Source organism: Bremerella cremea (genome assembly GCF_003335505.1).
In the GTDB taxonomy this organism is placed as follows: Bacteria; Planctomycetota; Planctomycetia; order Pirellulales; family Pirellulaceae; genus Bremerella; species Bremerella cremea_A.
On sequence record NZ_QPEX01000046.1, the window covers coordinates 230,687 to 288,357 of the forward strand.

The 57,671-nt window shown below is 54.3% G+C and carries 45 protein-coding genes (1 of these 45 cut by a window edge); 20 read left to right on the plus strand and 25 right to left on the minus strand.

The window, feature by feature from the left end:
* Positions 1-39: 39 nt before the first annotated feature.
* The gene (locus DTL42_RS24725) at positions 40-930 is read right to left on the minus strand and encodes an SHOCT domain-containing protein (protein WP_114373365.1); all 891 of its coding nucleotides are present in this window, start codon (positions 928-930) and stop codon (positions 40-42) included.
* Between the two features lie 459 nt (positions 931-1,389).
* Between DTL42_RS24725 and DTL42_RS24730 the strand changes: the two genes are divergently transcribed.
* The 3 genes from DTL42_RS24730 to DTL42_RS24740 all read left to right on the plus strand — a co-directional run bounded on the left by DTL42_RS24730 (position 1,390) and on the right by DTL42_RS24740 (position 5,239).
* Positions 1,390-2,442: an Lpg1974 family pore-forming outer membrane protein gene (locus tag DTL42_RS24730; protein WP_147274433.1), complete on the plus strand. Its 1,053-nt coding sequence runs from the start codon at positions 1,390-1,392 to the stop codon at positions 2,440-2,442.
* Between the two features lie 271 nt (positions 2,443-2,713).
* The gene (locus DTL42_RS24735) at positions 2,714-4,945 is read left to right on the plus strand and encodes an HTTM domain-containing protein (RefSeq protein WP_114373369.1); all 2,232 of its coding nucleotides are present in this window, start codon (positions 2,714-2,716) and stop codon (positions 4,943-4,945) included.
* Positions 4,946-4,966: 21 nt separating this feature from the next.
* On the plus strand, positions 4,967-5,239 hold the full coding sequence (locus DTL42_RS24740; RefSeq protein WP_114373372.1) for a hypothetical protein: 273 nt from the start codon (positions 4,967-4,969) through the stop codon (positions 5,237-5,239).
* Positions 5,240-5,257: 18 nt separating this feature from the next.
* Here DTL42_RS24740 and DTL42_RS24745 read toward each other — a convergent pair whose 3' ends face one another.
* Positions 5,258-5,668, minus strand: coding sequence for a phosphopantetheine-binding protein (locus tag DTL42_RS24745; protein ID WP_114373375.1), 411 nt, complete (start codon positions 5,666-5,668; stop codon positions 5,258-5,260).
* Between the two features lie 232 nt (positions 5,669-5,900).
* On the opposite strand from DTL42_RS24745, the gene DTL42_RS24750 reads away from it, so the two are divergent.
* Both DTL42_RS24750 and DTL42_RS24755 read left to right on the plus strand, forming a co-directional pair.
* Positions 5,901-7,487: a glycosyl hydrolase gene (locus DTL42_RS24750; RefSeq protein ID WP_114373377.1), complete on the plus strand. Its 1,587-nt coding sequence runs from the start codon at positions 5,901-5,903 to the stop codon at positions 7,485-7,487.
* A 173-nt stretch (positions 7,488-7,660) separates the two neighbouring features.
* On the plus strand, positions 7,661-8,539 hold the full coding sequence (locus tag DTL42_RS24755) for a hypothetical protein (protein ID WP_114373379.1): 879 nt from the start codon (positions 7,661-7,663) through the stop codon (positions 8,537-8,539).
* On the opposite strand, the gene DTL42_RS24760 is transcribed toward DTL42_RS24755, so the two are convergent.
* The gene (locus DTL42_RS24760) at positions 8,540-9,247 is read right to left on the minus strand and encodes a hypothetical protein (RefSeq protein WP_158545542.1); all 708 of its coding nucleotides are present in this window, start codon (positions 9,245-9,247) and stop codon (positions 8,540-8,542) included.
* Between the two features lie 358 nt (positions 9,248-9,605).
* Here DTL42_RS24760 and DTL42_RS24765 point away from each other — a divergent pair, with 358 nt between their 5' ends.
* The gene (locus DTL42_RS24765) at positions 9,606-10,289 is read left to right on the plus strand and encodes a hypothetical protein (protein WP_114373383.1); all 684 of its coding nucleotides are present in this window, start codon (positions 9,606-9,608) and stop codon (positions 10,287-10,289) included.
* A 21-nt stretch (positions 10,290-10,310) separates the two neighbouring features.
* On the opposite strand, the gene DTL42_RS24770 is transcribed toward DTL42_RS24765, so the two are convergent.
* Complete coding sequence (locus DTL42_RS24770) at positions 10,311-10,685, minus strand: hypothetical protein (protein WP_114373385.1); 375 nt, start codon at positions 10,683-10,685, stop codon at positions 10,311-10,313.
* Between the two features lie 497 nt (positions 10,686-11,182).
* Here DTL42_RS24770 and DTL42_RS24775 point away from each other — a divergent pair, with 497 nt between their 5' ends.
* A complete protein-coding gene (locus tag DTL42_RS24775) occupies positions 11,183-11,950 on the plus strand; it encodes a hypothetical protein (RefSeq protein WP_114373387.1) in 768 nt (255 codons plus the stop codon).
* 16 nt (positions 11,951-11,966) lie between these two features.
* Here the strand turns inward: DTL42_RS24775 and DTL42_RS24780 are convergent, their stop codons facing one another.
* The 5 genes from DTL42_RS24780 to DTL42_RS24800 form a co-directional block, all read right to left on the minus strand.
* On the minus strand, positions 11,967-13,034 hold the full coding sequence (locus tag DTL42_RS24780) for a DUF1559 domain-containing protein (RefSeq protein ID WP_114373389.1): 1,068 nt from the start codon (positions 13,032-13,034) through the stop codon (positions 11,967-11,969).
* The gene (locus tag DTL42_RS24785) at positions 13,024-14,079 is read right to left on the minus strand and encodes a DUF1559 domain-containing protein (RefSeq protein ID WP_114373391.1); all 1,056 of its coding nucleotides are present in this window, start codon (positions 14,077-14,079) and stop codon (positions 13,024-13,026) included. Before DTL42_RS24785 ends, DTL42_RS24780 begins: the two co-directional genes overlap by 11 nt.
* Positions 14,076-14,771 (minus strand): DUF2306 domain-containing protein, encoded by a 696-nt coding sequence (locus DTL42_RS24790; protein ID WP_114373394.1) that lies wholly within the window; start codon positions 14,769-14,771, stop codon positions 14,076-14,078. Before DTL42_RS24790 ends, DTL42_RS24785 begins: the two co-directional genes overlap by 4 nt.
* Positions 14,772-14,977: 206 nt before the next feature.
* On the minus strand, positions 14,978-16,459 hold the full coding sequence (locus DTL42_RS24795) for a SulP family inorganic anion transporter (protein ID WP_114373396.1): 1,482 nt from the start codon (positions 16,457-16,459) through the stop codon (positions 14,978-14,980).
* A 361-nt stretch (positions 16,460-16,820) separates the two neighbouring features.
* The gene (locus DTL42_RS24800) at positions 16,821-17,159 is read right to left on the minus strand and encodes a hypothetical protein (RefSeq protein ID WP_114373398.1); all 339 of its coding nucleotides are present in this window, start codon (positions 17,157-17,159) and stop codon (positions 16,821-16,823) included.
* A 217-nt stretch (positions 17,160-17,376) separates the two neighbouring features.
* Here DTL42_RS24800 and DTL42_RS24805 point away from each other — a divergent pair, with 217 nt between their 5' ends.
* Entirely contained in the window at positions 17,377-18,261 is an 885-nt protein-coding gene (locus tag DTL42_RS24805) for a M28 family metallopeptidase (RefSeq protein ID WP_114373401.1), read from the plus strand.
* Between the two features lie 9 nt (positions 18,262-18,270).
* On the opposite strand, the gene DTL42_RS24810 is transcribed toward DTL42_RS24805, so the two are convergent.
* Positions 18,271-18,675, minus strand: coding sequence for a DUF4259 domain-containing protein (locus tag DTL42_RS24810; protein ID WP_114373403.1), 405 nt, complete (start codon positions 18,673-18,675; stop codon positions 18,271-18,273).
* A 245-nt stretch (positions 18,676-18,920) separates the two neighbouring features.
* Positions 18,921-20,225, minus strand: coding sequence for a sulfatase-like hydrolase/transferase (locus DTL42_RS24815; protein WP_114373405.1), 1,305 nt, complete (start codon positions 20,223-20,225; stop codon positions 18,921-18,923).
* A 212-nt stretch (positions 20,226-20,437) separates the two neighbouring features.
* Here DTL42_RS24815 and DTL42_RS24820 point away from each other — a divergent pair, with 212 nt between their 5' ends.
* The 4 genes from DTL42_RS24820 to DTL42_RS24835 all read left to right on the plus strand — a co-directional run bounded on the left by DTL42_RS24820 (position 20,438) and on the right by DTL42_RS24835 (position 27,039).
* Complete coding sequence (locus tag DTL42_RS24820; RefSeq protein ID WP_114373407.1) at positions 20,438-23,197, plus strand: PQQ-dependent sugar dehydrogenase; 2,760 nt, start codon at positions 20,438-20,440, stop codon at positions 23,195-23,197.
* Between the two features lie 299 nt (positions 23,198-23,496).
* Positions 23,497-24,540, plus strand: a complete 1,044-nt coding sequence (locus DTL42_RS24825) for a DUF1559 domain-containing protein (protein WP_114373940.1) — start codon at positions 23,497-23,499, stop codon at positions 24,538-24,540.
* 197 nt (positions 24,541-24,737) lie between these two features.
* On the plus strand, positions 24,738-25,115 hold the full coding sequence (locus tag DTL42_RS24830) for a DUF3823 domain-containing protein (protein ID WP_114373410.1): 378 nt from the start codon (positions 24,738-24,740) through the stop codon (positions 25,113-25,115).
* The gene (locus tag DTL42_RS24835; protein ID WP_114373412.1) at positions 25,105-27,039 is read left to right on the plus strand and encodes a hypothetical protein; all 1,935 of its coding nucleotides are present in this window, start codon (positions 25,105-25,107) and stop codon (positions 27,037-27,039) included. Before DTL42_RS24830 ends, DTL42_RS24835 begins: the two co-directional genes overlap by 11 nt.
* A gap of 20 nt (positions 27,040-27,059) precedes the next feature.
* Here DTL42_RS24835 and rph read toward each other — a convergent pair whose 3' ends face one another.
* The 4 genes from rph to argB all read right to left on the minus strand — a co-directional run bounded on the left by rph (position 27,060) and on the right by argB (position 31,160).
* Positions 27,060-27,779, minus strand: coding sequence for a ribonuclease PH (rph, locus tag DTL42_RS24840; protein ID WP_114373414.1), 720 nt, complete (start codon positions 27,777-27,779; stop codon positions 27,060-27,062).
* A 191-nt stretch (positions 27,780-27,970) separates the two neighbouring features.
* On the minus strand, positions 27,971-28,906 hold the full coding sequence (gene argF, locus DTL42_RS24845; RefSeq protein WP_114373417.1) for an ornithine carbamoyltransferase: 936 nt from the start codon (positions 28,904-28,906) through the stop codon (positions 27,971-27,973).
* 58 nt (positions 28,907-28,964) lie between these two features.
* Complete coding sequence (locus tag DTL42_RS24850) at positions 28,965-30,194, minus strand: aspartate aminotransferase family protein (protein ID WP_114373420.1); 1,230 nt, start codon at positions 30,192-30,194, stop codon at positions 28,965-28,967.
* A gap of 87 nt (positions 30,195-30,281) precedes the next feature.
* Entirely contained in the window at positions 30,282-31,160 is an 879-nt protein-coding gene (gene argB, locus DTL42_RS24855) for an acetylglutamate kinase (RefSeq protein ID WP_114373422.1), read from the minus strand.
* An 842-nt stretch (positions 31,161-32,002) separates the two neighbouring features.
* Here argB and DTL42_RS24860 point away from each other — a divergent pair.
* From DTL42_RS24860 to DTL42_RS24875, 4 genes are all read left to right on the plus strand, one after another.
* Positions 32,003-32,560 (plus strand): peroxiredoxin-like family protein, encoded by a 558-nt coding sequence (locus tag DTL42_RS24860; RefSeq protein ID WP_114373424.1) that lies wholly within the window; start codon positions 32,003-32,005, stop codon positions 32,558-32,560.
* 133 nt (positions 32,561-32,693) lie between these two features.
* Positions 32,694-34,142 carry an MATE family efflux transporter gene (locus DTL42_RS24865; protein ID WP_114373426.1) on the plus strand — a complete coding sequence of 483 codons (1,449 nt, stop codon included), beginning with the start codon at positions 32,694-32,696 and terminating at the stop codon, positions 34,140-34,142.
* Positions 34,143-34,236: 94 nt separating this feature from the next.
* Positions 34,237-34,467, plus strand: coding sequence for a ribbon-helix-helix domain-containing protein (locus DTL42_RS24870; RefSeq protein WP_114373428.1), 231 nt, complete (start codon positions 34,237-34,239; stop codon positions 34,465-34,467).
* A 47-nt stretch (positions 34,468-34,514) separates the two neighbouring features.
* Positions 34,515-34,802, plus strand: a complete 288-nt coding sequence (locus DTL42_RS24875) for a type II toxin-antitoxin system RelE/ParE family toxin (protein ID WP_114373430.1) — start codon at positions 34,515-34,517, stop codon at positions 34,800-34,802.
* Between the two features lie 33 nt (positions 34,803-34,835).
* Here DTL42_RS24875 and DTL42_RS24880 read toward each other — a convergent pair whose 3' ends face one another.
* Positions 34,836-36,479 carry an FAD-dependent oxidoreductase gene (locus DTL42_RS24880; protein ID WP_158545543.1) on the minus strand — a complete coding sequence of 548 codons (1,644 nt, stop codon included), beginning with the start codon at positions 36,477-36,479 and terminating at the stop codon, positions 34,836-34,838.
* 318 nt (positions 36,480-36,797) lie between these two features.
* On the opposite strand from DTL42_RS24880, the gene DTL42_RS24885 reads away from it, so the two are divergent.
* A complete protein-coding gene (locus DTL42_RS24885) occupies positions 36,798-37,562 on the plus strand; it encodes an MBL fold metallo-hydrolase (RefSeq protein WP_114373434.1) in 765 nt (254 codons plus the stop codon).
* Between the two features lie 7 nt (positions 37,563-37,569).
* Here DTL42_RS24885 and DTL42_RS24890 read toward each other — a convergent pair whose 3' ends face one another.
* From DTL42_RS24890 to DTL42_RS24910, 5 genes are all read right to left on the minus strand, one after another.
* Complete coding sequence (locus DTL42_RS24890) at positions 37,570-38,625, minus strand: dihydrodipicolinate synthase family protein (RefSeq protein ID WP_114373436.1); 1,056 nt, start codon at positions 38,623-38,625, stop codon at positions 37,570-37,572.
* Between the two features lie 208 nt (positions 38,626-38,833).
* Complete coding sequence (locus DTL42_RS24895) at positions 38,834-40,297, minus strand: glutamate synthase subunit beta (RefSeq protein WP_114373438.1); 1,464 nt, start codon at positions 40,295-40,297, stop codon at positions 38,834-38,836.
* Positions 40,290-44,900, minus strand: a complete 4,611-nt coding sequence (gltB, locus tag DTL42_RS24900) for a glutamate synthase large subunit (protein WP_114373440.1) — start codon at positions 44,898-44,900, stop codon at positions 40,290-40,292. Before gltB ends, DTL42_RS24895 begins: the two co-directional genes overlap by 8 nt.
* A gap of 134 nt (positions 44,901-45,034) precedes the next feature.
* Positions 45,035-46,033: a LysR family transcriptional regulator gene (locus tag DTL42_RS24905; protein ID WP_114373442.1), complete on the minus strand. Its 999-nt coding sequence runs from the start codon at positions 46,031-46,033 to the stop codon at positions 45,035-45,037.
* A gap of 461 nt (positions 46,034-46,494) precedes the next feature.
* Positions 46,495-47,622 carry a peptidylprolyl isomerase gene (locus DTL42_RS24910; RefSeq protein WP_234824353.1) on the minus strand — a complete coding sequence of 376 codons (1,128 nt, stop codon included), beginning with the start codon at positions 47,620-47,622 and terminating at the stop codon, positions 46,495-46,497.
* Positions 47,623-47,956: 334 nt separating this feature from the next.
* On the opposite strand from DTL42_RS24910, the gene DTL42_RS24915 reads away from it, so the two are divergent.
* A complete protein-coding gene (locus tag DTL42_RS24915; protein WP_114373444.1) occupies positions 47,957-48,889 on the plus strand; it encodes a metallophosphoesterase family protein in 933 nt (310 codons plus the stop codon).
* A gap of 8 nt (positions 48,890-48,897) precedes the next feature.
* On the opposite strand, the gene DTL42_RS24920 is transcribed toward DTL42_RS24915, so the two are convergent.
* From DTL42_RS24920 to argH, 4 genes are all read right to left on the minus strand, one after another.
* Positions 48,898-49,914 carry an endonuclease/exonuclease/phosphatase family protein gene (locus tag DTL42_RS24920; protein ID WP_114373446.1) on the minus strand — a complete coding sequence of 339 codons (1,017 nt, stop codon included), beginning with the start codon at positions 49,912-49,914 and terminating at the stop codon, positions 48,898-48,900.
* Positions 49,911-50,897, minus strand: coding sequence for a sigma-54-dependent transcriptional regulator (locus tag DTL42_RS24925; protein WP_234824373.1), 987 nt, complete (start codon positions 50,895-50,897; stop codon positions 49,911-49,913). The genes DTL42_RS24920 and DTL42_RS24925 overlap by 4 nt, the downstream gene beginning before the upstream one ends.
* A gap of 108 nt (positions 50,898-51,005) precedes the next feature.
* Positions 51,006-53,219 carry a hypothetical protein gene (locus tag DTL42_RS24930; protein WP_114373451.1) on the minus strand — a complete coding sequence of 738 codons (2,214 nt, stop codon included), beginning with the start codon at positions 53,217-53,219 and terminating at the stop codon, positions 51,006-51,008.
* A 146-nt stretch (positions 53,220-53,365) separates the two neighbouring features.
* On the minus strand, positions 53,366-54,754 hold the full coding sequence (argH, locus tag DTL42_RS24935; RefSeq protein WP_114373453.1) for an argininosuccinate lyase: 1,389 nt from the start codon (positions 54,752-54,754) through the stop codon (positions 53,366-53,368).
* Between the two features lie 161 nt (positions 54,755-54,915).
* Between argH and DTL42_RS24940 the strand changes: the two genes are divergently transcribed.
* Positions 54,916-55,161 (plus strand): hypothetical protein, encoded by a 246-nt coding sequence (locus DTL42_RS24940; protein WP_114373455.1) that lies wholly within the window; start codon positions 54,916-54,918, stop codon positions 55,159-55,161.
* A 227-nt stretch (positions 55,162-55,388) separates the two neighbouring features.
* Positions 55,389-57,671 carry the 5' portion of a carbamoyl-phosphate synthase large subunit gene (gene carB / locus DTL42_RS24945; protein WP_114373457.1) on the plus strand. 993 nt of this gene lie beyond the right edge of the window, so 2,283 of the gene's 3,276 nt are visible here — the first part of the coding sequence; it begins with the start codon at positions 55,389-55,391; the stop codon falls past the right edge of the window.

Below are 57,671 nucleotides of genomic sequence, written 5' to 3' on the forward strand. Positions count from 1 at the left end.
TTCTATCTGCCGGCCTGTGGCACTATTATTCCTCGTCACTTACAGCCGCCCCAGCAGTTCTGACTTTTTGGTGCTGAACTCGTCGTCCGTTAGGATTCCCTTGTCGCGTAGTTCGCCGAGGCGGGCGATGGCGTCGAAGATGTTGGTCTCGTTCACCGAGTTGCCGTTCGGAGCACTGCTGGTTGGTGGCGGGGAAGCTGGCGCCGTGAACGAAGGGGCAGGGGGTGGTGTTGATTCGACCGTTTGCCCATTTCTAGAGACGACCGGCAGCGTGCTTAAGCTGACCGTGCCGTATTGGCTGGTGAAGATGATCGAGCTGCCCATCCCTTGTTGCTGCGAAAAGCCGCCGATCTGGTGATCGAGTGTGTCGTACACCCAGACATCGCCGCCGGAATCGACCGCCAACCGCCGCGAGCCGGCAAAATAGGCGTAGCGTAAATTGTTCTGCGAACCGGTCGAGTTGGGTTGCCCCAATTCTGCCGGCCACCAGTGAGCACGTGGATCAGGTACGAACAGGCTCGACTGGCCCTGCAGGCCTCCGTTGGCCTGGCTTTGGTATCCACCGCCGCCGCTCTGCTGTTGGTGGTAGTTGCCACCCCCTTGCTGCTGCTGGCCGCCACCGCTTTGGCTTTGCGATTGAAAGCTGCCCGCTTGCAACAAACCTGGCTGACTGGCCAGTAGGTTCGAGATTTCGTTACAAAGGGCGTCGACGCGTCCCTTCAGGTTGTAGTTGAACATATCGCCCAACATCATCATGCCCCCTTGCATCCACTGGCCCGAGCCAGCGAACTCAGGATGACAGAACTGGGCCATTGAACCGTTCCCGTTCAAAACGGCAAACAGCATATGCGTTACGGCGTCGGTGCTAAATCCGTGACGTTGGGCCAGATCAGAAGCGATCCGATGCCCTTCTGGCGAAAGTTGTTGCATCGGGCGTCTCCTAGTGGATATGAAGTGTAAGCATCCCTACAGGTTATCACACCGTAAAGTCTAAGATAACTGGGCAAGCCAGAGCAGCACTTCCTGAGCTGGCTCCTCCTGAGAGCAGCCCAAGCGAGACGGCACAATAGAATTTTTCTTCTGGCAGCTTTGCTGGTGCTAGCAATTTGGGTTGCCTGCCTAAACGCAGTATATGCGCGCTTTTGCGGCTGATTTCATGACAATCACAATCGTACGTATCCGCAAAATTGACGCTTTATAAACCACCCCCCCTCTTCCTAGCCATAAACAACTTAACTGCTGGTATGTGGAATGCCGATGCCTGTGATTATCGAGTGAACTCAAGTGATAGTGCTGAAGGCATACCAACGTGTCGTCGGGGCGGCAATGCACTTGGCGGATCTTGACGGAAAGGGGCTTTCATGGAAGTTGTTTTTGGGAGGGAACGCGATGGATCGCGGAATTTGGGTTGCCTTACTGCCAGCGATGATGATCGCTGCGGCAGGCGTGGCGAAGGCAGAAGAGGTTAAGCTAACGTCTTACGATGACTTGCTCACTCGGATGGAAAATCTCGAGCATCAAGTCAACACTCAATCTGCTCAGATGTATCAAGCGATTCCTTGCGAGCCCTGTGCGACTTCGCAGCAGTGCGGCAAATATTACGGCTCGTACGAAGCCGTTTTTCTTACTCCGTTTCAGTCGAACAATACCGGCATTATTGCCCAGAACGATCCGGTGATCGAACACCTAGGCTTCGACTGGGAAATGAAATATAGCAACCGCTTCGAGCTGGGCTATCTTGCCCCAACCGGCGGCCTGGGCTGGCGGGCACGGTATTGGCAGTTCGACCAAAGCAGTTCTTTTGCTGTGGATAGCAATGCTGGTCTGATCCAAGACGAAGGGGCCATTATTTGGGCAGCGACTGACACGGTGATTGGTTTGGTCGATGTCGACACTGCCGTCATGACCCAGTCGATTGACGCCCAAGTGTTTGACTTGGAACTGCAAACCCTCAGCACCAAGAACTTCCTGTTCAGTGGTGGTTTTCGTTATGCAGAATTCGATCAATCGTATCTTGCCGTGACGGACTCAGGCATCGCAATGGGCAATATGGATTTCCGTGGCTACGGCCCGACCCTAGCGGCTGAATACCAACGCAACGTCTGGTGTGGTTGGGATTTGTTTGCCAATGGACGCGGATCGATTTTGTTCGGACAACAATCGTTCCGAGCTTCCAATAATAATGATCCGACAATCATGGACATTCGCAACACAGGCTCCTTGGCCAGCTCGCTGGAAATGCAAATGGGCCTGAAGTGGACCTCGCGGAACGAGCGATTCTTCTTCAAGTCGGCCCTGGAAGCACAGTACTGGGCCAACGTAGGCAGCCCGAATCCGGCAGCGACCTACACGGATAGCTCTGACAAAGCGAATGCCGATGATGTGCTGAACGAAAACCTCGGGTTCGTCGGCTTTACCGTTGGCGGCGGTTTCCAGTACTAACCTGCTTCGCCAAAAACGTGCGATCTCGACTCACTTCTAAACGCCTTCGCAGTCAAACACTGCGAAGGCGTTTTGCTTATCCATTTTCTCTTGACTTGAAGTGTGGCAATTCCCTACAAGAGTGCGCCCCTTCGTCTAGCCTGGCTTAGCGGATGTTTGGTTAAAAACCTTCTCGGCCAACCGAATAGGGGCGTCCTGAACGATAAGGGCGAACGCCTGCCAGTTTTTAGACAATGTACACAGAGATCCACCAACACGGACTGGTGTCGCCATGAAAGCCGCTGCTCGCTCGGCAAATTCACATTCCAATCTAATCGATGCATTTCGCATTAAGATGGCCACGCCGGTCGACGCATCGTCACTTGCTGTCTTCCGCATTTGCTTTGGCCTGGTCATGGTCTGGCATTTGTTGAAGTACTTTCAAAGCTATCACGGGATGACAGAAATTGCCCGTGTATTTGGCATGCCGGCGTTGCACTTCACTTATCCTGGCTTCGGTTGGGTACAACCTTGGAGCGAGCCCTGGCTAACGTTTCATTTCGCCGTGACAACCATCGCGGCAGGCTTGGTTGCGTGCGGGCTGTTTTACCGCGTGGCCAGCGTCGTCTTGTTTTTAGGGTACACGTATATCTTCCTGCTGGAAGCAACCTTATACAACAATCACTACTATCTGATTTGCCTTTTCTCGTTCCTCTTGATCTTCATGCCGGCCAGCCGTTGCTGGTCTTTCGATAACCTGATTCGAAAGCAGTTTCAGGGAAAACCAGATCTAGCCAACGCTCCGGCTACCATTCCGTTTTGGCCGATCTTTCTGCTCCGTTTTCAACTGTTTGTGGTCTACTTTTTTGGCGGTATCGCCAAGCTGAATGCCGACTGGCTAACCGGCGAACCGCTTTACACGCCCGGCACTATTCTGCACGACTTTCTCTTTGGCACGATCGGTCTGCCGCAGGTATTGCAGCCCATCCATCTTTGCTTGTTCCTGGCTTGGGCTGGCCTGTTTTACGATCTGAGCATTGGTTTCCTATTGCTGTGGAGAAAAACACGCTGGCTAGGTCTGCTGGCGACGGCAATCTTCCACTTCCACAACCATTTTATCTTTCCTATTGGTATCTTTCCCGCGATGGCGTTTACGGCGACGCTCGTTTTCCTCGATCCGAATTGGCCTCGCCAGTTGGTCAATTGGCTTAAGCAGCCACGTTGGCCTTCCGCTCAAACGGCCACTCAATCCCCACCAAGCTCGTCGTCATCGCACGCGAAACTCGCTTTTGGCATGACGATGGCGATTTGCACTTTTGTCGTTTGGCAATCGACTTGGCCACTACGTCATTTGATCATTCCTGGCGATGCGAACTGGACCGAAGAAGGGCAAGACTTTGCCTGGCGTATGATGCTGCGAGCCAAAGCTGCCGGCCATATGACGTGCCGAATTATCGACCCTCAACTTCACACGGTAACCGCTCAAGGGAAGCCTGCCATCGAGTGGGATGCATGTCCGGTGGGAACCCCGCAGGCAATCCATATTGCGATCGATTCCCACCTGTTCGTCTGGTCGCATCACCCTGGCCTTACGATCACGCAAGAGCCGATCTTTGGCCGTCGCTTGATTTATAACCCCAGCAGTTTCCACACCGACCGTTCCGAAGCGATCGAGGTCGGAAAGCAAAATGTCTTGCAGCAGTGGGAGAAGACTTTTGCCCGAGTTCCCACGATCGAAGAAACCATTTCATTACCGGAAGCGATTACGTTGATCCAAACGCGCTTCGACAAAATGGCCGACGGGCTTCGGCTCTCTCCCGATGTTCGAAGCGAATTTGCTACGCAACTAGCGGAACTGAAGCGACAAGACGACGCGGACGCAGACAAGCAGCCGGGCCATGAACCTCGGCGCGTGCAGCTAGTGAATGCGTTGCATCGGTTGTATTACTCCCCCCTGGCAAAGATCGTGCGGCCTGTCATCCGTAGAATAGAACCCTTCGTGCTGCAAGGCGCGGCTCCTTCAGGCAAACCACTTCTCGTCATCAGCGATGCTTCACTCGATCAAACAAACGCTGCCGCAACCGAGGTAGATCTGCTCAAGCTCTCCGCTGGCGAACCATACATCGTCTGGACCGATTTTTCCCGTATGCGACCAGATGATTGGCGGCAGTTACCCCAAAATTTCGTGACGTTTGAAGACCGACAACTTCACATGGTATGGAATCACTTTCAAGAGATCGAACCGCATCAGCTTGAGAAAGCCGCTGTGCGTCCTTGGATGATCCATCAGTACGCTCAGCATGTCGGTAAACGTTGGCAAGAAATCACCGGACGTCCGCCAGAGGTCCGCGTCGAGAGCTACGTGATGATGAACTACACCATGCCACAAATGCTGATCGATCCGCAAGTCGACCTCGCCTCGGCTCCGCTCAGCACGTTTGGGCATAACGCGTGGATTCTTCCCCGCAATCACCAGCGTCTAGGCATCGCCAACCAGGCTCCGCCGACAACCATGCGTCGCTAACCATGCAGGCAACATGCAAAGATGCGAATCGCTAAAACCCCGTACTTCATCTGGCTGACCACTTTCGTCTGCTTGGCCGTGTTTGCCAACTGGCCAGTCCGCACCGGGATTCCCGTTGGCTTTTTCACGTACGTTGGCTTTCCGTGGCAATTCGCGCTGTGGAGTGGAGGCGCGCTGGTAGATTTCGATAGCTTGGCGCTGACACTTGATATAAGCATTTGGCTATCGCTGTTGGCCGTCGCTCCCTGGGCGCTGTCACGACGTCCACGTTCAAAGAAAGCTTCGCCTGCTTAATCGAAGTCCGCAAATCCACTAAGGCATTTCTGCTTCGCTGGCGTTTTCTGGGGCTGGCATCGGCTTGGCTTGCTTTACCGATTCGACGAATTCAGCGTATTGGCGCACGGTTAACTTGGCTGGCATTTCTTTCGGATCGCTGACACCGGTGACTGTTCCCAGGTCTTCGGCCGAGATCTTCACACCTAATTGATCTTCGGTTTTGAAGACGATTGCCACAAAGTCGAGCCCATCGGCGCCGAGCTTTTCGAACGTCTGATCTGCGGCAACGTCTGCCGGCGCGATTCCAATCTGCTCGGCCACGATCTCTTGCACCTTAACCACCTCAGGCGAATTCGCAGCGGCAGGTGGGACCGGCAAAGGGGAAGAAGAAGAAGCTCCGCATCCGACGGCAACGAGCGTAACAAAAACCAAGCCGAGGCGAGTCATCGTGATTGAAATCCATGAAGGTTACATTAGCTTCGATACGAATGTCAGCATACCAAGGTCAACGCAAGCTGGCCATCGTCCGCCCCACCTGGCAGTGGCTCGAATCCCCGCTTTCGGGAATCGTGGTTGGGTCAACTTGGCTGGTGGTTTATGATGCAAGAGGCATATTTGCTGATTCTCGCAGCACGCTCGATCCACTTCCTAACCGCAGCCGAGAGAAAATCACTCAACCGTGTATACCGAAACCGAAGGCAGCCGCAAGGCAATTGGCGACGTTGATGTTTTGTACCACGATGGCCTGTATCACCTGTTTCACTTGGTGCTGCCCAATCACGACTTCATCGCGCACGCGGTCAGTACCGACGGCATCAATTGGCGGCGTGTTAATAATGCCATCTTCATTGGCGATCCTGGCTCGTGGGACGACCTGATGCTGTGGACGATGGCCGTTTCCCCAAATCCGCATCAGCCAGGCCAGTGGCGAATGTTTTACACCGGCTTGTCTCGGCGGGAGCAAGGCAACATCCAACGCATCGGCTTGGCGATCAGCAACGACTTGTTTCATTGGCATAAAGTCCCCGTGAGCTGGCACGACGATCGCGGCCCCAACGACCCTGAGTTGGTTCGGCGTGCCCGCGAGATCGCCCGGCAGCAACCAACCAGTTGCCGCCATGCGATGATCGACGAAGGGAGCCACTTTCCTCTGGAAGCAGATCCTGAGTTTTACGAGTCGAACCTTTCCGAAGGGCGTGAGTGGGTTAGCTTTCGCGATCCCTATTACTACCGCGAAGGAGATCGCGGGTGGCTAATCATGGCCGCGCGAACCAAGCACGGGCCGATTGTCCGGCGCGGGGCGGTCGGCGTGATGGAAGAAGTCGCCCCCGGCAAATTCGAAGCCCGGCCACCGCTGCATCATCCCGGGCTTTACGACGACATCGAAGTTCCCAACCTACTGAAGATCGAAAACGAATACTATTTGATTGGCAGCCTAAGGGAAGACGCCAAGATTCGTTATTGGCACACCAGCCAAATCGGCCAGCCGTGGCGCAGCTACTACGATAACGTGCTGCTGGCCCAAGGAAACTATGCGGCCCGCATCTGCCAGGATGAACATGGCTGGCTGCTGTGGAACTTTTTTACTTTAGGTGGGCCCGATCGTACCTCGCATAACTTAATGCCGCCCCCGAAGCGATTAAAACGTGGTGAAGACGGCATGCTGCGAGCTACCACCTTCGAAGGCTTGCAGCGATTCCTGGCCGAACCGGTCGATACGCGTTGCGTGCGCATCCTGCAGAAAGAACTCGGCCAGCAAACGTGTTCGATCGACGGCAGCACACTCGATCTTTCGTGCGAAGCTGGCTTTCAAGCGTTTGTATTTGACGAAACCATTGAGTCGGCTTGGTTCAATGCCAAGGTCGATCTGCAAGGGCTCGGCAAATGTGGCATCGTCTTTCGGGTCGATCCCGATACGCAAGACGGCTACTATCTGTCGCTCGACCTGTTAAAGGGAGTTGCCCAACTGCGTGCCTGGCACACCGGCGCCCCAGGCAGCGGCGAACACATGATGCAGTTCCAGGCCTTGCAAGGAGGCAACTGGCATAGCGATACGCCCGGTAAAGCCGAGCTGAGCTTAATCGCGTTTGGGCACTACCTTGAACTATCGGTCGATGGTCGCGTCATCCTTTCACTGGCCGATCCGACTTTCACCGAAGGGTTGTTTGGCGTCTACCTCGAATCAGCCGCGATGCACCTTTCCGATGTCGATCTACGCATCATGCGCAGCCCTGAGCAATCGGCCAATCACCTGGCGACAGGTTAGTTCTTTAATAGCTTCGCGGTCGGTAATGCCAAGACAAATAAAGCTGGCAAAAACATGCAATTTCGATTGCTTGCTGGCCTCCTGCCGCCTAGACTATAGACAACTCGTCTTGCCTGTAGTCATTGAAGTGCTGTCATGCGGCTGCCCCATTCTTATTCTAGAGAATAGTGAACATGCGATCTACTTGGCTGAAGCTGTTTTGCGTGCTGTTGTTTTCTGTCACCGGTTACACACAAGCCTGGTGCCAAGATGCACCGAGCAGTCCTTCAGCCAAGGAAACCAAGTCGCCGACATCGACGGTTTTCGGAGACCTAGTCGAGATTGGCTCGGAAATCCAAATCACACCGGAAGGAGGCAAGCCGCTTGAATTCGATAAACAACCGCTGGTCATTTGGAGCAACCCGACACGCCCCGCTGCCCCTCATGGCTGTATCTTTATTTGGAATGCTGCTGGACGCCCCCAAGCGGTTGGCAGCGTGTTCACCTTTGTCATCCGGAACGAGGTACGACTCAAGCATCAATTGCACTCCCTTTCTAGCGAACCACTGGAAGCAACGTTTCGTGAGCAAACGGTCTGGAAACCAACCCAGCCTGGTGTTACGTGGATCAATTTGCCGGCAGAGATTTCGCCCCACGATAACCCACGTTTGCGTTTGACCCAAATGCGAGGCATCGCCCGCCAGTATCAGGCCCGCTTGGAAAAACCGGATGGCTCAAAGACTCAATTAGAACTCAAACCGACCCCCCTTTATCGGTATCAATCCCAGAACGCCAAGGTTGTCGATGGAGCGATCTTCTCGTTCGCCAATGGAACTGATCCCGATGTGTTAATGCTGCTGGAAGCGTACGAGGACGACACCCAAAAGGTGCGCTGGCGTTATGCATTCGCGCGATTTCATTACTGGCGACTTGTCGTTGAAAATAACGAAGGAGCGGTCGTTTGGGAGGTAGAGGCGGAACCAGCTCTCATCTCAATGGCCATCGGGGATACAAGCCTAATAGGTCTGCCGTATGTTAGTTACATCGTCGATCGAAAACCAACCGGTGAATAACTAACGGGCCAACACTTCACAGTCAGGCAATGCCGCTTGGAGCTGGTCGAGACCAGGGGTGGTCGCGTTTGTTTCGCTGGCCCAAATAATTTTTAGCTGCTTGCAGCGTTCTAGCTGCTTCAATCCCTCGTCCGTTATCGCGGTGTAAGAGATGTCGAGCGAAATAAGCTGAGGAAAGTTTGCCACGACAGCCAAGCCTCGATCGGTGATGTCGGTGCCTGCCAAGCGGAGTGATTTTATTTGATTCGACTCTCCGAGCGAGGCGAGCTGCTGATCAGTGAAATCGGTGTTCTCCAGTGCTATCGTTTCCAGATGCTTCAACCGGGTAAGACGCTCTAGCTGCAATTGAGAAGTTGATACTCCCTCTAAGTTCAAATGCTGCAAGCTTGGTAAGCGGCAAATGACCTGCAAGACTTGATCGTCAATCAAATGCCGAGGCGTATCTTCCGAGACGGAAACATATTCGATGCTGTTGTTGCCAGAGAAAGGGACGAAAGAGGAACTCCACCGAAAGTCCGATCTTGCCCAGTGGCTTCGCCTCCATTCGTCTCCTGAGTAACCACCACCCACACAAAGAAATACGCCTTCCAGTGAAGCGACATTTTCTCGCAGATTCGCGGCAGCTCGCCACCGCATCCCCACGCCACCGATCAAGCCACCCAGCAGCAACATTAATCCCAATAACGTTTGTAGGCGAAAGCGGGGCATCGTGGCGGTACCTCTCATTTCCAAGCCGGTAATTCCCTTTAAGCTACGACTTCGCCGCCAGTCTTTAAAGCAATTTGTTTTCCGTTTTGCACAAAAGAGGAGTTACCTAGAATGCTCGCAGTTTAATCTCAAAGGCGACCGGTCGGTTCGCTCGACACGCCAGCGCCGCTCGCATACCTCAATTGCAAATGGAATCGCATCGATACCATATGGGAAGACAGTCCACTTGTCGCAACTCCTTTCGCGTTGTTCGGGATGTTGTTTTCTTAAGATTCAACATAGCCAACATTTTTGTTGACCGTCTTATAAGCAGTCGATATCGTAGCGACTAACCTTTCCCTACCCTGAGGAGATCGCAATGCGTTACGGTTTGGTGATTGCTTTAATATTATCCACGGCTTCCCTTGCTCAGGCACAAGCCCCTTTCGGGCCGCCTGTTTCCGGCCGCCCAGGCGAGCTACCGGCTGCCGCCAACCCGTTTGCTGAAGGTTCTCGCGACCGATCCATTCCCCAAACAAAAGTCGTTTGGGTTGGCCCAACAGCTGAGATCGATCAGAAGCTACGGGAGAAAATGACCCAAGAGACGAAGATTCAGTTCATCGACACACCGCTCGAAGATGTCGTTAACTATTTAGAAGCATTGCATGGCTTCAACATTGTGGTTAGCCCCAAAGTCCCGCAGTCGGAAGACTTGCTGATCTCGCTTAATATCGAGGGGCTCCGTTTCGACTCAACTCTTAGTTACATGCTGGAAGAACACGACCTCGACTGGTACATCGAAGGGGAAATCTTGGTGGTTACCACCACCGCAGACGCTAACGCCCGGATGTCGCTGCGAGCCTATCCACTGCGTAGCATCGACGGCGCAAAGCTAGTGGAAATCCTCGAAGCAACCGTTGCCCCCGACACTTGGAAAGCCAACAGAGAGCATGGACAGCTTAAATTGGAGGAGAAGCACAATACCTTGCTGGTTTGGCAAAACAGGCGTGGGCACGAACTGGTGGAAGCCACCATCAACGTCTTCTTAAAGCATGAGCTCTAGCGTGTTCTCGCATACAATCCGCTATATCAATTCGATCTGATAACCAAGCACCCTAGCGCAGCGTTCCACTAACGGACGCATTGCGGCCTCGTGCTCTGCAGAAACGTAACCAATGAAGATGCCGTCGTTAGGCTTCACGGTGAATTGTAAGTAGTCTTCCGAAACGGCATCCTCCGCGATCTTCACTTGAATTGCCCGGTCCTGGCAAGCGACTTGAAAGTCGATGACTTCCTGCGGCGCTTTCAACTCAACAAGCTTGGCGATAATCGCGGCCACGACGTCCGAGCCTTCGTCTCGATCAATCGCCGTGTAATCAAATTCTTCTCTCAGCCGTCTAAAGACTTCCTCCGGATCGAGATAGGAAGCCCCGTCCGCAGGTGACAGAATATGGGCCATGGTTGTCCAAATTGGTTGCTGGCGAATTTACTAAACAGTAACTATTCCTCATAAATGTATCATATATGCGAATAGGGTTTCCAGTAATTAGCGAGTCGGAACAAGAGCAATTCCCTTCAATTGCAGACCCCCTGAAACGACGAAATTTCCCTTGATACATCAACATTCGCTACCCAGCTTCACCAAACATATATCGCACCAGAATTATTGATATCTGCGCTCGTAATCCAACATACAACAGGCCGATTTACCACGAATCCGGGGCTTCCGTTGGTCACCCCTATTGGATTGATGGCGCAGACCTCAATAAAGCTCTCCTGGGCACGATCGTCGGGCATGCCATGCTCAAATGAAAGCAACTGCCTGCGGCAAAAATTGGTGCTGCACTGATAGCCTGGGCGAGAATACTTCGACCATTTCGTTGGCGGAATCTCTGGAATGCGATAGCCTGACGGAGGAAACGCTACCCTTCTTGCTTCTCTCAAGGATCTCTAGCCATGCGACATGCTTATACTTGGGCCATTTTACTTGTGACATTATCCACAGGGTCTGCTTGGGCCCAATCAAGCGGCGGTTTCGGCACGATGGACTCTGGCATAGGAGAAGTCAGTCCTGGAGGAGGCTTCGGCGCAGAGTATGGCGGAGGCTTTGGTTATGGCACTATGGGCCCAACCGACTATCACGGCATTCATGCCTATCGCGAAAACCCCAACGACGGTGGCAAGTTGCAAGTGATTTGGACCGGCCCTGAAGCTGCCAAGAGCCAAGCAATTTACGAACGCCTGTCCCAGGAAGAATCGAAGCTTCGGTTCATCGATACGCCACTTGAAGAAGTAGCGGAATATCTGAAACGGCTGCATAACGTGTCGATCTTGCTCGACCTGGAAGAGCTTAAAAAGAACAAACTCGATCACGAACTACCAATAACCATCGACATCACCGACCAATCGGCACAAGTCGCACTCGACCTACTATGCGACCGCTATCACCTGGGCTGGTACGTTGAAAAAGGGGTGCTGATGATTACCACGCAAGAAGATGCCGAACGACATTCCTCGGTCAGGATCTACAAGCTTCATCAACTAAATGCCAATGGGGTCGTCACCATTGTCACTAAGATGGTACAGCCAAAATCATGGGCAACAAACGACGGGGATGCCGATATCGTAGCGATCGCCGATCGACAAATGCTGGTCATTCGCCAGAACCGCGCCGCCCATGCCGAGATCGAAACGCTGCTGAAATCACTGGAAGCAGCGAAGTAACCCACTCACCGCTGGCTTAAAATTTAACCTCTTCGCCCCCAGCTCGGCTTCCCATTGCGCCCCACACGCCGTAAGGGCTGGCGAGAGGCGTCTGTTCGTAGTCGCCTTGCCGGGGAGGTGCGTGAGTTAGATCTCCGGTATCGATTGAGTCACTAATGGGACGAACCGAGCCATCCAGGAAGGCGACGTTTACCATATCTGGGTGAAAGCTGCCGGCGGAATAGAGCCCGTCGACGGCATCGTTGTCCCCGACTGCACAGTTGGGACTGTTCGGTGGAAGAATGGTATTGAACAGCCCAGGCCCAGCCGCCCCATCAGCCCAGTTGTAACCGCGACCTTGCGGATGCAGGCGAATACCATCGCGATAATACGCCTGACGCCGTCCGAGCGTCTTCAAGCATTGCGATGGATCACCTAACAAGCTGGTGGGCATCTGCGTGACGACTTGCCCAGGCGCATATCGCTCGTTGGCAGTGGCGATTTCCCCCATGGCAATCGTATGGGCCATCCCATCGGTGCAGTCATCGAATTTGGTATACAACCCGGGAGCAAACATACCGCGAGCCGTCTTCAGGCTATGAATCTCGCTGGCGATGTCGCCAATGCAAAACGCATAGTTCACCGGTCCAAATCCCGTTTGTGGGTCTGGGGCGGAAGGACAGATCGCGAAGGAATAACGGCGATGCCAAGGAGGGAAATCCTTATCCCAAGGAACGGGTCCCATGTCGGGATAACGATTACCATGAACAAAAGTAGGATCGAAGATTTCAAAAACCGAGCTTGAAGCTTCCATCATACTGCTCATCGAAACGATTCCGTTAAGCCGATTCTCATTTCCCCCGACGCCAGTGCCACCCATTGCCGAGGGAAAACTCCGTTTGAAGTTGGAGTCATAATAATTATGAACGGCAAGCAGCAGCTGCTTGAGATTGTTCTGACATTCTATCTGCCGGGCCTTTTCTCTGGCTTGAGAGATCGCCGAAATCAGCGGCAACAGCAACACACCGATCAGAAAGATCGCAGCGAACAACACTCTTAACGAGTAACCGGCCCTGCGTTGCATTCGACTGCGGCTAAAATCCATCCGTCACATCTCCCCCAGCTCGGCTTCCAATCGCGCCCCACACGCCGTAAGGATTGCTTCCCTCGTTCTTCGGTTTCACCACCGGCGATAACAGTTCGCCGGTGTCGATCTCGTTGGTAATAAACGTTACCGAACCGTCGCCAAACACAGCGTTCGCGCCGCCTGGGTGATAGCTGGCCACGGAGTAAATCCCGTCGACCGCTTCTATCCCACGGACAGCGCAGCTGGGACTGTTGGGGGGCAAAAGGGTGTTGAATAACGCTGGCCCGGCAGTGCCGTCGCTCCACTGATATCCGCGGCCATACTTATGGAGTGCGACCTCCGCCGGATAAGCTTCCTCGCCGCCAGCCACCTTCAAGCAAAGTGCTGGGTTCTCCAGCATTTCGCGCGGTTGATTGATTGCGAAGTTACCACCCAGTCGCCGATCGAGCGCCGTCTCGACTTCGCTCATCATAATCGTATTGGCCGCTCCATCTTTAACATCGCTGAATTTCGTAAAATGCCCCGGGGCGAACATGCCGCGCGGACTAGTTTGATCGGCGATCGGCGAGGCGATATCCCCTAAGGAAAAAACATAGTTCACCGGCGACCAATCAAGCTCTGGTTCGATATTCGATGGACATTCCAGCGCAACCAGCTTCACTTGCCACGGCTCGTACTCCTTCACCCAAGGCGCCGGTCCCATGGCAGGGTACGTCTGCTCGCCATAGGTTTGCGGGACCGAAATTGTTTCCCACAAGTTTTGCTGCTCCAAGCACGGCAGAAGCGCGACCAGCCCGCTGAGGCGACCTTGATTGCTCTCGACGTCGCTGCCTCCTTCCGTGCCACCAGCGCAGTTTGGAAATGATCCGTGCGTATCGTGATAGCTGTGCAGGGCAAGGCCCAACTGCTTTAGGTTATTCCAGCACTGCATGCGGCGGGCTGCTTCTCGCGCGCGTCGCTGGGCTGGAAGGAGCAAAAACAGCAAGGCCGCAATGATGAAAATCACCACAAGCAGCTCCACCAGTGTGAAGCCAGTTGTTCGCCTTTGTTCGCAGAGCCTCATGAGGTTGCCTCCATCAAGTTACGTTCAACCAACGCCGACTTTCTCGTTCGCTGCTGACGATATCGCCATACTTCGTACACCAACAACGGGACCAGCCAACTAAGCCAGGCATTCACCTGGTACGCTTCAACCGATTCGCTTTCCGTCACAATCAGCGTGCCAGAGATCAGTCGAAAGATCAGAGGCGAGATCAGCAGCACGAAGCAGCGGGTGGCCCAGATTTGATGGATCGCGATTTTCTTTATCATCGCGTACCTGGCCGCCAAGGCCGCGGTGATTCCGGTGGCGATCGATTGCAAAGCGAACCCGCTGCCTGCGATCGGCCCGGAGAACGCCCAGGCGGCCATGATCAATCCGCTGGGGACAATCACCACCAAGACCAACAGCACTTGCAACTTACCGAGGCGGCGATGCAGCTTGTGATAGGTTTTGCGTTTACCGCTGAACATCAAATAGGCGGCCAGCAAAAGGGTGAATGGCCCGGCGATAATGTGGGCGTAGAACGCAGGGGGATAAATGCCACGGAAGCTTTGCTCGCGACCAATCAAGAAAGCAGAATCGAAATTGGGCGGGAAATAGTCGCCATATTGCAGCACGATCGATACGACGACCTTCGCCCCCAGCAGCGTTACCGCTGCCCAGGCAAGCATCTTGAGCATTGCCAATCGACGTGCCGGCCCATGCGCCTTCACCCGCCGCACTCCTGATGTGAGATAAGAGATTCAAAGAAGAGCAGGGGGAACGCAACCAAGGTGGGTTCGTCTGCCCCACCTTAGAGGATACCTGATCGAAGATGTCGCGTCGATGAAATTGTGGGTCGACAATCGCTTCTGTTGAAAACGTCAAATCCACACCTGCCCTGACACGCAAGGGCAGGGCACCGGTTTGTTGATTCTGCTTAGTGAGCGATCAGTTGCTTATCGGCGTCGGGCTTGTCGTGAATGGCGAAGCGGTTGACCATGTGGGCGCTGGCTTCGTTCAAGCCGATGATTTCAACTTCGACTTCCTTCTGGCGATACTTGACCACCACCTTATCGAGCGCCCCGATCGCGGTGATATCCCAGAAGTGGGCATCGGAGACGTCGATGTGAACTTTCTCGAGCTCTTCGTGGTAATCGAATGAGTCAACAAAGCGATCCGCCGAAGCGAAGAAGACCTGGCCAACCACGTTGTAGGTCTTGGTCGGCAGCTCTTCGTGCGCGATTCCATCGACTTCCAAAATCCGTCCGATTTTATGGGCGAAGAAGAAGCCTGACAGCAGCACGCCGACCAGCACCCCTTGGGCCAAGTCGCCGGTTACCACCACCACAACTACCGTGCTGACCATCACCGCGCTCGAGCTTTTCGGATGCAGGATCAGGTTCTTCAGCGATTGCCATTTGAAGGTACTGATCGAAACCATGATCATCACCGCAACGAGCGCGGCCATTGGGATCATCGACACGTACGGCCCGAGGAACACGACCAAGATCAACAGAAACACGCCAGCACACAGCGTCGACAAACGGCCACGTCCACCAGACTTCACGTTGATGACCGACTGGCCAATCATCGCACAGCCTGCCATGCCGCCAAAGAAGCCAGAAACGATATTCGAGATCCCTTGCCCCACGCACTCTTGGTTCTTATTGCTGGGGGTGTCGGTCATTTCGTCGACAATTTGGGAAGTCATCAACGATTCGAGCAAACCAACCATGGCCAAGGTAACGGAAACCGGGAAAATGATTTGCAGCGTTTCCCAGGTCCACGGAATCTCAGGCATAAGGAACATTGGCAAGCTGTCCGGCAGATGCCCCATGTCGCCGACGGTATTGATTTGGAAACCAAAGCCAACCGATACGGCGGTCAACGCACAAATGGCAATCAGTGGTGAGGGCACCGCTTTGGTCACGTAAGGGAAGAGGTAAATGATTGCCAAACCAGCGGCCACCATCGCATATACCACCCACACCGACGGCACCTTATACAGTTCCGGCATTTGCGCCCAGAAGATCAGAATTGCCAACGCATTCACAAACCCGGTCACGACCGACTTCGAGACAAATCGCATTAACACAGCAGCTTTGCAATAGCCGGCGATCACTTGCAACACGCCAGCCAGAATCGAAGCCGCCAAGAGATATTGCAGCCCGTGGTCTTTCACCAGGTCGACCATCACCAAGGCCATTGCCCCAGTTGCGGCTGAGATCATCGCTGGCCGGCCACCGACGAAAGCCGAGACCGTCGCAATACAAAACGCCGCGTATAAGCCGACCTTCGGATCGACCCCAGCGATAATCGAAAACGCGATTGCTTCGGGAATAAGAGCCAGGGCTACGACCAGCCCAGAGAGAATGTCCTTAGGAACATTCGAGAACCATTGTTGGCGCAGAGATTCCATCTGTACTTTCTTAATCATGCGTCGTCAGATCTATTCAGGTAGGGAGGTTAGGCGGGAAAATATTCCCGGCCCAGCAAAGGAAACGTCAAGCAAAACGCGACGTTGTTCAGCGGAGAAACAGAGAACTCACCTCCTGCCGAAAAGCAGCGGACAAACCACCTCAAAACAAGATGATCACCCGTTAGCTTGGGATTTCAGGGGATGAATTTCACGCTGAGAGAAAACAGCTTACACCGGTCAGATTTCCATTATGCAGTAATTTAGCAGCTTGTATGGCAGCCATCTTACCACAGAAGCCAATTAATCGATAGACAGAATTTGGCTCGCTTTTTCTTTTTCAGCCCATCCGTGGGGTGCGTACTTAGCCAGAGATCGTGCGGGCCTGGCCGGCAGCAACCCGCTGCCCTTGGCGAACGTAGCCCCAATGGCCCAGACCGTGGGGATCGAACTGCACGTACATATCGTCGAGACGGTACGAACGAATCGTCAGCGAGCGGGTATCTTCCGAGACTTCCAGCTGGCTTTCTCCTTGATCGCGACGGACCAGCAATTGCTGAACGTTCGGATCTTCAAACAACTCTGCTTCGTCGGGCACGATAGAAAACAAACAGTCCCCCTCCAAATCACCTGGCGGAAGAGCGCAGAGAATGAAGCCGAGATGCTTCGATCCATCAAGGGTTTGCAGGACGATGGCTTTCATGACGAGATGCTTTCCTTAGGCACAAATTCTCGACATCGGCAAACCTCAGCAAAAAAACTGTCAGCTGGCCTGCGACAGTAGATTGGCCAACCGATGTGATTCGATTTATTCTAGTTACGCGTCCTGTACTTTCTAGCCGCATTGCACGTTTCCCGCTACGATTGGCAACGGAGCGATCATCGCTACCTATCCTTTCCTCTCCCAAGCGGCTTGACGGATGACTTTCGCTGAACAACCCACCCGAGAACTGTTGGCTGAGCATGTGGCTAAACTAGCCGGCTCGATTGGGCCGCGCATTTTAGCTAAGCCTGAATCGATTGAAGCCACCGTCGCCTACATTCGAGATCAATGGGAAAACATGGGCTACCAGGTGCGCGAGGAAGCGTACCAGGCCAGCGATGGACCGGCCAAAAACCTGATTGTTGAAATCTCCGGCAAACACCCTAGCTCGAAGGTAATCGTGCTCGGGGCTCACTACGATACCGTCGCGCAGTCCCCAGGAGCGGACGATAACGCCTCGGCCGTAGCCGTCCTGCTGGAGGCCAGTCGTTTACTGAAAAACCAAACGCCGCGGCACACCATGCGGTTCGTAGCGTTTGCCTGCGAAGAGGCTCCCTACATGAGCCTCGATTCGATGGGGAGCCAACATCACGCCCGCCAAGCGAAACAACGGAACGAACAAATTCAGATGCTGTGTTTAGAAATGGTAGGCTACTTCCGCGACGAACCGAACTCGCAGAAAGTTCCTCCCACGATTCCCAAGTTTCTTCACCGACTCTTCCCTCAGAAAGGCAACTTCCTTGCAGCGGTCGGCAACTTAGCTTCCTGGCGATTGAACTGGGCATTTCGTCGTGGCTTCAAGCAAGCAACTAAGCTGCGGCTGTTTTCCATCAACTTGCCCGAGAAAGTCCAAGAGATTCGCCGGAGCGACAACAGTTCGTTCTGGGACCAAGGGTACCCAGCCCTGATGCTGACCGACACCAGTTTCTTGCGAAACCCGCACTACCATCAACCGAGCGACACACCAGAGACGCTCGACTACGACCGTATGACTCAAGTGGCCTTGGGGGTTGTCGGTGCGATGCGACGCATGAGCAAGTAGCTTGTGCGGCTAGTCGATCCGACTGCGCACATCTTCGACCGTCGCCAACCACTTGTCGAAGTCGTCCGTCTCTTGCCACGCCCGCTTCAAGTCACATTCGTCCGAAACGATTCGCTGCAACGCCTGTTTGGCCAGAGGCACAAGAGGTGCAATCGGCAAATGCTTGTGTTGGCTCACCCAAGCAGAAAGATCGTCGAGCGGGGCTTCTTGCAACCCAGGTCGACCTCGCAAATGGGCGATTGCTTCACAGGCCGCCAATGCCTCACTCGCACTGTACGAATCGATGAAGTCGCCAGACTCAACCACACTTTGCAGTGGGGCCTGAATCGGCGACAAATCGTCGCTAGCAAATAGTTCCACCTGCCAATCGCAAGCAGCATCATTATCAAAGATTTCGTATCCCCAGGCACCCATCGCACAAGGGCCTCCTATCGTATTGGCAAAGCACCGAACCAAAATACGATCTCATTGCAATTTGCACAATGCGGGTAGAAGATTGGGAATAATTCTTTGCGCATTTTGGAATAATTCGTAGTCAATGGAGACAGACTTCTATCGCGACTACGGCAAAGATAACGAATACAGCGATCACCCCCCTCCTGCCGAACGGCACTACGCTGGGCACTACCAATCCACCCACCAGGCAAAGCACCGCTGCGTCAAAAAGAGTCGCCGCTCCCGCGCTGAGCCTCCATTAATTGGATGTGTGCTTGTTTTTGCTGCGAATTGTAAGGAGGCGAAATTACTGACGCTTTCGGTTGACCAATTTCAACCACCGGACGAAGTTGCCCCTGCCACGTCAGAATAAAATCTCGATTCCGGAGGTAACGCAGTTGCTTGTCTTGCACATGAATCCACTCGCGTGGGCTACCAGGCTCGCTGCGTAACTGGGGCAAAAAACTGTGTCCGTCAATCGGCTTAGAGGGCAACGGTGCCCCAGTTAGTTCCACCAATGTTGGCAACAGATCGGAAAGATCGATCAAATCGTCGTTCACCTTGCCAGCAGCGATCACCCCTGGCCAATTCGCAATCAATGGAACCCTTGTTCCCGCGTCGGTCATCGTTCCCTTTCCGCCAGGCACGTTGCGTGTCACGGTTCCGTTGCTCCAACGAGAGACAACCCGACGATCGGTTCCATTATCGGCGACAAACAGAACCAACGTGTTCTCACGCAGCTTTAGTTCTTCCAATGTCGCCACCAGTTGCCCCACTTGTTTGTCGAGATACGCGACCATGTCAGGCATGTACTTCCGATCACCATCGCCGGTGGCCGGTTGCAAATCGTCTTTGCTATCGGGGGTTGGCTCCCACGGATAATGGGGCAACAGGGCCGTGTAATATACGAGAAACGGCTGGTCCTGATGCCGTCGCATAAAGTCGCACAGAAAAGCCACATTCACATCAGGACCATACTTCCCTTTAAGCTCTGTCTGCAGCACCTTTCCGTTTTGTCGCATGGTGGGGTCGGCGTAGCGAGATGTCTTTTTTCCTTCATGAAAGATTTGCCACATTTGATACTCATCGAATCCATGTGCCGGAACCGTATCGCGCTCGTGCAGAAAACTGACTTGCCATTTTCCAGCGATCGCCGTGGCATAGCCAGCTTGTTTCAGCAAGGTGGCGAAACTGGTTTCTTGAGTCGGGTCGAGGAACTCGCGATGGTTCTCAGGCTGATAGATAACGCGTTTGATACCGTTACGAAAAGGATAACGGCCTGTCAGCAGTTGAGCTCGGGAAGGGGAACAAAGGGGATTCGAGAAACAATGTGTGAACCGCATTCCCTTCTCTGCCAAGGCATCGATATTGGGCGTCTGATACGAAAGCCCACCGTACGCTTGGACACCCTCTAAGCCGAGGTCATCCGCGACAATCACCACAACGTTTGGCAGCCGCTCGGCAGCTTGACCAGGCAAAACGAGCACCGCCCAAACAAGCAAGGCCAGCACGGTTGACACTCGCAACATGACAGAGAACTCCACAAACAAAGAGAAGTGCAGGGCACACAAAATCGATCACCTCGCTTCAGCTTAGTCCTTCATGCAACCAAAAGAAACCGTTTCAATTCGGCTGATCGCAGAGTGGACGCCGGAAGAAAAACGAATTATCTTGAGGACATTGCTTTCCCGCCTCATTCCGCCCCCCTCGCCCAATCTGGGTTTCTTTTCAGGACGTTGCCATGCGGATTTCGATTTTGCTGCATGCTTACTTAATGGTTACCGCAGGTTTAGTTTTCGCCTTCTTGGGCGTGGCGTCTCTCGCTGCTGCTGAACCACCGTTCAATGCTTCACGTTTGGAAGTAACCACACTAGCGACGGACCTAAAGCAGCCGATGGAATTGGCGATCGCTAACGATGGACGAATCTTCTATATCGAAATCCAAGGTGCCCTGAAAGTCTTCGACCCGCACACGAACCAAACGACGCTGGTTGGCGAAGTGGAAGTTACCACCGCGCAAGAGAATGGGTTGATCGGCCTAGCCCTCGATCCGAATTTCGATCGCAATGGATGGGTGTATCTGCAGTATTCACCTCCGAACTTCGAAGGCCAACACGTCAGCCGCTTCACACTGGTAGACGGCAAACTCGACAACGCTTCCGAGAAGCGATTGCTGAAGTACGAGGAACAACGGAAAGATTGTTGCCATCACGCAGGCTCGCTTGAGTTTGGCCCAGATGGTTGCCTGTATATTGGCACCGGGGACAACACCAATCCGTTTGGCGATAGCCAGGGATATGCCCCGATCGACGAAAGAGAAGGCCGTTTCTTCTTCGATGCTCAAGCAACCGCCGCCAATACCAACGACCACAACGGCAAGGTCTTGCGAATTCGTCCGACGCCGGAAGGAACCGCCGAAATCCCAGCAGGGAATCTCTTTCCACCAGATAGCAACCAGGGCAAGCCAGAGATTTACGTCATGGGATGCCGCAATCCGTGGCGGATCAGCATCGATCAGAAAACCGGCTATTTATATTGGGGTGATGTCGGCCCTGATGCTGGAGGAGAAAGCCCCCGTGGACCTCGCGGTTATGACGAAGTCAATCAAGCTCGCCAGGCCGGCAACTTCGGCTGGCCTTATTTCATTGCCAACAATCTCCCCTACCATGACGTTGATTTGGCAACCGGCAAAGTCGGCGACAAATTTGATCCGGCGGCACCGATCAACGAGTCGGTCAACAACACCGGCATGCGTGAATTACCGCCAGCGAACGAAGCATTCATCTTCTACCCTGCCGCCAATTCCGACACCTTTCCAGAACTAGGCTCTGGCGGCCGCACGGCATGCGCCGGCCCCGTTTACTACTACGATGCCGCTAACCCCAGCCAGACCAAGTTCCCACCGCATTTCGATCGCACGCTGTTCATCTACGAATGGTCACGCCACTGGATCATGGCCGTCCACTTAACGGAAGACTCGCAGATTGCCAGCATCGAACCGTTCCTGCCTAACCATCGCTTCGTCCGCCCTGTCGATATGCAATTTGGCCCCGACGGAGCGTTATACCTGCTTGAATACGGCGAAACTTGGGGCGTAAACGACGACGCCAAACTGGTTCGCATCGATTATGTAAGAGGCAACCGCGCTCCTGTTGCCGTTGCTGCTACCGAGAACAACACTGGTCGCCAACCGCTGCCGGTGAAACTCTCTAGCGTCGGCTCCTTTGATAAAGATGGCGACACACTTACTTACCAGTGGCGTGCCTTTCGGGCTGGAGAAGAGCAGACTCAGCCTGTCATCCTATCTCAAGATGCCAACCCGGAAGTTGTCTTCCAAGAACCTGGCGTCTTCCATGTGGAGCTGAAGGTCACCGATCCTACCGGCGCCACCGCGATCGCCTCGGTCCCGGTAATCGTTGGTAATGCTCGCCCCAGCGTGACGTTCATTTCACCGCAACCTGGCGATTTCTTCGACTCGCCAGCGCAGATTCACTACCAGTTGCAAGTCGACGACCAGGAGGACGGCACTTCGGATTTCGAAACGGCTGATGCCACCGGTGCCGCCGAAATCGACCTGGAAGCACCTCGTCGAACGGCCTTGAATTTAACCATCGGTAGCGGCAGTATTCCACGCGACGGCAAGCAGGATGTCAACGATTCCGATCCTGTGGGACTGCAATTGATGAAGAAAAGCGATTGCTTCAATTGCCACGCCGTCGACAGCGTCCGGGTCGGCCCGCCCTTTTTGAAAGTCGCCGAGAAGTATCGCGGGCAAGACCACGCTTTAGATGCTTCGATCAAGCGTGTCCGCGAAGGCTCGACCGGCATCTGGGGCAAGGTTCCGATGCTCCCCCATAGCCAGCATTCCCTCGACGAGATTCAAGAGATGGTTAGTTGGGTTTACTCGTTAGAACCGAACAGCGCTGTCCGCGTATTCGATGGCCTGGTAGGGGACATCAAACTTACCCCTGAGGAAGTCGACAAGGCAGGCTACCTTCAACTGGAAGCAAACTACCGCGACCTTGGCGCCGGCGAAATACCTTCCCTGGTCGGCACTTCCCAGATCTATCTCCGCAAGAGAAAAGTCGAGGCCGAAGCAGCCGACGAGATCGGGGGCCCCCAAACGCTGGGTGGGCATAAAGCTTCTGGCGGAAATTTCCTTGGCGCCATCAACCACCAACACTTCGCCCGTTTCAACCAAATCCCCCTCGATCAAGTCGGTGCGATTACCTTCCGAGTCACATCGGCCGGGGCAGGGGGGCAAATCGAAGTTCATCTTGACGCAATCGATGGCCCTATCATCGCCACAGCTCAGGTCAACGTGAACGGTAGCTGGGAAGACTTCTACGACGTGACAGAAAAAATCGCACCACAAATGGGACGCCATGACATCTTTGTGGTGTTCAAGAACCCACAAAACCAAGGTGGGCTGATGAACCTAGACAGCGTGACCTTCCAACCACCAGCTTACCTTACCGATATCAAAAACAGCTCGGAATGATCGATGCATGATCGGCCGTTTTACCGAACTCTTCTGCCAAGCGGGCAGGCACACCCGCAATGTCAATAGCTATTATTTACTCAAAATAATAACATTTAAACATTGACACCGATCTACTCTACGGCAATAAGTGTATATAGAGATCTCTGGCACTAACCCCACCTCTGTCAAAATCTCCGGCGAACTCCGTTTTCATCCTTGAAGCGTGTTTCCGAATTACTTCGGATTTGATCGATTCGCCCCTTTTCCTTGCCTTTCCCACCCTTCTTTTGACTCCATCATTATTGGGAGAATTTCACATGCTCCGAGGTCCTACTTGCGCACAGTCAGAGCGCCAAGGTTTTACCCTTGTTGAGTTGCTGGTGGTCATTGCGATCATTGGCGTCTTGATTGCCTTATTACTTCCTGCTGTTCAACAAGCTCGCGAAGCGGCTCGTCGGTCGCAATGCATTAACAACCTGAAACAGCTTGGCCTTGCCTCACACAATCGCCACGACACCTTTAAAGAATTTCCTGCTGCGTTGTACAACACCAACAACGGAAATGCAGGCAACAACGAACTCGATCAACTTGGCCCGAACTGGGTTGTTTTCTTGTTGCCCCAACTTGAGCAGAACGCCCTTTACGAGCTATTCCAAGTGAACCCCAATGCGACAACAACTGCCACCATGTGGAACATGAACGCTACGGTGCCAACGAGCAATGGTAACACTTCTAACACGACCCTCGCTCGTAGCCAAGAGATCCCCGGGCTTCTCTGTCCATCCGATCGGGGCAACAACTTGATGTACAACAGTACGGTCAGCAATGTGGGCAACAACTGGGGACGCGGCAACTACGCAGCGAACGGTGGTTTTGGTGCATGGTGGGTTGATGGTGAAATGCGTACTCCCAACACTTATTCGAAGTCCATCAACTCGGACGGAGCATTTACGGTGAACAAAGGACGCAATATGTCCGCATTCACCGATGGTACATCCAACTCGATCTTGATGGCTGAAGTTCGTATTGGCGAAACGGCAACGGATCAGCGCGGTGTCTGGGCGATGGGCGTTGCTGGCTCTAGCGTGCTAAGCCTTTATTCTCAAGGCGACTGCTACGGCCCGAATGACAAGAACGCGAATTCGGATGACGTTTACGATTGTCAAGACATGGCCAACGGTAAGGGTGGCTGCTGGGAGAATTGCCCCAGCACACAAGCCACAGCACGTTCGCTTCACCCAGGGGTTGTTAACGTTGTTTACGCCGATGGCAGTGTGAGCAGCATCCCTGATAGCGTAAGCCAACCGGTCTGGGCAATGATGGGCGCCATCCGCGATGCCCAGGTCTTCGAGCGACCATAGCCCCTTCACGACGTCGTTGCTCTTCGTTTCTATGTGGCGAGCGGAGACTGTTCCGCTCGCCAAGTTCGTTTCAATCAATGCCCAGAGCAAGCGTCTTCTTTCGAGGAGGCTTGGCTGATGTGCTACGTGCTGCTCTCTCTTGCCGCCGAGCACCAGCCCCTTTGGCTTGCGTTTTCCATTCTTGAAAGGTTCCTGAAGTGATTCTAAAGTTCGCAAATCTTGGAATCCTCGCCGCCGCCCTCTTTTTGATCGCTGGCTGCGAAAAGACTGATCCCCTGATCCAGGGAAAGCTCACCAATGACGGCCAAGCTCTTCAAGTTAGCGAAAAGGGAGATATTCAAGTTGAGTTCGTCCAAGACGGAACTGGACAGTCATACCTGGCCAGTGTTAAACCAGATGGCAGCTACGAACTGACGGTTCCCCCTGGCGATTACAAAGTTGCCATCCAACAGCTCGACCCCTATCCCAACGTCGACAAACTGAAGGGCAAATTCAGCCAGAAAAAGACTCCGATCAAAAAGAAGCTAGAGGGTGGCGAAACGTTCGATATTGAATTGAGCGAGTATGCCAAATAGATTCAAAATCACCCGCTGGGGGCTACCCCTTGTCGTGGTTTTAGCAGCGTGTGTTTACTGGCTGCCGGGGTGGTCTTCGTATCCCCAGCCAAATCCTGAGCTGACGCAATTCGTCTCGCATGCCCCCAAGCTGCCTATCGTGTTCACTTCTCGGACTCAGGCCGCCAGCTTGCGTGCTGCGGCCGATTCCGGAGAAGAGTTCATCTATCCTGGCAAGCGATTGTGGCAAGCCAGCGAAGGCCGACTGCGTCTCCTGACGCCTGCAGGCCAGGTCAGCGAATTGACTTGGGGCAAGCGTTTACCGGACGGCAGCACGCTAATCGATGTGATGAGTCCCAGCATTTCGCCTGATGGCACCAAGATTGTCTTCGCTGGGCGCAAAGCAGAGCCAGACCCTGGCCACTTTCGGCTTTATGAAATCGGGCTCGATGGCCAAGGACTCAGGCAACTAACTGGCAATCAAGGCGACCCTGGCTGCACCCAGGTTCCACCGCTGCGTTATGCTTCCGATGGCAAGACGTTGCTCTCGGACGAGGAACGCCGGAGTATTGATTTTGATGACATCGATCCCACTTACGCACCCGGCGGGCACATTATTTTTGCCTCGAGCAGGACTCCCGACTTGGGTCGCGGGCACGCAAGGCGCAGTACAACGCTGTGGATCATGAAGGAAGACGGTAGCGAAAAGAAGCCGTTATCCGCGAATCGGAACAACGATCGCTGGCCCTGGATCGCCGACAATGGCTATGTGATCTTCAGTCTTTGGAGCCGCAACCAAGAAGTGGTTTCCGCTGATAGACACGACATCGTTGCCTACCAACCCGGGATGCAACCAACGACACTTCCGACAGATGCTTGGATCGCCGCGCATATCGAACCCAACGCCGATTACTTCGGCACGATCCTAAAACTGCGCGAGCCGGTCTGGCGAACTCGCACGCTCATGAACGGCAATTATGCCTTCATGACTCCGCTTGAGAACCAACCGCCACAAGAGTCAGATCGCCGGCGGCTAACAATTGCTCAAGCAGCTCCTGGCAGTGTTACAAATGCTCCGAGCTCACTTCACAGCGGCGATACGCTTCCGGAATCGTTTACAGAACTTGTAACGTGGGGCCCGCATCGCGATTCCGAAGGAAAAGAGCTGGAATTGGCCTGCCCAAGTCCATGCCCACCCAACAAGCTCGTCTTCGCCGCCGCGACCTTCGATGAAGCAGGTCAACGAGATGACCGCCGCTTTGGTTTAGCCATGGCCGACGACCAATGGCCCACCCATGCTAACGGATCGGTCACTGCGAAAGAAATCAACTTTACCGAGCTATTCAACGATCCGAACTTTGTTGATGCCGAACCAGTGGCAGTCTACCCGCGCGAGATCGACTATCACTACGTATCCCTCGAACAAAGCAATCATGTGGCAACCATCGAATTAGCTTCCGGCGAATCGGTAACCGGCCCGACTGCCACCGTACGCAACTCCGATATTTTCCGCCAGAATAACCAAGATGCACCTGGCCAAACTACCAGATTCACGAGCGCGACAACGCCCACATTTCCGGCACCGCCTGAAGACTTGATTGAAATGATTCGCATCTATGCTTCGCACCGTGATCGTTTCGATGACCCAGACAATCCCCGGGTGAAAGGAGGCTTGGAGCTTATCCTTGAAACGCCCGTCAAGCAGAGAGCCTTTGAGATCCGCGTACCGTGCGGAGCCCCAACCGTTCTGGCAGGCTTCGATCATGACGGAAAAGTCGCATTGTGGCCTGGGCATTCCAATGAATCGAGCGAGCAGCGTTCGCGCTTTCTCGCGTTCGCAGGCGACCACTATAGCGGTGCCCGCCCCGGCTTCACCCACTCCTGCACCGGCTGCCATACCGGTCATAGCGGCACGCCTACGCTGCGCCTGCCTGCGCAGCAATAGACTGCCGTAAAAGAATCCTCTTAAGCAACCTGAGGCCACTTCTTGCCGAGGGCTTTTTTCTGGTGCTCGGTTAGCTCTTTGATGCCGGACTTGGCGAGTTTTAGTAGCTTGCCAAGTTCGTCTTCGCTGAAGGTGGCTTCTTCGCCGGTTCCTTGGATCTCGATGAACTTACCGCTACCGGTCATCACCACGTTCATATCGACCGTCGCGGCAAAGTCTTCGACGTAGTCCAGGTCCAAGACAGGCGATCCGTTGACAATGCCAACGCTGATTGCGGCCAGGCTGTCTTTAAAGATCGAGCGTTTGGGGTCCGGCAGTTCGATGGTGTTGATCGCGTCGACCAACGCCACAAACGCACCGGTAATGCTGGCCGTACGCGTGCCACCGTCGGCATCTAGCACATCGCAGTCGACCGTGATCATCTGTTCGCCCAACGCTTCCAAATCGACTACCGCCCGCAGGCTGCGGCCAATCAGCCGCTGAATCTCAGTCGTGCGGCCATCCACCTTCCGCGACTTCCGCGTGGGCGTGCTGCCGGGCAGCATGTTGTACTCGGCCGTAACCCAGCCTTTTTCGCTTCCTTTAAGCCACGGCGGCACAGACGATTCGACGCTGGCCGTACACAACACGGTGGTGGTGCCTGCTTGAATCAGCACACTTCCAGCAGCGTTCTTGGTGTAGCGGCGTTTGATCTTCAAAGGACGAAGCTGTGCCGCAGTGCGACCATCGTGACGTGCCATGAGGGTTCCTTGGTGTGGAATCGAAGTTGTGAGTGAGAGAGCAGAGACCTTGCCACAGAGATCAAAAGGCTTGTCGGTCGAAAAAAATTCGTGTGCCCCGGGCAAGATGCCCGGGGCACACGATGTTGATTTATGCCATATCCGGTATGTGGCAACTCCCTCTCTGCCCTCTTGGTAGGAAAAGAGTGTATTTATCCTACCGAGATCTTATCGACCGCTTCGGTTAGCAGCCAGACGAGCAAACCCTTTTGGGCGTGCATGCGGTTGCCGGCCTGTTCGACAATGCGGCTAGTCGGGCAGTCCATCACTTCGTCGGTCACTTCCTGGCCCCGCTTGGCTGGCAAGCAGTGCAAGAAGATGGCCCCTTTCTCAGCGGCACGCATCAACTTGCCGTTCACCTGGAAATCGGCGAAGTCCGCTTCGCGTTTGGCTTGCTCTGCTTCCTGTCCCATGCTGGCCCAGACGTCGGTATAAATTGCACACGCGCCGCTGACCGCTTCGACAGGGTCGCTGGTTTGCTCGATCTTGGCCCCAGGGGCATGCTTCTCGATTCGTGCGAGGAACTCAGGTTCAATCTCGTAACCCTTTGGTGCCGCAATCGAAAACGTCATGCCTGTTTTGGCACATGCCAACGCCAAGCTGCGCGAAACGTTGTTGCCATCGCCTATGAAGGTCAGCTTCTTGCCGGCCAGCGTGCCAAACTCTTCCTCGATGGTCATCAAATCGGCCAGTGCTTGGCAGGGGTGGCACAAGTCGGTCAGACCGTTGATGATCACACTGCTGGCATACTTGGCCAACGTTTCGACCTTTTCGTGCGACTTGGCCCGGCAGACAATCACGTCTAGATATTGGCCAATCACGCGGCTGAAATCTTGCGGCGCTTCGCGTTTGCCCCAGCCAACGTCTTCCCCCAGAAACAGGCTGCTGCCGCCTAGCTGGGCCATCCCCGCTTCAAAGCTCACTCGTGTTCGCAGCGAAGGTTTCTCAAACAACAGCCCAGCCACTTTGCCTTGCAAGATAGGCTCGCGGACGTCCGATTTCAAACGAGCTTTGAGTTGATTGGCAAGTTCGAAGATTCGCTTTAGTTCGTCATCGGAAACGTCAAATAGGCTCAAGAAATGTCGCATGGAAACGATCTCACGAATGGAATGACGGGCGCGTTGGCCCTTTGAGGATAAGGGGAGGTTACTCTGCCGAAGTTGGCAGATTTTTCAGCACGTCGGCCAGGATGTCGCACCCGTGGTGGACCTCTTCCTCGCTGATGTTCATCGCCGGAAGAAGGCGAATCACACGACCTTGAGTGCAGTTGATGAGAAGGTGTTTTTCGAGACAGGCTTTTACCACGGGAGCTCCTTCAACGGAAAGCTCTAGACCGATCATCAAACCAGCGATGCGTACGTCCTGAATCAGATCGCATTCTTCTTTCAGGGCGTTCAGCCGCTCGCGGAAGATTTCGCTGACGACCTTGGCCTTTTCTAGCAGGCCATCTCGTTCGATCTGCTCGATCGCGGCGATCCCGGCTCGGGCGGCAATGGGGTTGCCACCAAAGGTTGCAGCATGCATGCCAGGCTTCATGCTGGCGGCAATCTCAGGCGTTGTCAGCAACGCCCCGCCAGCGATTCCACCGCAGAGGCTTTTGGCCAACGTCATAATATCAGGCTGAACACCAAAGTGCTGGTAACCGAACCATTCGCCTGTTCGACCGCAACCGGTTTGCACTTCGTCGAAGATCAACAACAAGTTGTTCTCGTCGGCGATCTTGCGCAGCCCAGCCAGAAAACCTTCGGGCGGCAGCTTCACGCCACCTTCCCCTTGGATTGGCTCGATCATGATCGCACAGGTATGCTCATCCACCAAATCGCGCACCGCTTCTAAATCGCCGTGCGGGGCATAGGTGAAGCCAGCCATCATCGGGCCAATCCCCAGGTGATACTTGGGCTGAGCGGTGGCGGTCACGGCTCCATAGGTTCGCCCATGAAAACCACCCAAGAAAGTGATGATCTTGTACTTTTCGTCCGGCGTGTGCAGCCGAGCCAGCTTGATAGCGGCTTCGTTTGCTTCGGCACCGCTGTTGCAAAAGAACGCTTGACCACCAAAACTTCGATCGGAAAGCAGCTTAGCCCACTGTCCCTGGACATCCATGTGCCACGAGTTGGGCACATGAATCAGCTTGGCTACTTGATCCTGCACGGCCTGCACGACCATCTCGGGGCAATGCCCCAGCAGGTTGCAGCCCCAGCCAGGAAACAAGTCGAGATACTCGTTTCCTTCCGCATCCCAGATTTTCGAACCTTCACCGCGAACCAGATTCACCGGGTAACGAATGTAGTTAGGGACAACGTACTTTTGAAAAAGCTGGACGGTGTCCGCAGAGCTGAGTTGCTCTTGTCCGGCGGAAGCATCAGTCGTCGACATCGCACGTTCTCCTAAACCACTTCTTTCCCGGAATGAGAAAGTCAAAGGACAGCAGCAACCAGGGCGAAGGTTCGCGGGGAATTTCGCTTAAAGCACGATTTCCGTTCCCACCCCGGTATTGGTGTAAATTTCCAAAAGTAACGAGTGACGCAAGCGGCCATCGATGATGTGGATCTTGCTGACACCACGCTCGAGCGTTTCCAGACACGCTTCCACTTTGGGAATCATGCCGGAAGCGATTTGGCCGGTCTTGATCATCTCGCGGGCTTTTTCGCGGTTCAATGAATGAACCAGCGTGTTGGGGTCGTCCTTGTCGAGGCGAACACCATTAACGTCGGACAAAAAGACCAGCTTCTCTGCTCCCAGCGCCTCGGCCACGGCATTGGCGGCGGTGTCGGCGTTGACATTTAGCTTTTGCTCGGTCGCTTTGTCGATGCACATGCTGGGGATGATCGGCACCTGACCGGCATAGCACAGGTTTTCGATCGTGGCACGATCGACTTCCGTTACGGTGCCCACGTGCCCCAGGTCGATCTCTTCGCCGTTTTCGCCAGGCAAGGTCATGCGTTCGCCAAACAGCACACACTGGGGATCGAGATTCAAGCTCATCGCGCGGCCGCCAATGTCTTCGATCTCTTGCGTGATGTGGCGACACACTTTACCGGCCAAAACTTCCTCGACGATCTTCAAGGTCGCATCGTCCGTATAACGGCGACCTTGGATGAAGTGAGGTTCGATCTTGGCTTCGGCCATGGCGCGACTGATTGCAGCACCCCCACCATGAATAACGACCGGACGCATGCCGACCGTTTCCATGAAGACAATATCAATCAGGCAGTGGCGCAGCGCGTCTGGATTTTCCATGACGCTTCCGCCCAACTTGATGACCGTAACTTTATTGCGGAAGCGGCGGATCCATCCCAAGGCTTCGATCAGGACGTCCGCTTTTTCAATGGCATCTCTCAATGATTGCTCTCTCTCGCTGGAGCGAACTCCACAGGGGCGTACCAGGACGAACCTTCGGGGCAACTGCGGAAGCGACTCGAACTGAAAAACCCTAGTCGAGGGCCCAAGGTCCAGGAAAACCCAACATTTTACGGTTCGGCAAATCTGTCTGTCAACGCAAAAGCCGCTCCGATTTCGACTTAAAGCCATAGTAGATGAAGAGCTGGTTAAAGATTGATCTACGGGATAAAGAAGAACGAAGCTTCACCACAGATCGAACATCGCTGCCAATGCAATCGCAGGAGATACAAACGCGCACTGCAGAATCACCAGAGCTTCTAACTCGCACTAACTGTCCTCAGGGCGATCTGGCTGCCGGAAAGCCGCAATCTCCCTTAATCACCACCGAGATCATGCCTTTTTCATCAAGCCTGAGCGTTTGCGGGCACAACTACAGAGCCTTCCCCTCGCTTTGCAATCGGACGCCACCTTTCCTGAGGCCGTTTCCTTGCCAGGAAGCATGATGAAACAATTTCAGTAACCTCTTTCCCATTAGAGGCTTACGCTTCGACATCAAACCGAAATCCTGCAACAAGTTCTCTCGACAGCAAATCACCTAGAATGCCCATTTGCCTAATCCTGATCACCTATCTCAGACAATGTTCGACTGGAGATGGAAACGAGAAAGACCGGTTGAAGGGATCATTTATCGGCGGAAACCAGCAGAGTCCCCCTCGATTGCTTCCAATTCTGTCAGGTGTCGTAGCAACGTAGTAAAATTAGAAGAGATGATGAGGCAAAACTTCGCTACCTTTACGAACTTGGCCTGAAATCATCGCCCACCATCACTAGGCGTTAGTCCGATGCACGAATACTATCCTGCCGCGCCCGCCCCAAAAGGAGAGCTAGTTGCCGCAGATGGGCAGAAGGTAACGGTCGCCCAGCTCTATCGATTTCGGCCTGTCTTGCTGCAATTCTCTCGCCACATGGGCTGTGTCTTCTGCATTGATCACGCCAAACAGCTTCTCAAGCATTACGAGATGCTCAAGCGACACGGACTTGATGTTGCCTTAGTGATTATGGGAGGTGCTCCAGAAGCCCAAGAGTTTCGCGATCGCTTAAAACTCACCTACCCTGTTTATGGCGACCCCGATCAAATCGTTTACCGCGCGTTCAATGTCCCCCGAGGCAACGTCTGGCAAGTTGCCGGGCCGCAGCTCTGGTGGGAAGGGCTAAAGGCCCTCTCACGCAGCGGTATGGGGTGTCCTCGGGGCGATCTCATGCAATTAGGCGGCAGCTACTTGATCGATACCAACGGCCAAATCGTGTGGTCGTTCCGCCCTGCCTCTTCGGTCGATTTCCCTAACATCGATGAAATCGTCGTTGCCGCCGATACGCTTTCACCGATTGCCGATGCCTAGGCAGCATTCGCTTCCTCTCGAAGCGGAGCAAGTTTCCGGCCCCTCTGTAGCCAACCCCACACCCAACTTCTCGCTTCTCGGTTTATAATCCAGCGTTTTCCATCTTGCGCCCATTCGTACGAAAGCCCCTTGCATGTCCACGACGCAGGCCAAAAAGACTGCGCCACGAGCATCCATCACGTCAAAAGGGGACCTGCGCGCCGTGATGACGATCGCAGCGCCCTCGTTAGCCGAGCAGTTTTTAGAATTCTGTGTCGGCATGGTCGATACTTGGCTGGCAGGAAACGTCTTATCGGAAGCGAACTCTGTTCCGGCGATGGCGGCCGTCAGTTTAATGGCGTATAGCTGCTGGATGATCTTCGTCATTTGTGCCTCGGTTGGCATCGGGGCGACTGCTGTTGTGGCCCGTCGTATTGGCGCCGACAACTGGGAAGAAGCGGAACTCGCAACCGAACAAGCAATTGCCCTTGGCTTGTTCTTTTCAGTGATCACCACCGTCGCCTTTTGGTTTCTAGCCCCCAACTATATCGGCGCCATGCAGTTGCACGGGGAAGCGTATGACATGGCGCTCGAGTATCTCTACATTCTGATTCCGGCCATTCCGGGCTTCATGATGATTGCCGTCACGACTGCCTGTTTGCATGGCGCCGGCGATACGGTCACCGGGCTGCTTGTGATGACGGTCGTCAACGTGCTGAACATCAGCATCAGCGCCGCGCTGGCGATAGGCTGGGGACCCATTCCTCAACTCGGTTGGAGCGGCATTGCGATCGGCACTTCGGTCTCACACCTTGTCGGTGGACTGTTGCTACTAGCGATCTTGTTTCATGGCCGCTCCCATTTGAAGGTGCGTTGGCGCGGGATGTGGCCCAATTTCCCACTGATGAAACGATTGCTTAGCATTGGCTTGCCAGGCGGAGCAAACGATGCCATGGTGTTGGTTTGCCATCTTTGGTACCTGAGCATCATCAACAGCCTGGGCACAACGCAAGCTGCGGCGCATGGGCTGGCTTTACGAATTGAATCGCCAGGCTACCTTTCCGCATGGGCTTTTTCCGTTGCGGCGTCTGCACTCACCGGACAACATCTTGGGGCGAAGAATCCCCAACGGGCGAAACGAGCCACGCTTGTTTCGCTGACGATCTGCGTGACGATGCTCTCAGCTTACGCGATGATTGTGGCAACCCAAGGCCCATGGCTGGCCGGATTCTTCCTGGGCTTTCCGAGCGAAACGGCCGAGTCCTTTGCCACTGGGCAAGCGGTCGTCAAGATCGTTGGCATCATGGCTTTGTGCTTGCCATTTCTGGCGATGTTCTCGGTTATCAATGGAGCCTTGCGCGGAGCCGGAGACACGACCTGGCCGCTGCTTATCACGATCATCGGCTTCCTCTTGATTCGTGTCCCGTTCGCCTACTGGCTATCGTGGAAAGAGTTCACCATCCCTGGCACCAACTACATCTTGCCAGGCATGAACTGGGGACTCACCGGCGCGTGGCTGGCGATGCTGATCGACACGCTGGTCCGCGCAGCACTTATCTTGGGCCGATACTGGCACGGAGCTTGGAAGCGGATTGAGGTTTGACTGCCTTTTGAATTCACTTGCTTCCCTTAGCCGCACGTAGATAATTAAAGCAATGCGTTGTCATCACTCGAAACACCCTTTCGGATCTTAGAGCATGCAGATCGAGCTTTCACATGACCACCAAGAGTTTTTGGAACACCTTGTGTCCGAAGGTAGATACCCATCCATCAATCAAGCAATGATTGATGCGATAAATCTTCTCGAACGCAGAGAAGCACTTCGCCTGGAAGTTCAAAAGGGCGTTGATGATGCTGATGCCGGTAGACTACGGCCTGTGGATGAGGTGATTTCTGAAATCCGAGCCCGACATGAATTAGGTGAATAAAAAAGCGAAACACGTAACGGCACCTGACTCTTGCCGATCGCTACTCAATGACAAAGCCGACGCTTACGTATCAGGCAGAAGAAGATCTTGATCAGATCGTTTCTTATATCGCACGTGATAAATCCGATGCCGCATTAAAATGGTTAAATGACATTTGTGCGAAGTTCTATCTTTTAGCCCAATCACCTGAGATTGGTGATGCTCGCTCTGACCTCGGTCATGGTATCAGATGCACCTTTTTTAAAAGGTACGTCATATACTTCCGCAAGGCGAACAATAGCGTTGAAATCTTGCGTGTTCTGACAGGCGATCAAGATACACAGCAGCTTTATTGATCAACAATCTACGGCCTCTTTTTTCTCACCAGCCTACTCCGTCGCCGCGCCATTTGCTGCTTGATCGGCATGTACTTTTTCGATCCGCTCTTGGTGAATTTTATTCATTGCGTCGGCAGCACCGGGAACGTATTTGATGATTTGATCAAACGCGTCACTCGATAGGCTCACCAAATCGGTCGGCTTAACCGCGCGAACCGTCGCACTGCGTCCCTTGTGAGCGAGCAGGGCCATCTCGCCGATGACATCCCCCTTGCCTGTGGTCGCCACGACCTTTCCATCGACCTCGACTTCGACTTCGCCATCGACGACAAAGTACAAGCGATCGCCGAAATCGCCTTGATGAAACAACGTTTGTCCGGCGGCCAGGTGTTCGCGGCGAACTTGCTGTTCGTCGTAGACATTCAACTGAGTGATGTCGCGCGGCAGGAAGATATCTTTCATCCAGTCGATGAACACGCGAACTTTGCGGTCGAGGCCTGGCATCTTTTCGACGTAAATTACCCGCCACATAATCCAGGCAAAGAAGCCAGAGAAGGTGAAGCCAAACACTTCCGCGATGGCCCGGCGGCCACCAAGCGAAGCGAGCTTGCCCAGCCCGGCGAACTTGAAATGACGACGCGGTTGATTGCGGATGGTCGCCAAAATGTTCTCGGCACAAATCGTCGCCTGGCGGACGGCATACTGTGCTGTGGGCGGGCTGGTGTAACCTTCGCCACTGGGAACCGCCGCACAGTCGCCTAAACTCCAAACGCCTGGGTGGCTGGGTGATTCCAACTCATCCGAGACGACAATTCGACCTTTTTCACACTTCAGCGGGGTGTTTTGTATAACCCCATGCGGCTCGGTTGGTACCGTGGCAACCACGGTCCGCGAACCGATCACTTCCAACTCCTTGTTAGCCTTGTTCATTACGATAGCGCGATCCGCCGAGACCTCGTGCAAGCGATGGTCGAGCACGATCTGAATGCCACGCTTACGCAACAGCTTATCGGCGTAATTGGCAAGATTCTCTTTCATCTCAGGCAGAATACGATCGGCACTTTGAACCAAAATCAATCGCAGATCGGTTTCGCTGATGTTGGGAAACGCCCGGACTGCCTTGCGAAGGAAGTCTTCCATTTCCGCAATGCATTCCACCCCAGAAAAACCACCACCGGCCACCGTGAAGGTAAGCAGCCGCTGACGTTCTTCAGGGTCGTGGCAAACACTGGCCTCTTCCAACATTTGCACCACATGGTTTCGTAAACGGAGCGCATCTCCCAGATACTTGAACGGGATCGCATGCTCGTACAAACCAGGCACCATCCCATGGGCCAACGTGTTGCCCAGCGCGATCACCAAGTGATCGTACTTCAGCGTCTCAGTTCTGGGGACGCGGCCCGGAGCGAGTTGGATGGTTTTGTTTTCAACGTCGATCTTTTCGATATGACGTACATACAGAACTACACCAGGGGCGATTCGCCGGATCGGGCTAATCACGTGCAGCTGTTCAACAGCCCCAGAAACCACTTCCGGTAACAGGGGTTGAAACGTGATGTAATTCTCTTCGCTGACCAGGACAACTTCGATGTCGGCCTCGTGCTTGGAAATCCGATTAATGCGTCGCATCAGCTCGCTTGCTGTATAAACGCCACCAAATCCGCCGCCGAGAATTACTATGCGTTGTTTTTCCATCGCCATTTCCATGCCAGGTCAAAACCGCTGAAAACGAAAACTCCGATCATCGTGCTACCCATTGTAGCCGTTTTCGCCATGCGGATCGATTTCGCTTCTTGCCTCGCCTACCTTGGCTTTTTAAAGTAGGTTCTCTATTGAGGATTGCGTTACCAATCGAACAAGGGCAACCAACGGAAGCTCCGCAATTCGGTGATAATACGCTTGGATCAATTTTAGATTACGTGCGCAGACGTCCATACCTTCACTTCTGGGAAAGCTTACCCCACCTTTTCTGTTGTGCCCCTCCTTGGCCGGCAGTCTTCACCGGAAACTTGCATGAAAATTCGCCTTCTGATGCCTGCGGTCGATTCTGCCAGCCCGCTGCAATTTACGGTCTCGATGCTGATCGACGACCATATCGCAATCGACACCGGCGGCCTCCCTTACCTTGGCTCGATCGCAGCTCAGCGGCAGGTCGAACACGTCTTTCTGACCCATTCGCACATTGACCATGTCGGCGGATTGCCTATTTTTTTGGACAACATCTTTCAGCCAGGCCCGCAATGCCCTCATCTTTACGCCGGAGAAGCAACCTGGCAAGCGCTTGAGCAAGACTTGTTCAACGATCGGATTTGGCCTGACTTGAACCGAATCGCCACGGACGACTTAGTTTTCTATCGCAAACACATCCTCGATGCCCATCGTCCCGTTCCGATTGGCAACTACAAGCTCACCCCCATTCCGCTAGAACATCTCGTCCCTACGCTGGGGTATATTATTCAAACCGAGCAAAGCAGCGTCCTGATGGCTTGGGACACGGCTCCGTTTGTCGAGTTTGAATCGATTGCGACAGCTATTCCCAATTTAAAAGGCATCTTTCTGGATGCTAGTTTCCCCAACCAAATGCAGTGGCTCGCCGAGCGTAGCAGGCACAACACGCCAGGCCAATTTCAGCGTATGGTCGCGCAAATCCCCAGCGATGTCCGCCTGATCGCGGCCCACTTGAAGCCCGCCTATCATGAATCGATTATCGAGGAACTCAAGGCGCTGAACCTTCCCAATTTGGAAATTGCCTGTCGCGATAAGGTTTACGAATTCTAGCTGTCCGCTAATACAACGCGGCTAGCCGCTCGTGGTACGGTCCGTATTGCATAAGATCTAAGCTCTTAGCTAAGCGTTCTCGATCTGACTTTCTCGGTAGGTGCTCTAACGCGTGAAAGACTCGCTCGATCTTGTCGTGCTCGAGGCTAGAAGTGAGTGGTAGCCCTAACCCCATGATAAACTTGGCTCGCTGCAGATCAGCGAACTTGGTGGGGTCGTCCTGCATCGCCTCGAATAGCGCGGTAACGGCCTTCTGCGAAAGCTCTAATTCGTGCCAATCATGCTCGTCGGCCGCTTCCAGCATGTACAAGTATTGGTACACGGCAAACGACATCGGCCCTGAAGTGATGCCGACGCGCTGCTTGTTCTCGATGTTGGAACGAGGCCCTTCCATGAGAGCCTGAGCCAAGTGCGGATCCCACCCTTGCACGATCTTCAGCTTCGCCAAACGCGGGCTGAGCAGATACTCTCGCGTGCTGGACAGATAGTCGGCCTCGGTGATTTTCGCCGCCACAATCGCCTCGCCCCCCGGCAGATCGAGCAACTTTTCGGTAGCCGCCACCGGCAAACGAACACCACTGACATCGGGAATCGAATAGACACCAGCAGCCAGTCCAGCAGCCGAGATCATCTCGATCAGGGGACGCATATTTTCAGCGATTTGATTATCCGTAGCATGCGCCGGCAGATTCGTGCCTGGCCGGACAAAGACGACCGGGTAACCGTTCCCTTGCAGCAAATCAACCAGTCGCCGATTCGCTTCCAAGCCATCTTCGGGGCGGAGCAAAGCCATGCGAATCAGATTGCCTGCTTGAGCCTGGGCGGCCACCTCGAACCAGCGTTCTAGCTCTTCAACCGTACGCAGATGTCCTTGTCCGGTCGAAGCGGCCAGCAAGACGGCTTCCGCCCCTGCTTCCGCCAACCGCTGCAGATAGCTAACCAGCCGCGGCTCGTCCAGCTTCCGCCGAGGCAAGTCGCCGCAAGTCGGATCGAAACAGGCCACGGTGGCTTGCGGGTAGTTCTCGATCGGATCGCTGAGGATCTTACGGGCAACTTCGTTCATGATGACGCTCTGAGGAAAGCTAGGGGGAGTCGCGAAAAGGCCTTACCCTAGCTTAGGACATCTGAACGGAAAGAAAACACCCAGTCGCGGATCACTTTCGACATCGTTAGCAAACGGCAATATGCTGCGCAACAAGCCCCATAAAAAATCCCTTGAAAATGCCTGGACATCGTCAAGGGATTTAGAAATTTGAAATGTCGTGAGCCTGTTACGGCAGGGTGCTGACGCCCATCAAGTACTTATCGCATTCGCGAGCAGCAGCACGACCTTCGTTGATCGCCCACACCACCAGGCTTTGGCCACGGCGGCAGTCGCCAGCGGCAAAGACCCCTTCGATCGAGGTGGCAAAGCGACCGTAATCGGCTTTGAAGTTGGAACGCTGATCCGTTTCCAGGCCGAGCTTTTCTGACAAGATCGCTTCAGGGCCGAGGAAGCCCATCGCCAGCAGCACGAGATCAGCCTTGAAGACTTTCTCGCTGCCGGGAACTTCGCTCATGTTCCAGCGACCACTGTCATCGCGAGTCCACTGCACGGTCACCGTCTTAATACCAGCCACGTTGCCGTTGCCGTCGTCGATGAACTCCTTGGAAAGAATGCAGAACTCGCGTGGATCGTTACCGAACTTCGCTTCCGCTTCCTGGTGACCGTAGTCGACCCGGAAGATACGAGCCCATTGCGGCCACGGGTTGTCTGGAGCACGATCGGCTGGCGGCTTGGGCAACAGCTCAAAATTAACCATGCTGGTGCAGCCATGGCGAATCGAAGTACCGATGCAGTCGGTACCTGTGTCACCACCACCAATCACGATCACATCTTTGCCTTCTGCGGAAATATAGTTGCCATCTTCCAGCTTGGAATCGAGCAGGCTTTTGGTGTTGGCCTTCAAAAATTCCATGGCAAAGTGGACACCCTTCAGCTCGCGGCCAGGGATTGGCAAGTCGCGGGGCTTGGTGGCACCGACCGCCAAGATAATGGCGTCGTTCTTTTCCTTCAGCTCGGCAATGTCAAGATTCACACCAACGTGAGCATTGGTGACGAACTTGATCCCGGCAGCTTCCATCAGATCGACACGACGCTGAACGGTCTCTTTGTCGAGCTTCATGTTCGGAATGCCGTACATCAGCAGGCCGCCGATACGGTCGTCTCGTTCGTACACGGTCACGTTGTGGCCAGCTTTGTTTAGCTGCTCGGCAGCCGCCAACCCAGCGGGGCCCGAACCGATTACCGCAACCTTCTTTCCGGTGCGATGTTCGGGCACGTTCGCCGAAACCCAACCATGCTCGAAACCGCGATCGATGATCGAACATTCGATGTTCTTGATCGCCACCGGCGGATTGGTGATGCCGAGCACGCATGCGTTTTCGCACGGGGCAGGGCAGACCCGTCCGGTGAATTCCGGAAAGTTGTTCGTCTTATGCAAACGATCGAGCGCCTCGCGCCAACGTCCGCGATAAACCAAATCGTTCCATTCCGGAATCAGATTATCGACCGGGCAACCGGTGGTGCTTTGGCAAAACGGAACACCGCAGTCCATACACCGAGCACCCTGCGTTTGCAGATGGCTGTCGGTGACTTCGACGGGGAACTCGTTGTAGTCGTTAATTCGGACCAGCGGGTCGCGATAGGGAATCGTGCTCCGCTGAAATTCCATAAATCCAGTTGGCTTACCCATTGCTTTCGGCTCCGCTTAGTTGAACGTCTTCTTCTTCATCGTGCTGCATGCGCTCTTGGAGAACACGCTTGTAGTCAATCGGCATGACTTTCACGAACTGATTGACCGCGTTGTCCCAATCGGCCAGCACCTTCTCGGCGACCGGCGAATTGGTGTACTTGGCATGCATCGAGATCAGGCCCTTGAGTTCCACGATGTCGCTGGGGTTGTCCAACTTTTCAAGCTCGACCATTCCCAGATTGCAGTTTTGCAGGAAGTTGCCTTCGCGATCCCAAATGTAGGCGACACCGCCACTCATACCGGCTGCAAAGTTGCGACCAGTCGAGCCCAGGACGACCACGCGGCCGCCGGTCATGTACTCACATCCGTGATCTCCGACTCCCTCAACAACAGTGTGCGCACCGCTGTTCCGAACACAGAATCGTTCCGCGGCTCGCCCTCGGAAGAAGGCCAGACCTCGGGTTGCCCCGTACAGGCAAACATTTCCGACCAGCATGTTCTCTTCCGCCTTGAAGGAACTTTGCTTGTGCGGATAGATAACAATCCGGCCACCCGAAAGGCCCTTGCCGACGTAGTCGTTGGCGTCACCTTCCAGTTCCAAACTAACCCCGGCCGCCAAAAAGGCACCGAAGCTCTGTCCAGCCGAACCATGGAGCTTGACGTGAATGGTATCGTCCGGAAGGCCGTTTTCGCCGTAACGTTTGGCAATCTCGTGGCTGAGCGTTGTCCCCACGGTACGGTTGATATTGATGATCGGCGTGTCGATCTTGACCTTCTCTTTCTTCTCCAGAGCAGGCTGCGACTTTTCGATCAGCATGTTATCGAGCGCCAGTTCCAAGCGATGGTCCTGCTTCATCACGCAGTATTGCGGAGAATTCGGATTCTTGTTCTGGGCTGGCTTCAGCAGAGGTGTCAGATCCAAACCGTCCGACTTCCAGTGCTGGATGGCCTTATTCGGTTCCAACAAATCGACCCGGCCAATTAATTCTTCCAGGGTCCGCACACCAAGCTTGGCCATCAGTTCGCGAGCTTCCTCGGCGACCATGAACAAGTAGTTGACCACGTGTTCTGGCTGACCCTTGAACTTCTTACGCAGTTCGGGATCTTGCGTGGCGATACCGACCGGGCAAGTGTTCAGGTGGCACTTCCGCATCATGATGCAGCCCAGCGTGATCAGCGGAGCGGTCGAGAAACCCATTTCCTCGGCACCCAAGATCGCGGCAATCACTACGTCGCGGCCCGTCTTCAAACCGCCGTCGGTCTGCAGCACCACGCGGCTACGCAGGTCGTTCATCACCAACGTCTGATGGGTTTCGACAATGCCCAGCTCCCACGGCAAACCAGCATGCTTGATACTGGTCAGCGGCGAAGCCCCGGTTCCGCCGTTGTCGCCAGCGATCAGAATGTGATCGGCCTTGGCTTTGGCCACGCCAGCGGCGATCGTCCCAACCCCGACTTCCGAAACCAATTTCACGCTAATCCGAGCCGCCGGATTGGCGTTCTTCAGGTCGTGAATCAGCTGCGAAAGGTCTTCAATCGAGTAAATATCGTGGTGCGGCGGAGGGCTAATCAAACCAACGCCTGGGGTCGAGTAGCGAAGGCGAGCGATGTACTCGTCCACCTTCTTGCCTGGCAGCTCACCCCCTTCGCCCGGCTTGGCACCTTGCGAAATCTTGATCTGCAATTCGTCGGCATTGGTCAGATAGTTGATGGTCACCCCGAAGCGGCCAGAGGCAACCTGCTTGATCGCCGAACGTTTCGAGTCGCCGTTGGGAAGCGGCTTGAAACGGACCGAGTCTTCACCACCTTCACCGGTGTTGCTCTTACCGCCAATCCGATTCATCGCGATTGCCAGCGATTCGTGCGCTTCGCCAGAGATCGAACCGTAGCTCATTGCTCCGGTGCAGAAACGCTTGACGATCTCGCTAACCGGCATCACTTCATCGAGCGGGATCGACTCGGTATTCTCTTTGAACGTCAACAAGCCCCGCAGCGTGCAGCGGTTGCGAGCGTCTTCGTTCATCAGCTTGGCGAAGTTGTTGTACGCTTCGCGGCTATTCGTCCGAGCGGCCACTTGAATATTGGCAATCGCGTCAGGGCTCCACGCGTGGCGTTCGCCTTCGGCTCGCCAGTGATATTCGCCATGGTTCGGCAGAATCGGCAAGCGACCATCTTCCCGCAACGGGTAGCCCAGTTCATGGCGACGGAGTTGCTCTTCGGCTAGAACCTTGAAGTTCACTCCTTGAACGCGGCTGGAAGTCCCTTTGAAGCAGCGATTGATGACTTCTTCTTGCAAGCCGAGTGCTTCAAAGATTTGGGCACCTTTGTACGACTGAAGCGTACTAATGCCCATCTTGCCCATCACCTTCAAAATGCCCTTGGCGACACCTTTGCGATAGGCAGCTACCATCGAATCGTCATCGGGATAATCGTCCGTTTTGACCATCCCTTCGGCGCGGCACTTCCAAAGTGCTTCAAAGGCGAGGTACGGATTGATCGCATCGGCACCAAAACCAACCAACAAGCAGTGATGGTGAACTTCGCGAGCTTCGCCCGTTTCCAGAATGATGCCAATCTGTGTCCGTTTCGAAGCACCCACCAAGTGATGATGCACGGCACCACAAGCCAGCAGCATGCTAACGGGAACTCGCTCGGCGCTGATTTTGCGATCGCTAAGGACGATGTTGCTATAACCTTCGTCGATTGCCGATTCCGCTTCGGCACAAATGCGGTCCAACGCCCGAACTAATCCGTCGGTTCCCTCGCTACGAGCGAACGTGACATCGATTACCTTGGTTTTCCACCCCCGATGATCCATATGGGCCAAAGCGGCCAATTCTTCATTGGTAAGAATCGGATGCGGAATCAACAGACGATGGGCATGCTCTGGCGTCGTTTCCAGCAAGTTGTTTTCTGGACCGATGTAGCACTCCAACGACATGACGACTTCTTCGCGAATCGAGTCGATCGCCGGGTTGGTGACCTGGGCGAACAACTGCTTGAAGTAGTCGTACAGCATGCGTGGCTTATCGCTCAAGCAAGCCAACGCCGAGTCGTTCCCCATCGAGCCGACCGGGTCTCGCTTCTGCTCGATCAACGGTAGCAGCATAAAGTTGAGCGTTTCGGTCGTAAAACCAAACGCCTGCATGCGTGGCAGAAGGGTCTCGGGATCGAAGCCGTGTGGCTCCTCGTTCGGGCTCAGCTCGGACAGTTCGATTCGCTGTTCTCGCAACCACTCGGCATAAGGACGCTTACGAGCGAAGTCCAACTTCAACTCGCTATCGGGAATCATCCGTCCTTCTTCGAAGTTGATCAGGAACATACGTCCTGGTTGGAGGCGTCCCTTTTCGATGACGATTGCGGGGTCGACCGGAATCACCCCCACTTCGCTGGCCATAATCACGCGATCGTCCGACGTGACATAATACCGGCTCGGCCGCAAACCGTTACGGTCCAGCACGGCGCCAATGTAACGGCCATCGGTAAACGCGATCGAAGCGGGGCCATCCCATGGTTCCATCAAGCTCGAATGGAACTCATAGAAAGCCCGTTTGTCTTCCGGCATCGTTTCGTGCTTTTGCCACGCTTCCGGCACCATCATCATGACGGCTTCTTGTAGCGTACGGCCACCCATCAGCAAGAATTCGAGCACGTTGTCGAAGGTGCCAGAGTCGGAACATTCAGGCTCGACAATCGGGAAAAGCTTCGACAGTTGATCGCCGAACAAATCGCTCTTGGCGACCCCTTCGCGGGCCTTCATCCAGTTGGCATTACCACGAACCGTGTTGATTTCGCCATTGTGCGACATAAAACGATTCGGCTGAGCTCGATCCCACGAGGGGAACGTATTGGTGCTGAATCGCGAGTGGACCATTGCCAAGTGGCTGGTGTAATCTTCGCACTGCAAGTCGCGATAGAAGGGAACCAACTGAGCCGGGGTAAGCATCCCTTTATAGATGATCACCTTCGTCGAGAGGCTGCCAATGTAGAACAGCGTCCGTTCGGCTAGGTTCAAGTCGCCCCGTAGCTTATGGCTGGCTTGCTTACGAATGAGATAAAGCTGACGCTCGAATGCGTCCCCTTCCAGGCCATCGCCGGCCGAAACGATCAGCATTTGAATTTCAGGCATGCAGGCCAATGCCGTCGGGCCGATATCGGCACCGTCTGGATTGATCGGCACTTTGCGCCAACCGACGAGGGTTTGCCCATGTTCTTCAATCAGCTTTTCGACGGTTTGCTTGCAATGTTCGCGCGACTTGGCATCACGTGGCAGAAAGACGATGCCAGCGGCGAACTTGCCTGGTTCGGGCAGTTCTTTCCCCAGGTCTTCTCGGGTAACACGGGCCAAGAACTCTAAAGGCAACGCGGTCAACATCCCGGCACCATCACCCGTGGTGGCTTCGCATCCGCAGCCGCCACGGTGGTCCATGTTGACGTTCATCGCCTCGGCGTCGAGGATCATCTGGTGGGTTCGCTTGCCCTTGATATGGGCGACAAAACCGACACCACAGTTTTCCCTCTCCATCGCCGGATCGTACAAACCTTCCTTACCGGGACGCTCGGTCCGATAAGTACGCGAGGTCGGTTGGTTTGGCTGGATCATGGTTCTACCTTCTTCTTGCTAATACTTTCGGGCCCGCGCCCGGAATGTCTCAGTGGGGTGTTGGATCGTGTCGGTAGACAAAATCTCCGCAGGCAAGTTCCCCGTGGAGATCGAGTCTTCGACCAGGGAACGTGTTAAGAGCTTGCTGAAACTCCGTTTTCTAGGTCGCTTTCGGCGTCCTCGGCTTTACTTTGAGCAAAGCTGGCCGCCACCGGTTTTTCTTCCGTCTCGGTAAGCTGCGCTTCCGAGTGCTCTGCTTTTTCGTGAAGCAGTTGAATAAAACGACGAGCCGTTTTCCCCAGTTCTTTGCCTTGCCGAGTCACAATGCCCAGCGGACGGAAAAGGGGAGAACCCTCGATAGGGATTGCCACCAGAGATCCGGTTTCCAACTCACGGGTAACCGTATCGATAGGCAACAGACCGAAACCGGCGTCGATTTCGACCGCCCGTTTGATAGTTTCGATATTATCGAATTCCATAACCACTTGCACGTCAGCGCCGGCCGAGGAAAGCACAAAATCGATTTCGCGGCGGATTTGCAGACGTGTATCGAAACCCACCATGCGGCGAGTATCGAGTTCATCGAGCCAGATAGATTCTCGCTGAGCCAAGTCACTGCCGGGGGCACAGACCAGGAACATCGGTTCCTCGCGCCACATATCGGCTTTGATGGTCTTGGAAGCCTTGGGGTAGCTAACCAAGCCAAAATCAACTTGATCCGTTTCGACCAGCTGCACCACCGTATCGGGATGGTGATACTGCAAACGGACGTTGGCCTTGGGATGCTTGCCAAGAAACTCTTGTACGCAAGCGTTCATGTGACTTAAGCCGACCGAGTAGATCGAAGCAATCGTTACTTGTCCGGCCAGCTCTTTGTGGAACGTACGAACGTCTTCTTCCAACGCGTAGTAACGTTGCACCAACTGGCGGCACCCTTGGTAATACAACTCGCCTTCTGCGGTGGGCACCAAGGGACGTTTCGAGCGATCGATCAACTTCACCCCGAGCCGTTCCTCTAACTGGTGAACGACCTGGCTTGCGCCAGATTGCGATATACCGTTCTCGTCCGCAGCGCGCGAAAAGCTGCGCTGGCCGACAACGTCGCAGAACACCTTGAGGGACTTTACGTGCATGAATGACTTTGGGAAGTGAAGGGGCAACTATACGGAATTTAGATACTGGTTAAACCCAAGATTAAAATCCGAAATGTAAGAGTATTGACCCAGACTGCCAACGTCAAGGATGTCGTGGTTTATTTTCCCTAAGTTCTTTGTGACACTTGCAGCATGTTTTTCGTAAACCAAAAAGAGGTCACAAATTAGCCACATCGACTTCGGACAGATAGCCGCCTTTGACTTAAACACTAGGGAAATCTAGCCACCACTAGGCATTCAAGGCAAGGCATCTGCCAGAAAGTGGCAGCGCATAAGAAAGGCACGTTTTGCAACGTGCCTTATATTCGTTCGGCTGAACTAGCCCCTCAAGAGCGGGCTAGCAGGCTGCGCGAATTCGAATGTATGTCAGGCTTTTCTTTACTGATTCTGGTGAAAAAACAGACGGGGAAAACCAACATACAACTTTGCGCAGTTGTGATTTATGGCACTTTGTGCGGCTCGTATTTATGATCGCGTTTTCGGATCACTTCTGCTTTCAAGATTCGATCTGGCTGCGGAGCATCGACCGCCTCTGGATCGCGGCGGGTCATCTTCGGCAGCACTTCCTTACCTTCGATCACGCGACCAAACACGGTATGCACGTTATCGAGATGCGGGGTAGCTTGAAACGTGAGAAAGAACTGCGAGCCGCCGGTATTCTTCCTGGCTCCCTTGGCCATGCTCAGCGTTCCAGAAAAATGCTGCCGGGCGTCATCGTTGTAAGCTTCGCAATAGATATTGTAGCCAGGGCCACCGGTACCATCCCCCTTTGGATCGCCCCCTTGAGCCATGAAGTGGGGTAACACTCGGTGAAAGACCGTTCCATCGTAATACTTCTTTTCGACCAGGTTAATGAAATTGCCCACGGTCTCTGGAGCTTCGTTTTCGTAAAGCTCGATCACCAAGTCACCCTGGGTGGTTGTCAATTTGACCCGGGGAAGATCATCCGCTTCCGCTTCTTTCTTGCGAATCTCTTCTTCACGTTCCCACTTTTTCTCTTCGCTGGCCGCTGTGAAACCGGCCTGGGAAATGCGTTCGTCGACAGGAAGCTGCCGCTCTCGCAGCAACTTAAATGCCTCGCCAGCTTCTTTGAAGTGGTCTGTCCCGTAAGCAGCCAAAACCTGAGGACCGAGCAACTTGTTTTCGTCGAACCCACCATCTTTCAACACATGGATTAGCTTGTAAGCCTTTTCATAGTTGTCTCGCTCAAGAGCGTCAGATGCGACTTTATAGAGGAACATCGTCGCGTCTTTGTCCTCTTTATTAGCCTCGAACCGCACGATCGCCGCCGCTTCGATTTGTGGCAACAGATCCATGCCTTTCGCGAGAACCTTGTTGTATTTCTCGCGTAGCTGTGGCAGATCTCCTTCCGGAGACAAGCGGTATTGCTGCTGAATGGTGCGCAGCTCGGCGATGATTTCCTTCCACTGGGCCAGCAACTTATCGAACTGGTCCTGCTCTCCTTGGGGCGTCTCAACCGCTGGTGTTTCGGCGGGTGCCTGAGCTTGTACGTTAAAAGGAAGGAAACAACACGTAAGGACGGCCATCCAAAGGTAGCGGGCGGACACAGGCAAACTCCTTCTGCGGGCAAACCCCGACAATCGGGGCGTTTCGATAATGATGTGGCTGCTCAAGATTCTTTAGCACTGCCGGGCACGGGTCAAGCAGCGGGGAGGAAATCAGGCATAAAGTACCATCTTACGTCGATTCCTAGCCCACGAGATGGGGTACTCGCCAAAATTTCATGCGCATTGGGCGAGAATAGCTTTCGATGTCCGCAAAACGTCTGGAAACCCGGAAATCTTGAGAAACAATGGCCCTAAATGCCGCCTCAACACGGCCTTTCGCACAAGCCCGGGCTTAACCGGATTGTTTTTCGTGGAATTCTGATTGGAGCTTAAAATGTCGCTTATCCGTCGTACTTTTCTGCAATCCCTCTTCGGTGGAAGCTTGGCTCTGGGTAGCGGCGCAGCTTTGGCGACGGAGGCAAAATCCGGAACCCCAGACGACACTTCCCCTTTGGTCATGGCTTTTCTGACCGACACCCACCAGCCGGCTGGCAACACCGATGTCATGAACCAGGTTGGCAAGCTGATCGATCAAATTCAAGCTCAGGAAACGGCCCCTCAGCTGTTTGTCTTCGGCGGCGACAACGTCATGTCGGTCGATGGTAACCAAAGCGACGAGCAAACCGACATCCAGTTTCGCCAGTGGAAAGAAAACGTCATCGATCGTTTGCAGGTTCCCAGTGTCAGCTGCATCGGCAATCACGATATCCGCTGGAAGGATCGCGATGCCGATAAACCGGAGGCTTACCAAGAAAAAGCCCGCGCGATCGAAACCTTTCAGATGCCAGCTCGCTACTACAGCGCCGATCATGGCGGCTGGACGTTCTTCTTGCTCGATACCTATCAGTACGAAGGTTGCGAAATCGACGAAGCGCAGTTTGCCTGGCTGGAAGAAGAACTGAAAAAGAGCGACAAGCCAGCCTTGGTCGTCACGCATGCTCCCTTGATGTCGGTTACTCACTTCTACGAACCATCGATCGACAAAGGGCTGGGCAAAGGTTATTCCATACCAGGCGGCTGGTCTCCGCAGCGACTCACTCAGATTCGTGACCTGTTTCGGCGCTATCCACGCGTGAAGCTATGCCTGAGCGGGCACATGCACACGGTCGACCGGTGCGATGTCGACAACACCACGTACATTTGTGGCGGAGCGGTCAGCGGCAATTGGTGGGGCAAGCAAGACTACCTTGGCTTCGCCCCGACATGGATCGAAGTGAAACTCTACCCCGACGGCCAATGGTCGCACCAGCAGCACGCCTGGACGTAGAACAACACTCAAGGAAAACCACGCGGCGCAACGGTAACCGTTACGCTGCGATGGTCGGAACCGATTGGGCCGCCGATTCGCTTCTTAGTGCAAACCAGGTCTTCCGTGATCAGGGCATGGTCGAGCGTCAGCCCCAAAGGAAAGATCGGCAACACATACCAGGTCGGTGTCACGTCGAAACCAATCGCGGCGCGACGCAGCCCAGAAAGCGGGTTGGCAATCTCCGCGAAGCAAGGAGACCATGGCGTTACGTTAAGGTCTCCGACCACGATGGTGGGCAAATTCTCTCGATGATCCTTCTTATGGATTAGCCGGGCGGCTAGTTCGTGCAAATGCTCGTTACGCGAGGCAAACCCAGCAGCACGAACAGGCGGCAAGGGATGTGTGCCGATGATGCGATAGCGATGATTGTCGACGGTAATCCTGGCTTCGATTGAATCGATCTTTTCATTCAATTGAAACACTTCGGTCGCGTCGAAGGGATATTTTGAGTAGAGCCCGATCCCGAAGTTCCCAAAGTCGCTTGGCCGCACCACGGCATGCGGATAGTGCGACTTCGTTCGCTGGCTGATCTCTGCTGCTTGCCAACTGGTTAACTCCAAAAAGACCAGAACGTCCGGGTCATCTTGAAGTGCATCCGTCAAAATAGCATTGATATTTTGATTCGAGGAAAGCACATTCGAGACCGTCACGGTAAGGTGACCTTCGGCGAGTGGCACGCCTTGCCCGCGAAATAAAGAAGCAAACGCAGGCAAATGAAACAGCAAACAAAGGGCGACCACCGCCATCCATTTCCACTCGTGATACAGACCACACACGGCCAGCAGAAACAGACCCAAGAGAACTTGCTGCACGCGTAGATTGGCCAGCAAATCGAACACCCAGTACCCCTGGGCAAAGAGGGTCAATAAGGTCAGGGCGACCAACAGAATGACCAGCAGCTTAGCACGAGCCCAAACGAAATCACGAATCTTTGGCCACCAAGACTTGGCAGAAACATCGACAGCCGCAGCTTCGTTGGTCACGATTCGATCTCGTACTCTTTCAACTTCTTGTGCAGCGTATTGCGATTGATCCCCAAGCGGGTCGCCGCTTTGGTTTGCACGTTGGCACAAGCGGTCATGACCTGAACGATCAGTTCCTTTTCCACCCGATTCACCACACGAGAATGCAAGTCTTCCGCTTCGGCATCGGCGTCTTGCAAACCTTGCTGAACGACCTCGAAGGCCAGCGTATCGAAGTTGGCCGGTCCGCGGCCCAGACTCATCGCCGAGCGGTTGTCGCCGCTGCGGATTTCTGGAGGCAGAAGGTCAAGCGTCAACTCGTCTCCTTCGGCCAAAACGACGGCCCGCTCGACGTAGTTTTGCAGTTCCCGCACGTTGCCGGGCCAGTTGTGATCTTGCAGCGCTTCCATCGCTTCGTGCTGGATATGTACCACATGTCGATCGTTCACTTCGCTGTAAACGTTCAAGAAGTGGGCGACCAATTCTGGGATGTCTTCGCGACGTTCTCTTAGCGGTGGAATTCGGATCGGCACGACGTTAAGTCGCCAGTACAAGTCTTCGCGAAACTTCCCTTCGCCGACTTCTTCCATCAAAAGACGATTGCTCGCCGCGATCACGCGCGTATCGACCCGAATCGTGGCGGTATCGCCCACGCGTTCGAACTCGCGTTCTTGTAGCACCCGCAACAGTTTGACTTGCAAATGGAGCGAGGTTGAGTTGATTTCATCGAGAAAGATCGTGCCGCCGTGAGCCGCTTCAAAACGACCGGTACGATTGCCGATCGCCCCCGTAAACGCCCCACGAACGTGACCGAACAGCTCGCTTTCGAGCAGGCTTTCGCTTAGCGCGCCGCAGTTCACTTTCACAAACGGCCCCGAGGCCCGCGTACTGAGCCGGTGAACCGAAGAAGCGATCATCTCCTTACCGGTTCCCGTTTCACCTAACAGCAAAACGGAAGCATTGGTTTGGGCAACCTTGCGAGTAAGGCGATACACATCCCCCATCGCCTTGCTCGATCCGATCAGGCCAGGAATAGGCGGTTCGGACCCCAAGGGTGCGTATTCAGGGGCATAACTGGATGTCGTATCGGAATACAGTCCCACAGTCATAACCTACAAGCCAATTTTGGCTGGTTGGTCGAAACGAACGTCTTGGGTCGGCGCCTCGAGGATGTCCAGAACCTTTCCCAATACAATCTGCGTTCCGGAGTCCAATTCCTCCGAATCGTTGTAGCGATCGTATTGGGTTACAATCTGATCTTTCGTCAAGAGAATGCCACGACGTGCAACCGCAGATTTAAACGCGGCCACACATTGCTCGCGGAAAGCAAGCGGGTGGAAAGGATCGCTCGCATATTCGACCAAGGCCATCTGCGCGGCAGGTGTTGCCAAGTTGCCCAGCAACTGTGCGATGGCCGAAGTGACATTGTCGTCTGCCAAACGGCGAATGGCGATCTCTTCCACTTTCGTAAAATCGTAGAAGGGATACCTCTCAGGTTTTTCCAACATCCGATTGATCGCTGCCAAAGCGAACTCGGCGTCCTCAGAGCGTTCCATGGCCGACACAATCAAGCGACCTTGCGAACCATAAAGCTGCTGCAACTGAAAGGAAAACCCTTTTTCATCATGCGGGCGAATGGTCGCTAAGGTGAGAGGATCTTTCATGGTGCTTAGCTCGAAAAATTCGAGCTGATCGATCGGCGCGACGACAGCAATCGGTAAGTCACCGGTGCGGCGATCTTTTCGCAAGACCTGAACGGTCTCCATCACTGGCAGGCGAGCGAGAGGCTTGCTGACAAAAATCACTTCGACATCCGCCGAGTTGTAAGCGGCTTGAAACAATTCTGCCCCGCCTGAAGTAGCCACCGCCTCGTAACCGAGACGTGACAACACGGCGGCCATGTCCTGACCGCGTTGCTCGTCTAACTCGCCAATAACGGCAACACGTTTTCCTTGGGCAGTGGTTAGAAAAGCCAGCATATCCATTAACTCGGACGAGCCAGCATACGGCCTTTGAGGATCGATCTGCAAAATAGCCTTCGCGGCAGCGCGACGAACGCGATAAACGGGCGATTGAAGTGCTTGAGCCAATGCACTCAGTCCACCATCCGACGCCACCAAAACGGAGGCATCTTGAGCACTCCCCAAAGTTTCGCAAGCAATGATCGCTGCTTGAGAGAACTTGCGGTGCTTAAGAGCACGAACCAATGCTTCTTGAATCACCGGTAGGCCGTACTCTTCGATCAGAACCTGAGGCTCGGCCTGTGATTCTTCCATTACGCCAGCTCGCTGCATCGCTGCCAACGCACGATTGATTTGAATGTCGCTATCCTCGGGGTCCAAACGATGTAAATCATCGAGCAGACGTCCGGCGGTAATCACTTCGGCATCCGCCAGCGGCATCGTTTTCAGCACGGCCTGTTTCGCGTCGTAATCCCAAACCCAGAGAGCCACATTCCCATCGTCATCGACAGGGAACATTGGATCGGAACCTAAGTATGCTTTTACACGACGGGAAAGGTAGTCCTTTACTTGGCTCGCGTCAGGCTGCCAGCCGCCGATCACATCGCAGTAGGCACCAATCTCAGCACGCAGATTGTCGTCGTCGGTGTAAATCATGCGTCCTACCACAAATTGGGCGGCCGCTTTTAAACGAATCTGCTTTACTACGTCGGCTAGTTGGGCCACCAAAAATTGGTTATCGCTGGCCAACGCCGCCTGTAGTGGGCCGTAGACATTTTGGTCGAGGCGGATCAGCATCTTCTTAGCTGCCGGATGCAAAGCTTGCTGGGCAGGATCGGCCAACACGGCGAACAATGGATTGGCCGCGTCAGGCCCTGCTTTGAGCAATTGCTCGATAGCCCGCTTCCGCACTACCGGATCGGCATCTCCTAGCTGATTTACTAAGGTCTTCAGCCGTGCCGGATCTTTTAAATAGTCGTCTAACTTCTTGAACAGCAAGGTGGCAGCTTCACCACCGATCGGCTGCAATGAATCTTCCGTTTGCAAACGCATCATGCTGCCTGCACCAAGCTCACGATACGCGGCAACGACCTGATCTTGCTTGGGGTTACCATCGATCAGTTTTTGCAGATAAGCCTTAGCGAGATCGTCACGGTCCAAGTCGTGTGTTAGCAAAATGGCCCGCACTAGTTCGGTTGGCGTGGCTGGATTCGACTCTTTGATTGCGGCTATTGCTGGCGAATCCACAGGCGGAGCTGGTTCCGCTGGGGCTTCTTCCATCGGCTGCTGTGCTGGCATAACACCTGCGACGGCCAAAACCAACAGCATGGCAAATAGAGAGGCAATCTTGATCAAACGTTCCATAAGATCTTCGCAACGGTGGTGGGGTAGCATACTAAACGATGCCTGATCCTTGGCAACGAGATAAGTCCTAGGCAGTTAAAGTGCCCCCAATTCCAAAGGACAGACTTGCCATTGGCAAGTGGGGAGGCGTCCGCGAAAAAGGCACTCTAGCCCAATTCTAATTGCTCCTTCCAACGAACAACTTGCTTTTTTACTTCCTCAGGCGAGGTAGAGCCATAACTACGGAACGCGGCTACGGCTTTGGCAACACCCAAGACATCATAAACGGTCTCATCCAGTGAATCGTTAACCGCCTTAAAATCGGCCAAGGGCAATTCAGCCAAACGGCATCTCTTATCCATCGCGGTAGCCACCAAGCTACCGATCTGATGATGGGCAGTCCGCTGGGGGGTTCCCTTGCCGATTAGGTATTCCATTAAGGTAGTCGCGTCGAGGAACCCATCTTCCAGACGCGAGTTGATCGATTCAGTATTCAACTTTGCCCCGGCAACAATCGAAGCCGCCAAATCGAGCGAAAGATGAACCGTATCGACAGAATCGAATAGCCGTTCCTTGTCTTCCTGCAAATCGCGGTTGTAGGCCAACGGCAGTCCTTTGATAAGCACCAGCAACGCCTGCAGGTTCCCAATCACGCGGGCCGATTTCCCTCGAATCAGCTCGCAGACATCGGGATTGATCTTCTGCGGCATGATCGAACTGCCGGTGCAAAACTGTTGCGGGATCTGAATGAATTTGAATTCAACACTCGACCACAACACCCATTCGTCGGCCCAAACGCTGAGATGTTCGGCGATCATCGTCAGGCAAAACGCATATTCCACAACGAAATCGCGATCGCTCGAAACGTCAATACTATTGGCCGCAACTCCCTCGAAACCGAGCCGCTGGGCCACGTTTTCGCGATCGATCGGGATCGTCGTTCCGGCCAGTGCGGCCGTTCCCAGGCTGCAAACATTGACTCGCCGACGACAATCGGCCAAACGTTCACGGTCTCGCTGCAGCTTCTCGGCATAGGCCAGCCAATAGTGGGGAGCGAGAACCGGCTGAGCCCTTTGCATGTGTGTGTAAGCAGGCAGAATGATGTCGATATCGGCGTCGCACCGACCAACAAACGCAACCTGGAGCTGCTTGAGCAATCGGTCGGTTTCGTCGATGGCATCCCGCACCCACAACCGTGCATCGGTAGCGACCTGATCGTTACGGCTGCGTCCTGTGTGCAGCTTTCGCCCGACATCTCCCAGCCGGTCGACCAGGGCACTTTCGATATTCATGTGAACATCTTCCAGCTTTTCGTCAAACTGAAAGTCGCCGTTATCGATCTCGCCTTTGATCAGCGAGAGGGCCGTGGTGATCTGGGATGCCTCTTCTGTGGTCAAAACGCCCACATCGGCTAGCATTTGAGCATGCGCAATCGATCCACGGATGTCCTGAGCATACAACCGATGATCGAAGCTGATGCTTTCGGTGAATTTTTCGACCCGTGTGTCGACTGCGGAGTTGAAAACACCGCTCTGTGAGGGACTGTTCCGCGACAAGGTTGCCTCAGAATTATGCAAGAATAGAAGTACGTCCAAAACCGTAAACCACTTAAATGCTAAGTGGATCGGTGTGTACTGTCAACGTACTCGGCTAACGGCTGCGCAGTTATTAAGCATTACTCAGCAAGAATCGCGAAGCCTCGATCGATACAGCCGGAATGATGCGCGCAATCATCGACAAGCTGGACGATTATTGGGCATCAGGCCACCAAAGCCAAAACTTTCGACTTATCACTAAACTTCCCGCTTTTCCCTTTTTTCCACAACAACAGCCTCCGCCAGGGGAAGCGATCTCCTTTCCTGTTGCTCATCCCAAGAGCAGCTCCCCACCTCTCGACTCCTACTTACGGCTTGCCGAACACAGCCAAGCCCTGGCCGCTTATCTGGCTTACACGACCCGCTGAGGAACCCCTTAGAGCGGAATTAGCTGAAAGGAAAATGAGCTACAAGAAATAGATCGCACACATTAACTGTTTGTATGTGGGGAGTTAGGGTGCCAAAGCTATCACCGCCCCTTGTTATCGCGAGACGCGTAGGGTTAAATTGGTGGGATTTTGCACATCAATCAGCCGAAAACAGGGCGCAGCGTGCGTCCGATGAACTTCCACTTCAGCCAAGGACTGACCCTCCAGTGCCGCGACGCGACGATATCAAAAAGATCTTGATTATTGGTTCCGGTCCTATCGTGATCGGCCAGGCCTGCGAGTTCGATTATTCTGGCACCCAGGCCTGCAAAGCGCTTCGAGAAGAGGGTTACGAGGTCGTATTGGTGAATTCCAATCCGGCCACCATCATGACCGACCCAGACACGGCCGATGCCACCTACATCGAGCCGCTGACGGCGGACATCCTGGAAAAGATCATCGCCAAGGAACGCCCCTGCGCACTTTTGCCGACGCTTGGCGGCCAAACAGGCCTAAACCTGGCGATGGACCTGGACAAGCTAGGGATTCTCGAGAAGTATGGCGTCGAAATGATCGGTGCCCGGGCCGATGTCATCGCCAAAGCGGAAGAACGCGAGCAGTTCAAACAGGCGATGGATAAGATTGGCCTGGAAGTCTGCCGCGGAGCCACGGTTCACACGGTTGCCGAGGCACGAAAAGTCCTCGAGGATGTTGGCCTGCCGGCGGTCGTTCGCCCCAGCTTCACCATGGGTGGCTCTGGCTCCAGCATCGCCTACAACCGGGAAGAGTTCGACAGCCTGGTTCGCAACGGGCTCGACCAATCGCCGGTCACGGAAGTGCTGATCGAAGAATCGATCATCGGCTGGAAAGAGTACGAAATGGAGGTGATGCGCGACAAAGATGACAATGTCGTGATCATCTGCTCGATCGAAAACTTCGACCCGATGGGGGTTCATACCGGCGACTCGATCACCGTCGCTCCGGCCCAAACGTTGACCGACAAAGAATACCAGCGAATGCGCGACGCTTCGCTGGCCGTGATTCGGGAAATCGGCGTCGAAACAGGGGGCTCGAACATTCAGTTCGCCTGCGATCCTACCTCGGATCGCATGATCGTCATCGAAATGAACCCGCGCGTCAGCCGTAGCTCGGCGTTGGCGTCGAAGGCGACCGGTTTCCCGATTGCCAAGATCGCCGCCAAACTGGCCGTCGGTTATCGCCTGCACGAATTACCCAACGATATCACCCGCGAAACGCTGGCCTGCTTCGAGCCGTCGATCGACTACGTGGTGACCAAGATCCCCCGTTTTGCCTTCGAGAAATTCCCCGAGGCAGACAGCACACTGACGACGCAAATGAAAAGTGTCGGCGAAACGATGGCGATCGGGCGAACCTTCAAAGAGTCGTTCCAAAAAGCCCTGCGTGGCCTGGAAGTGGGCCGCTTTGGGTTCGGTTGCGATGGCAAGGATCTGTGGGGCACCGACGAGCAGCCTGCCGAAGACGAAATCCGGGCGAAGCTGGCCAAGCCGAATGCCGAGCGTCCTTGGTATTTGCGTTACGCCCTGAAATCAGGCATGACCGTCGCCCAACTGTACGACATCACCGGCATCGATCCTTGGTTCGGCGATCAGATGAAACAGCTGGTCGAGTGCGAGGACGAACTTGATGCGGTCGGCAACATCAACAACATCAGCGACGAACTACTGCGGAAAGCCAAACGATGGGGCTATTCCGATCGCCAACTTTCCACGCTACTCAACAGCAGCGAACTGGAAGTCCGGAGCGAACGAAAGAAACGGGGCATCGTCGCCACATTCAAATCGGTTGATACCTGTGCTGCCGAATTTGAAGCCTACACCCCGTACTACTACTCGACCTACGAAACGGAAGACGAAGTTCCCGCCAAGGATCCCGGCCAGAAGCGGATCATGATTCTCGGCGGTGGCCCGAACCGAATCGGGCAGGGGATCGAGTTCGACTATTGCTGCTGCCACGCCAGTTTCGCCCTGAAAGAAATGGGCATTCAATCGGTAATGGTCAACAGCAACCCAGAAACGGTCAGTACCGACTACGATACGTCCGACCTGTTGTTCTTTGAACCGCTGACAACCGAAGACGTGTTGAACATTTGCGATCGTGTGCAGCCTGATGGCGTGATTGTACAGTTCGGCGGGCAAACTCCGCTTAACCTTGCTCGTGGCCTGTCCGCCGCTGGCGTTCCGATCATTGGCACCAGTGTCGATACGATCGATGCGGCAGAGGATCGCGAACAGTTCCAACAACTGCTACATCGCTTGAACCTCAAGCAGCCAGCCAATGCAATCGCACGCAACATGAGCCAGGCCCGGGCCGAAGCGGCCAAGGTTGGCTACCCCGCTTTGGTTCGTCCCAGCTTTGTGCTGGGTGGTCGCGCGATGGAAATCTGCTACGACGACAAACAGTTCGAGCGATTCGTGGCCGAAGCCTTCCTGGTTGCTCAAGGGCAACCGGTGCTGATCGACCGCTTCCTA

Excerpts from the sequence above, each read along its gene's own strand:
- DTL42_RS24905 (WP_114373442.1), bottom strand. The coding sequence starts at position 46,033 with ATGCACGTAAAGTCCCTCAAGGTGTTCTGCGACGTTGTCGGCCAGCGC.
- DTL42_RS24820 (WP_114373407.1), top strand. The coding sequence starts at position 20,438 with ATGCGGATTTCGATTTTGCTGCATGCTTACTTAATGGTTACCGCAGGT.
- DTL42_RS24865 (WP_114373426.1), top strand. The coding sequence starts at position 32,694 with ATGTCCACGACGCAGGCCAAAAAGACTGCGCCACGAGCATCCATCACG.
- rph (WP_114373414.1), bottom strand. The coding sequence starts at position 27,779 with ATGGCACGTCACGATGGTCGCACTGCGGCACAGCTTCGTCCTTTGAAG.
- DTL42_RS24895 (WP_114373438.1), bottom strand. The coding sequence starts at position 40,297 with ATGGGTAAGCCAACTGGATTTATGGAATTTCAGCGGAGCACGATTCCC.
- DTL42_RS24785 (WP_114373391.1), bottom strand. The coding sequence starts at position 14,079 with ATGAGGCTCTGCGAACAAAGGCGAACAACTGGCTTCACACTGGTGGAG.
- DTL42_RS24810 (WP_114373403.1), bottom strand. The coding sequence starts at position 18,675 with ATGGGTGCCTGGGGATACGAAATCTTTGATAATGATGCTGCTTGCGAT.
- DTL42_RS24930 (WP_114373451.1), bottom strand. The coding sequence starts at position 53,219 with ATGGAACGTTTGATCAAGATTGCCTCTCTATTTGCCATGCTGTTGGTT.
- DTL42_RS24925 (WP_234824373.1), bottom strand. The coding sequence starts at position 50,897 with ATGGGGGATGTGTATCGCCTTACTCGCAAGGTTGCCCAAACCAATGCT.
- DTL42_RS24825 (WP_114373940.1), top strand. The coding sequence starts at position 23,497 with ATGCTCCGAGGTCCTACTTGCGCACAGTCAGAGCGCCAAGGTTTTACC.
- argF (WP_114373417.1), bottom strand. The coding sequence starts at position 28,906 with ATGCGACATTTCTTGAGCCTATTTGACGTTTCCGATGACGAACTAAAG.
- DTL42_RS24730 (WP_147274433.1), top strand. The coding sequence starts at position 1,390 with ATGGATCGCGGAATTTGGGTTGCCTTACTGCCAGCGATGATGATCGCT.
- DTL42_RS24725 (WP_114373365.1), bottom strand. The coding sequence starts at position 930 with ATGCAACAACTTTCGCCAGAAGGGCATCGGATCGCTTCTGATCTGGCC.
- DTL42_RS24850 (WP_114373420.1), bottom strand. The coding sequence starts at position 30,194 with ATGTCGACGACTGATGCTTCCGCCGGACAAGAGCAACTCAGCTCTGCG.
- DTL42_RS24890 (WP_114373436.1), bottom strand. The coding sequence starts at position 38,625 with ATGAACGAAGTTGCCCGTAAGATCCTCAGCGATCCGATCGAGAACTAC.
- DTL42_RS24735 (WP_114373369.1), top strand. The coding sequence starts at position 2,714 with ATGAAAGCCGCTGCTCGCTCGGCAAATTCACATTCCAATCTAATCGAT.
- DTL42_RS24880 (WP_158545543.1), bottom strand. The coding sequence starts at position 36,479 with ATGGAAAAACAACGCATAGTAATTCTCGGCGGCGGATTTGGTGGCGTT.
- DTL42_RS24915 (WP_114373444.1), top strand. The coding sequence starts at position 47,957 with ATGTCGCTTATCCGTCGTACTTTTCTGCAATCCCTCTTCGGTGGAAGC.
- DTL42_RS24740 (WP_114373372.1), top strand. The coding sequence starts at position 4,967 with ATGCGAATCGCTAAAACCCCGTACTTCATCTGGCTGACCACTTTCGTC.
- DTL42_RS24745 (WP_114373375.1), bottom strand. The coding sequence starts at position 5,668 with ATGACTCGCCTCGGCTTGGTTTTTGTTACGCTCGTTGCCGTCGGATGC.
- DTL42_RS24795 (WP_114373396.1), bottom strand. The coding sequence starts at position 16,459 with ATGGAATCTCTGCGCCAACAATGGTTCTCGAATGTTCCTAAGGACATT.
- gltB (WP_114373440.1), bottom strand. The coding sequence starts at position 44,900 with ATGATCCAGCCAAACCAACCGACCTCGCGTACTTATCGGACCGAGCGT.
- DTL42_RS24940 (WP_114373455.1), top strand. The coding sequence starts at position 54,916 with ATGATGCGCGCAATCATCGACAAGCTGGACGATTATTGGGCATCAGGC.
- DTL42_RS24800 (WP_114373398.1), bottom strand. The coding sequence starts at position 17,159 with ATGAAAGCCATCGTCCTGCAAACCCTTGATGGATCGAAGCATCTCGGC.
- DTL42_RS24875 (WP_114373430.1), top strand. The coding sequence starts at position 34,515 with ATGACAAAGCCGACGCTTACGTATCAGGCAGAAGAAGATCTTGATCAG.
- DTL42_RS24755 (WP_114373379.1), top strand. The coding sequence starts at position 7,661 with ATGCGATCTACTTGGCTGAAGCTGTTTTGCGTGCTGTTGTTTTCTGTC.
- DTL42_RS24870 (WP_114373428.1), top strand. The coding sequence starts at position 34,237 with ATGCAGATCGAGCTTTCACATGACCACCAAGAGTTTTTGGAACACCTT.
- DTL42_RS24765 (WP_114373383.1), top strand. The coding sequence starts at position 9,606 with ATGCGTTACGGTTTGGTGATTGCTTTAATATTATCCACGGCTTCCCTT.
- DTL42_RS24885 (WP_114373434.1), top strand. The coding sequence starts at position 36,798 with ATGAAAATTCGCCTTCTGATGCCTGCGGTCGATTCTGCCAGCCCGCTG.
- DTL42_RS24860 (WP_114373424.1), top strand. The coding sequence starts at position 32,003 with ATGCACGAATACTATCCTGCCGCGCCCGCCCCAAAAGGAGAGCTAGTT.
- DTL42_RS24815 (WP_114373405.1), bottom strand. The coding sequence starts at position 20,225 with ATGTTGCGAGTGTCAACCGTGCTGGCCTTGCTTGTTTGGGCGGTGCTC.
- DTL42_RS24835 (WP_114373412.1), top strand. The coding sequence starts at position 25,105 with ATGCCAAATAGATTCAAAATCACCCGCTGGGGGCTACCCCTTGTCGTG.
- DTL42_RS24780 (WP_114373389.1), bottom strand. The coding sequence starts at position 13,034 with ATGGATTTTAGCCGCAGTCGAATGCAACGCAGGGCCGGTTACTCGTTA.
- DTL42_RS24775 (WP_114373387.1), top strand. The coding sequence starts at position 11,183 with ATGCGACATGCTTATACTTGGGCCATTTTACTTGTGACATTATCCACA.
- DTL42_RS24805 (WP_114373401.1), top strand. The coding sequence starts at position 17,377 with ATGACTTTCGCTGAACAACCCACCCGAGAACTGTTGGCTGAGCATGTG.
- DTL42_RS24770 (WP_114373385.1), bottom strand. The coding sequence starts at position 10,685 with ATGGCCCATATTCTGTCACCTGCGGACGGGGCTTCCTATCTCGATCCG.
- DTL42_RS24760 (WP_158545542.1), bottom strand. The coding sequence starts at position 9,247 with ATGCCCCGCTTTCGCCTACAAACGTTATTGGGATTAATGTTGCTGCTG.